Consider the following 57,023-nt stretch of genomic DNA (forward strand, 5'->3'; position numbering starts at 1 on the left):
TCAAGCCGGGCATTACTGGCTTGGCGCAGGTGCGCTACCGCTATGGCGCCTCGGTGGAAGACGCGCTGCAAAAGCTGCAGTACGATTTGTACTACGTAAAGAACAACAGCCTGTTCCTCGATCTGCTGATATTGGTCGATACCGTGCAGGTGGTGTTGTTCGGCAAAGGCGGGCGCTGATGCAATGGGATGATGCGCCAGCGGTGGCGGCGTTCAGCCATGGCACGGCGGCGCTGGCCTTTGCGGCGCTGGCAGCGTGGCTGCTGCGCCCCGGCTGGCGCGCGCGGCCGCATGCCTTGGCAATGGCGCTGGCGGCGTTGCTGACGGCGTTGTGGGCCATCTGCGCGCTGGCGGCCGTGCGGGCCGGCGTGACTGGGTCGACCTGGTCCGCGGTCGCCTTGCTGGAGCTGCCCGAGGCCCTGCGCAGCCTGGGCTGGCTGAGCGTGTTGTTGGCCCTGGCCGGCAGCCGCAGGTTTTCACCGGCGATTGCGCTGCTGGTATTTGCGCCGGCACTGCCGCTGCTGCCTGCCTTGCCGCCGCAACTGCGCGCCGCGCTGCCGATGGCGCTGTCGGTGCTGGGCATGCTGCTGGTCGAGCATCTTTATCGCAGCACGCCGCAGAATGCACGCTGGGGCGTCAAGTTCGCCTGCCTTGGCATCGGCGCCTTGTTCACCTACGACTTTTACCTGTACAGCGATGCCATGCTGTTCCGCCGGCTGTCGGCGGATATCTGGGCGGCGCGAGGCGTGGTCAACGCATTGAGTGCGCCTTTGCTGGCCTTGGCCATGGCGCGCGGTCCGTCGTGGACGGCGTCCGTGCAGTTCTCGCGCCAGATGATGTTCCATTCGGCCGCCTTGCTTGGGTCGGCGCTGTATCTGCTGACGATGGCGGCCAGCGCCTGGTATCTGCGTTCGGTCGGCGGCGCCTGGGGCGGCGTCATGCAGATGGCCTGTTTGTTCGGCGCGGTGATGATCCTCGCGGCGCTGCTGTTCTCTGGAGCGATGCGCGCGCGTCTCAAGCTTTTCATCAGCAAGCATTTCTACAAGGGGCGCTACGACTATCGCGAAGAGTGGCAGCGCTTTACGCGCGCCCTGTCGGACGATGGCGACGGCTTGTCCGAGCGCGCCATCCAGGCCGTGGCGGCACTGGTGGAAAGCCCGGCCGGCATGCTCTGGCTGCGCCGGGAGGATGTCTACCAGCCTGTCGGCCGCTGGAATATGCCGCTGCCAGCGGTGGAAGAGCGCTCGGACGGCGCCTTGTGCCAATTGCTTGCCACCCGCAGCTGGGTGATCGAGCTGCCGCACTGGCCCGAGCGGCCGGCATGGGCTTCGGACCTGTGGCTGGTGGTGCCGCTGATGCTGGAACGGAGCCTGTTCGGCTTCATCGTGCTGGCACCGCCGCGCACCGCCTTGTCAATGAACTGGGAGGTGCGCGATGTGCTGAAAATCGCCGGCAGCCAGGCAGCCAGCGTCATCGCCCATCGCGCCTCGGCCGATGGACTGGCGGTGGCGCGGCAGTTCGAGTCATTCAACCGCATGTCGACCTTTGTCGTGCATGACTTGAAAAACCTGGTCTCGCAGCTTTCGCTGCTGCTGGTGAACGCGGAAAAGCACAAGTCCAATCCGGCCTTTCAGCAGGATATGCTGGACACGCTGTCGCACTCGCTGGGCAAGATGAAGCACATGCTGCTGAAACTGGGCCGCGATCAGGCGCCCGATTCGGTCGCGCGGCTGCAATTGGATCAACTGCTGGCGCGCGCGCTGCAGGTTCACGCCGGCAGCGAACCCCGGCCAGTGCTGGAACTGGAGGCCGTTGGCGTGACCGTGCTGGCAGACGGCCAGCGCCTGGAACGGGTCATCGGCCATCTGGTGCAAAACGCAGTGGAAGCCACGCCGCGTGCAGGTCAGGTGCTGGTGCGGCTTGGCACGGACGAGGACTGCGCGGTGATCGAAATTCGCGACACTGGACATGGCATGAGCGAACAATTCATGCGTGAGCGTCTGTTCCAGCCGTTCGTGTCCACCAAGCCTGCCGGCATGGGCATAGGGGTATTCGAAAGCCGCGAGTACCTGCGCGAGATCGGCGGCCAGCTGCAGGTGAGCAGCGCGCCGTCGCAAGGTACGATTTTCCGCCTCACGCTGCCGTTGCATAAGGAGTCTGAACATGGGCAAGCATAAACTGCTGGTGGTCGAGGATGACGCCGGGTTGCAGAAACAACTGCGCTGGAGTCTCGACGCCTACGATGTCGTCGCAGCCGATGATCGTGAAAGCGCGCTGTCGCAGCTGCGGCGACACCAGCCGGCGGTGGTAACGATGGATCTGGGACTGCCGCCGGACCCGGACGGCGCCAGCGAAGGCCTCGCGCTGTTGTCGCACATCCTGGCGGCGGCGCCAGACACCAAGGTGATTATCCTGTCCGGCAATCAGGAGCGCGCGTACGCCTTGAAGGCCATCGCCATGGGCGCATACGATTTTCATCAGAAGCCGCTGGATGCCGATACGCTGGCATTGGTGATCGCGCGCGCCTTCTACCTGCACGCCATGCAGCAGGAGAACCGCCGCATGCTGCAGATTCAGTCGGATTCGCCGCTGGCCGGCATGATCAGCCGCGATCCGGTCATGCTGAAACTATGCCGCAACGTGGAGAGAGTGGCGCCATCCTCCGCCACCGTCATGTTGCTGGGCGACTCAGGCAGCGGCAAGGAATTGATCGCGCGCGGACTGCATCAGCTGAGTGGACGCAGCGGCAAGCGCTTTGTTGCCATCAATTGCGCGGCGATTCCGGAGAATCTGCTGGAAAGCGAGTTATTCGGCTATGAAAAAGGCGCATTCACCGGCGCCCAACGCCAGACGCAGGGCAAGCTGGAACTGGCGCACGGCGGCACCTTGTTTCTGGACGAGATCGGAGACATGGCGATGCCGCTGCAGGCCAAGCTGCTGCGCTTCCTGCAGGAGCGCGTGATAGAGCGCGTGGGCGGGCGTACTGAAATCTGCATCGACGTGCGGGTGGTGTGCGCAACGCACCGCAATCTGAAGGCACTGGCTGCGGAAGGCGCGTTCCGCGAAGACTTGTACTACCGGCTCAGCGAGATCGTGCTGACCATTCCGCCGCTACGCGAGCGTGCCGGCGACCGCGCTTTGCTGGCGCATCACTTCCGCAACAAGTTCTGTGCCGGCGAGTCTCGCCCGGTGCTGGCATTCAGTACCGAGGCGATGGCGGCGATAGAAGCCTACGCCTGGCCGGGCAATGTGCGCGAGATGGAAAACTGCATACGCCGCGCCGTCATCATGGCGGACGGTCCGCAGATCCTGCCCGCCGATCTGGGGCTGCCCGACGGCGCTGAAGAGAATTTGAATTTGCGCCAGGTACGTGACGCCGCCGAGTATCGCGTCATGGTACAGGCGCTGGCGCGGGCGGATGGGAATATCGTCAAGGCAGCGGAGCTGATGGGCATCAGCCGTCCGACGCTGTATGACCTGATGAGCCACCATGGCCTGAAATAGTCAGTCGCGCCATTCGCCTGCTGCACTCAGTTTGTTTTTCAGACCAGGCAACGGAAACCCCATGCTGTAGGCTTTCCGGGCACTTGCGCGGGCCTTGTCGTAATCCTTCTTTTTCACGTACAGCAGGCCCAGATTGTAGTGCGCGGTCGGATTGTCCGGCTCCAACCGGGCGGCATGCTCCAGTTGCTCCAACGCGCTGTCGGTCTGGCCCAGCGCCAGCAGATAGCTGCCGTACAGCGCATGTACGCGGGCGTCGTCCGGACGGTAGCCCAAGGCGCGGTCGAAAAAGCATTCGATGGTGTAGCGGGCGCCATGCGGCTTGCGGTTACGCTCGCGCAGGGCCAGGCGTGACATCGCCGCCAGCGCGCGGTGGTGATTGGGGAAGTGTTCCAGCGTGTAGCTGATGTCGGCACCGATGGCGCCGGTGGCACCGCGCGCCAGCCGCTCCACGTTGGGCGTGAAATGGAAGTTCTCGACCACGGCCAAGCCCTGGCGGTCATCGGCATTGGTGTAGTCGCCACCGGGATCGTGCTTGACGTAGGCCGGGCAGTCGTCAGCGGCCTGTGCGCCGACGCAGAACAGCAGCAATGTGAGTAATTTCATGGTTGTTCCTTGCGGTGGATGCGGTCCAGCAGGGCGGCCAGTTCGCGCGTGCGCGCCGCCCGCGAGCACTGGCTGATGAAGGTGGATGGGGCGAGCGGAGCGCGCCGCTCGCGGCACAGGTACAGGAAGCGCGTGAGCGCTGCCACAATGTCTTCCGCGACGTCGAGGCGGCCGATGGTATCGATGCCGGCACGGCGCAATGCGCCGGCGGTGTCGCCGTCCGGGTGCGTGAGCGCCAGCAGCGGACGGCGGGCGCGCAGGTACTCATACAGCTTGGCGGGAATCTGGTGATTGCAATTGGCCGCCTGCAGAAGCAGCAGGCCGTCCGCGTCCAGCATTTCGGCCAATCCCTCGTGGTAAGGCAGTGGCGGCGCCAATTCGACGATGTCTTCCAGGCCGCGCGTCAGGCCGCGCAAATAGTCGTCATGGCCGCTGGCGCGCAGCACCAGCCTGAAACTGGCGGCGTGAATGGCGCCGGACGCCCGCAAACGCGCCAGTGCCCCGAACAGCGCGCGCGGATCGCGCTCGGAAGGGTAAATAACGCCGCTGTGCAGCAGGCGGAAAGGCTTGGGCGGCCGCGCGGGCGACGGATAAATCTCCGCAGCGATGAAGCTGGCTTCGTCGTAACCATTCTCTATCAGCTCGATGCGCGCCGTGTGCTCGCTGCGCAAGCGTTGATTCAAGTCTCGCACCGCGCCCGGCGTGGTGCAGACTATCGCGGCGCCACGCCGCAGGGCTTGCTGCTCGATCCAGCGGTGAATGCGATAGCGGGTCGGGTCGGGTGGATAGTCCTGATCAATCATCGGGTCGCGCTGATCGACGATCCACGGCAGGCCGCTCAGGCGGTGCAGCGTTAAACCGATCAGATGGGCGGTGGCGATCGGGTAGCTGGACCAGATGGCGGTTGGGCGATACCGGCGTATCAGGCGCAGGCCGGCGGGCACGGCGCTGAACCACCAGGATATCCAGCGATCCGGCTGCGACAGCAGCCCCGGATATCGTCCGCATAACGCCAGATGGCGCGCGCTGTCGAGCGCAAAGCTGCGATGCGCCGGCGCACCCGTGGCAATGTCGTAGTCCGGATAGGCATGGGGGCTGACCGTCAGTACCAGTGGCTCCCAGCCCGATTGCGGCAGATACTGGGTAAATGACAGCGTGCGGTGTATGCCGCTGCCGCCGCGCATTGGCGGATAGTGATAAGCGATCATGAGCACGCGCCTTACCATGCCTGTATCCATTGGGTGCAAATGTCCGCCACCTCGTCGCGCCAGACCTGGCGTGCGAAGGTGTGATTGGCGTGGGGGATGATGGTCTGACGCACGCGCGTACGCGCCAGCAGCTTGCGCCAGTGGGCGTGCTGCCGGGACAGCGCCATGAACTCGCGCGCACCAAGGTCGGCGCCGCTCAGGATGATGAGCACCTGGCCTTGAAAACGTTCCAGCGCCAGATGCAGTCGCTCGGGGAGCGGTTCAACTTGCGCCGTAGGCTCTCGCGCGGCCTGTGCGATCTGCCGGAACGAATCGAGCGCACGCCGTAAGCCGAAACCGCCACGCGCCAGCTTGCGCCAGAACTCAGCATCACGCACACGCTGGAGATAGTAATGGCGCAGCGTGACGCGCGCCTGCCCCTGCGTCGTTCGCACCCAGGGATTGGCCAGCACCAGACCGGTGATGCGCGGATCGCTCCATGCGTGGAAGGCTGCAGCGGTGGCGCCGTCGCACAGGCCCCACAACACCACTTCCTTCATGGCTGGCATGGTGCAGAAAAACTCGCTGATTGCCGCTTCCAGATCATCTTGTATCGATTCGAAGTCGCGCATCTCGCCTTCGCTGTCGCCCATGCCGCGGTAATCAAACCGCATGACCGGCACGTGGTGCGCGGCCAGGTGGCGCGCCAGCAGGACGAACTGCCGATGGCTGCCGACCCGGTACTGCGGTCCGCCGGTGACGATCAGTACGCCGCGCGTCAAGGGTTCATCCGGCACGTGCAGGATGCCGATCAGCCAGCAGCCCTGGCAGAGGAAGCGCAGTACGCGTTCATGCGACATTATGCGCACTCCATGGCGCTGGAGGTGGCAGCCAGCAGCGCGGGCACGATGCCGATCTCGCTGCTGCTCCAGAAAGGTTCGCCGTGCACGGGATAGGCGCGCACGGTGGCGCCATCGTCGCGCCAGCGATCGATCAGGAGCGCCGATGCGGGCTGCAGCACCGCGCCACCGTTGCCTGCGGCGGCCGCGTAAGCGCTGGCGGCATCTTGCGCGGGCGGCGCGCTTAACTCCATCCATTGCACCGGGCAACGTGGTGTCAGCGCGGCGGCGTCCAGGCGGCTGATGGCGGCAGACAGTGCGGGAGCCATCAGGTAGCCAGCGACTTCCGACGCCTGTTCGACAGCGGGCGCACTGGAAAACAGCCTGGCTGCGCTTTGCAGCCTGCTGAACTGCGTCATGTGCGCGCGGCCGCTCATGGCCGGCTGCCATAAGATTAGCGCCTCGGGCCGCGCGCGCGATGCAAAGTCCAGCGCCAGCAAGGCGCCCAGCCGCAGTCCCCAAACGTAGCGCGCGCCCAGTTTACGGTCGGCCAGCCATTGCCATGCCCGCGCAAGATCGTTCAGCCAGATCTCCCAGCGCGCCTTGGACAAGTCGCCGCTGCTGTCGCCACAACCGTATAAATCGATCTGCAGCACGCCAAAGCCGGCTTGCGCGTAGGCGCGTGCCTGCAGCGCCACCATGCGCCGGCTCTTGTTCAGTTCTTCCGCAAACGGGTGGACGTAGAGAATGGCGCCGCGCGCGGCGACGCCTGGTTCCGGTTCGTGATACAGGCAAAAGCGCTCGCCCTCGTCAGCGCTGAGGAAGAATGGCAGGGCGCTCAACGAGACGGCATCCACGGTCATTCCAGTTTGCCGGCGACGAAGGCTGACAGCGAGCCGACGGTGGCGAAGTGGCGGGCGCTGATTTCATCGTCGCGCACTTCGAAGCCGTAGTACTGCTCCAGCGCCACAATCAGGTTGGCGACCGCCATTGAGTCCAGCTCCGGCATGGCGCCCAGCAGCGGCGTGTCTTCGGTCAGCGGCTGGTAGCCCAGGCCCAGCGTGGTTCTCAGTATCTGGCAGACTTGTTGGAATGGGGGCATGGCGGCTCCTGTGAGGGAAGGTCGAACATCAGATGAGGAAAGGATGCGGGATGGCGTGACAAGTGAACGTACGGCCGCAGGCTGGCGATCATCCATTGCCATGTGCCGCAGCGCAGGAACACCGCGTGTCCCAGCCGCACCGTGCCGATCTGAGCGTGCGCCCGCAGCGACGCGGCGTTGAAAGCGGAGATGCGGCTGCAGGTCCAGCGCACGCCACGCCGGCGCAGATGCTGGCGCGCCGCTTCCCACAGCCGCCGGAAGACCCAGCCCAGTCGTTCCTCGGGCCGCACCCAGACATCAAAATCCCAGCTGGTGCGCGCCGATGGCAGGCAGTAGCGCGCGCGCACTTCGTCTTCCTGATAAGCGCCGGCGATCAGCCACATAAAGCCGGCAAGGCGGCCATTGCGCCATGCCGCCAGCGTTTGCGCACCTTGCGCATAGCGCGCCCGCACCACACTGGCCGGACGGGGATAGTCGCGCGGCAGTGGATCGCCCGCGCTGGCGCTGCGGATTTCGATATCGGCGCCGCGCAATGGCGCCAGTGGCGTGTCGCTGACATATTGAGCGACGAACAGGTAGCGCAACAGTGTCCAGCGGCCGCCGCTGGCCCGCGCCAGCAGGCGCGCCAGCACGTACAAGGCGGTATTGAACCAACCCAGTTGTGCGAGGGTGAGACGCAGGCCGTTCGTCATGGCTTCTGTCCTTGGAGGGCGGGATTCCGATTAGACTATGGCCTCTAATCGCCTGGTTTGCGCCAGCACAAGCGCACGCGCTATTTGATCGGTATCAAGAACGGCCGCGCGGATTCTCCCGATGATGGAAGACCCGTCCACTGTGAAGGCCTACCGTCATGGCGCAGCTAATCCACGAATTGATCTTTGCTTCGGCGCGCAACGTGCCGGAACGGCAGGCGCTTTGCTACCAGGGCGTTGGCCTGAATTACGGCGCATTGGCGCAGATGGTGCAGCAGGCGGCCAATGCCTGGCTGGATCACGGCCTGGCGCGCGGCGAACGGCTGGCGGTGTTTCTGGAAAAGCGCGAGGAGGCCGTGGTGGCAATGTTTGGCGCGACTGCTGCCGGCGGCGTGTTTGTGCCGGTCAATCCGGTGTTGAAGCCGGAGCAGGTGGCGTACATCCTGGCCGACTGCAACGTGCGCATCCTGGTCACGTCGCGCGAGCGCCTGAACCAATTGACAGGCGTGCTGGCGGCCTGTCCTGACCTGCGCACGGTGATTGTCATCGGCGCGATGGAAGGTCTGGGGCCGCTGGCAGGCGTGCAGTTGCATTCATGGCGCGAGAGCATGGCGGCTGCACCGCCGCGCCTGGGGCACAGCTGTATCGACGTCGACATGGCAGCCATCCTGTACACCTCGGGCAGCACCGGCAAGCCGAAGGGTGTGATTCTGTCGCACCGCAATCTGGTGGCCGGCGCGCTCAGCGTTTCCAGTTATCTGCAGAACACGTCTGAAGACCGCATCCTGTGCGTGCTGCCGCTCAGCTTTGATTACGGCCTGAGCCAGCTGACCACGGCCTTTGCTGTCGGCGCCTGCGCGGTGCTGCTCAACCACTTGCTATTGCGCGACGTGCTGGATGCCATTGACCGCGACCGCATCACCGGGCTGGCCGGCGTGCCGCCGTTATGGATACAGCTGGCGGAACTCAGCTGGAACCACGCGCGCCGTTTGCGCTACATCACCAATTCCGGCGGCGTGATGCCGCAACACACCATCAAAGCCTTGCGCCGTGCCTTGCCGCACGTGCAGATGTACCTGATGTACGGTCTGACCGAGGCCTTCCGTTCCACCTATCTGGCGCCGGAACAGCTGGACGTGCGGCCGGATTCCATCGGCAAAGCAATACCCAATGCGGAAATTCTGGTGCTGCGCCAGGACGGTTCGCCGTGTGCGCCCAACGAGCCAGGCGAACTGGTGCACCGTGGCGCGCTGGTGTCCATGGGTTACTGGAATGACGTAGCGAGAACCGCCGAACGTTTCCGTCCTTTGCCAGCGCGTGCCAGCGGTCTGCCGCTGCCCGAACTGGCGGTCTGGTCCGGCGACACGGTGCGGGCCGATGAAGAAGGCTATCTGTATTTCATCGGCCGCCACGACGATATGATCAAGACTTCGGGTTACCGCGTCAGCCCGGCGGAGGTGGAGGAGATTGTCTACGCCACCGGGCTGGTACGTGAGGCGGCCGCCTTGGGCTACCCACACCCCACGCTGGGCCAGGCGATCGCGCTGGTCGCCGTGGGCGTGAGCGTGGATGGCGATGCGCTGCTGGTGGCCTGCAAGCATGCCTTGCCAACTTACATGGTGCCCGCCCGCATCGAACTGCGCGAGCAGCCGCTGCCGCGCAACCCCAACGGCAAGATCGATCGCAAGTTGCTGGCGCAAGCATTGGAGTCAGGCGCATGACGCCCGCGCACGCTGAGCAGCGCCAGTTCCCGGTGCTGGACGACTGCCTGCAGTTGGGCGGCATCACACTGCCGAGGCTGGCCGAGCGGGTCGGCCGCACACCGTTTTACGCCTACGAGCGCGAGCACATCCAGTCGCGCGTGGCTTTGTTGCGCGGCAGCTTGCCGCCGTCGCTGCATTTGCATTACGCCATCAAGGCCAATCCCATGCCGGCGCTGGTTCACATGATGGGTCTGCTGGTGGATGGCTTTGACGTGGCTTCCAGCGGCGAGCTCAAAATAGCGCTGGATGCCGGCATGCCACCGTCACGCATCAGCTTTGCCGGACCGGGCAAGAGCAACGCCGAGTTGCGCAGTGCGATCGCCGCAGGCGTGCTGCTGCATTTGGAGTCTGAGGATGAGATGGAGCGCGCGGCCCGTACGGGTGAGCTGCTGGGGCTGACGCCGCGCGTAGCGGTCCGTGTCAATCCTGAATTCGAGCTCAAATACGCCGGCATGAAGATGGCCGGCGGCGCGCGGCAGTTTGGGGTAGATGCCGAACGTGTCCCGGCCATGTTGCGCAAGATCGGCGCCCTGGGGCTGGATTTTCATGGTTTCCACCTGTTCTGCGGCGCGCAAAACCTGTTCGCCAAGGCGATTTGCGAGGCCCAGCGGCTGTGTGTGCAACTGGCACTGCGGCTGGCCGGCTACGCGCCGGGCCCGCTGCGCCTGCTGAATATCGGCGGCGGTTTTGGCGTGCCGTATTTCCCCGGCGAGCGGGCACTGGATCTGGCGGCGGTGGGCGATGGCTTGCAGGACGTGACGCGCGCGCTGGCCGCCGAGTCGCCGCAAACGCGGCTGGTGCTGGAGCTGGGGCGCTATCTGGTGGCCGAGGCCGGCGTCTACGTCTGCCGGGTGCTGGAGCGCAAGCTGTCGCATGGGCAGGTGTTCGTGATTACGGATGGCGGCATGCACCATCATCTTGCGGCCTCCGGCAATTTTGGCCAGGTGATCCGCAAGAATTACCCGGTGGCGATCGGCAACCGCATGCAGGCTGGCCCGCGTGAGGTGGCAACCGTGGTGGGGCCGCTGTGCACGCCGCTCGATATGCTGGCCGACAGTATGGAGCTGGCCCGCGTTGAGCCCGGCGACTTCGTGGTGGTGTTTCAGTCCGGGGCCTACGGCATGACGGCCAGCCCTACCGCCTTTCTCAGCCATCCGTTACCGCTGGAGGTGCTGGTATGAGCGGGTTGAGCGGTTACCTTGATGCAGCCGGATTTGACGTGTCTGCCCCCAGGCAGGACCCAAGGCTCAGCATGCACCGGGAAACCGGGCTGGCGGCAGCGGTGTGGGGCCGCGCCAGACTGGATGGCAGTGACCAGCAGGTGGCGGCCCGCTTTGCCGCTGCCTGGCGCGCGCGCGGCGCTCCGGCCTGTGCCGAGTTGGGCGGACATTTCGCGGCCTGTATCATCGATTACGCCGCCGGTCAGGTGTTGCTGGCGATTGATCGCAGCGGGGTGCACAGCATGCACTACCATGCCGACGCGCAGGGTTTGCGTTTCGGGACGGAAGCCTCCGCGCTGCCGGCTGGCGAGCTGGATGCGCAATCGATCTACAACTATCTGTATTTCCACGTCATCCCGGCGCCGCTCAGTGTGTACAGCAAGCACCAGCGCCTGCTGCCGGGCGAATATCTGCTGTACCAGCGCGGCCGCGTGGAGCGGGGGGCTTACTGGCGTATGCGCTTCCACGAGGAGCGCGCGCTGCCGTTTGCGGTCATGAAACGGCAGTTTCTCGGTATTGTGCACGATGCCGTCCAGCAGGCGGCAGGAGACGAGGTCGGGGCCTTTCTTAGCGGCGGCACCGACAGCTCCACCCTGGCCGGCATGCTGGGCAAGGTCACGGGGCAAGCCGCGCGCACTTACTCGATCGGGTTTGACGTCGATGGCTATGATGAAATGGCATACGCGCGCATCGCAGCACGGCATTTCAAGACTCGGCACCATGAGTATTATCTGACTGCGGGCGATGTTGCCGATGCTATTCCGCGCATCGCCGCGGCATGTGATCAGCCGTTTGGCAATTCTTCCATTGTCCCGGCGTATTTTTGTGCGCAGATGGCGCGCGCGGATGGCGTTACCCGGCTGATCGGCGGCGACGGCGGGGACGAACTGTTCGGCGGCAATGAGCGCTACGCCCGCCAGGCCGTGTTTGCCCGCTACGAGCAACTGCCATCCAGTCTGCGCCAGATGGCGCTTGAGCCGCTGCTGTTTGGTCTCGCCGGCAAGGCGGATCTGCGCCTGCTGCGCAAGGCACGCAGCTATGTCGAACAAGCGCTGGTGCCGATGCCGGCGCGGCTGGAGACCTACAATCTGCTGCAGCATTATGGCCCGGCCCAAGTCTTGCATGGCGACTTTCTCGCTACCGTCGATCAGGCTGCGCCGCTGGGACAGTTGAACGCATGCTACTGGGAATCTCACGGCCTCAGCCAGATCAACCGCATGCAGGCGCTGGATTTGCGCTACACGCTGGCCGACAACGACTTGCGCAAGGTCGCCACGGCATGCCAGCTGGCTGGCGTCGAGGCGGCGTTCCCGTTCCTGAGCGACGATATGCTGGCATTTTCAGCCCGTCTGCCGCCGGCCGACAAGCTGAACGGCACGCGTCTGCGCTATTTCTTCAAGCATGCCTTGCGCCGGCATCTGCCAGGCGCCATCCTGCGCAAGAAGAAGCACGGCTTTGGCATGCCGTTTGGCCAGTGGCTGCAGACGGATGCGCATCTGGGCGCGCTGGCCTATGACAGTCTCAGCGATCTGAAGCGGCGCCGCGTGGTACGGTCAGACTTCATTGACCAGCTCATGCACAAGCTGGTGCGCGAGCATCCTGCCTACCATGGCACCATGGTGTGGGTGCTGATGATGCTGGAACAGTGGTTGCAGCATCACCCTATACCGCAACCCGCCGCTGCGCCAGCAAGCGCAGCAGAAACCGCATGCGATCCGGCTCCCAGGGCGTGAAGCGCGGCAACTGCAGCAGGTCGCTGCCTTCGTAAGCGGCGCCGGCGACGGTGCTGAAGGCCGATGTGAAGCCCAACGCGCGCACCATGTCGACGTGGCGCTGGTGGTAGTCCGCGCCAGGCTTGCCATTTGGATAGGCAAAGGTGGTGACCGGCAACTGGATAATCTCTTCCAATACGTGCTTGCCATGACGGATGTCGGCCAGCGCTTCCGCGTCCGGCACCGCCGCCAGGATCGGGTGGCGATAGGTGTGAGCGCCGATTTCCATGCCGGCCTGCACCAGCGTTTGCACCTGGGCGCTGGTCATCATCAGGTCCCGCTGACGCGGCGGGGCGAGGGCGCGGGCGGTACGTTGGCGGTCCTCAAACGGTTGGTATTTCAGTTGCTGCAGCAGCTGATCCAACGCTTGCGGCGCCAGCCGGGCTGCCCGCGCGTGCGCGATGACGTCGTCATTCCACATCTGGCCGCCATTCAGGTAGGCGCTGGCGATGAAAAAGGTGGCGTGCAGGCCGTGGCGCTGCAGCACGGGCAGCGCGAAGTCGGCGTTGTCGGCGTAGCCATCGTCGAAGGTGATGGCCACCGCGCGTGGCGGCAGGGTTTGCTGCTGCAGGCCGCGCAAGGCGGCGCTCAGCGGCAGCACGTGGAAGCAGCGCTTCAGCAGCGATAACTGGCGGTCGAAACGGCGCACGTCGGGCAGGCTGGGCAATAGCGGGTCCGGCCGCAGCAATACGCGGTGGTAAATCAGGATCGACAGGCGGTTCATCGGCAGGCCTCGGTGGGACGGCTCGCCAGACGCTGCTCGGTCAAAGCGCGCAGCGCCACCACGGCGGCCATCAGGTAGTAGGGAACGTCGAAGTAAAGCAAACTCAGGAAGGCCCCGCCGACGGCGAAGCCGATCAGGCTGGCCTGAATCATCTTGGCCAGGTTGCTGGCCCATTGCAGGTCGGGATCATTGCGGCTGTTGCGCGCCACCCAGGCCGCGGAGCGCCAGGTCAGCGTGCCCAACAACAGGTACAGCCCCAGTCCGATGAAGCCGTGTTCGCCCAACGCCTGGAAGTAGATGCTGTGGGCGGCATGCACGTCGGCCGGGTTAGGCGCGTACAGATAAAATACCGAAGGCTCGGCGATCTCGAACCCGCCGCCGAAGAAGCGGTCCTTGGCCAGGTTGTAGGCCATGTTCCAGGCGTTGATGCGGCCCATGGCGGAATTGTCGGACTGGTAGTCGGTGATGCTGTCCATGCGCTCGGTCCAGCGGTCCGGCATGAACAAGGCGGCAAACGGTGCGAACAGCGCGATCAGCAGCGCGCCCAGCATCTTCTTGTGACTCTTCAGCCACATCAATAGCATCATGGCGGCGATCGCAAGCAGGGCGCCGCGCGAATACGAGCCCAGCGCCGCCATCGCCGACAGCAGCATGGCCGCCGTCCAGCCCCGCCGAACCCACGGCTTGTCGCTGCTGAGCTGCAGGTAGCGCATCAGCGGAATGGCGATGATGAGCGCCAGTGCGATTTCGTTGTTGCCGCCGATGAAGGTGCCGGTCGGCCCCCAGACGCGGAAGTTGCCCCCTTCGCGCACGGTGAAGATACCGCCTTTTACGCCATAAAAGCCGAGCGATATCGCCAGTACCCAGATCATGCGGTGCACATCCTGACGGCTGCGGATCACCACCATGGTGATCAGGCTCATCAGCATAATTTTCATCACCTTGCCGAGTTGTATCTGGGAGGCGGCGGGAAAGATGGCAAACAAGGTGGTGACGTTCATCCACAGCACCATGGCGAGCAGGGCGAAGGTGATGCCGCTGGGCGGCAGGCTCTTGGGGGCACGTGAGGTGGCCAGGCTAAAAATGGTCATCACCGCGATGATTTGTGCGAACGGGAAGGTGGTGGCGAAACCCCAGCCCTGGGTGTGCGGGTTCATGACGCTGATCCAGATCCACATCAGCACGCCGTTGACCGGATTTTTCACGATCAGCGGCAGGCTGGCAAAAACAATGAGGGTGATGAGTATGTCGCGCATGGCAGTCGTTGACGTGGCTCAACGAAGCGTTTGAGCCTGTTAGTACACTGGCTTTTTGCTCTTGCGATCTTAGAACAGGGGAGGGCTGGCCTTGTTGACCGTACTCATGGCGACGCGCGATGGGGCTGGCACTTTGCCGATGGTGCTGGACGCGTATTGCCGTCTCGCCGTGCCGGCGGGTGGATGGCGCTTGCTCATCATCGACAACGGCAGCACTGACGGCACGGCGCAACTGCTGGCCAGCTACAACCGCCACCTGCCGCTGCAGCGCCTGCATGAAGCACAGGCCGGCAAGAACCGCGCCTTGAATCACGCGCTGGATGCGGCGCTGGCGATGCCGGGCGCCGCGCAGGACCTCTTCATCTTTACCGACGATGACGCCTTGCCGGCGCCAGACTGGCTGCAGCAGTGGCAGGCCTGCGCCGCTGCCCATCCCGACCACGACGTATTTGGTGGCGCCATCGTCCCGGACTGGGCGGAAGCACCGCCGGCCTGGCTGCTCCCCTTGATTCCGACCGGACTGACCTACGGGCTGACCTCGCCGGTGCTGCCGGACGGTCCGGTGTTTCCAGGGCTGGTATGGGGCGCCAACATGGCGGTGCGGCGCGCGATTTTCACAGCCGGGCACCGCTTTGACACCAGCATCGGTCCCAATGGCGCGGATTATGCAATGGGCAGCGAAACGGAGTTCACCCGTCGGCTGGCGGCTGCCGGGCATCCGGCCAGGTTCTGCCGCGCACCACAGGTGGCGCACCACATTCGCCGACACCAGGTAAAGATTGATTACATCCTGCGGAAAGCGTGGCGCTTCGGGCGCGGAAAATATCGGCAGGAATGCCCGGGGCGCTTCGCAGAGCGCCTGGGCGTGCCACGCTGGATGCTGATGCGCTATCTGCTGGAGCTGGCGGCATGGGCAGGCGCGGCGCTGAGCGGCAACGCCAGCCGCAAATTTCGGCACCGCTGGGAACTTGCCTTCCTGCGCGGCTACTTCCACGAGGCATGGCACGGCGCGCCGCGCAGCCGTCCAACCATTCTGGTCACCAGCTATTCCGGCGAGCTGGGCGGCATGGAATTGCGCATGGCGCAGGAAGTGCGCTACCTGCAGTCGACCGGTTACACCGGCGTGCTGGCGCTGCGTCAGTTTGACGGGCTGGATGCCTGGTCGCAACGCCTGGCGTCCGAGCAGATCACCGTCGCGCAGTTCAGCGCGCCGCCGTTCTTTGAAGGGCCGTGGCGCTGGCGTCAGTTGCGCTATTGGCGCGCCCGCTGGCTCGCGGCCGGTCGGCTGCGCGCATTCCGGGCGCAGTTGGTGCATGTGGCGCTGTGCTGGACGCACTACGGCGCCTCCATGTTGTGGCTGGCCCGGCACTGCCGGTTGCCAGCCGTCATCAGCGTGCACAACGCCTTTCCGCCGCACGGCTTCACGCCTTGGCACGACAAGCTGCTGAAGCAGGCTTTTTGCGGCGTGCGCGGCATTTACGCGGTGTCGGAATCAGCCATGCAGCATTTCATGGCAGCGTATCGGCCGTATATATTAGCGTCCACCCGCCTGGCGGTGATACCGAATGGCGTGGATGTCGATCAGTTCAGACCCTCGCTGTCAGTGCGGATGGAGGCGCGCCGGCGATGGCATCTGCCACAGCAGGCTTTGGTAATCGGTGCGGTCGGACGTTTGTCCCAGCAAAAACGCCCGCAACTGTTGCTGCTGCTGTTCGCGCAACTGCGGCAGCGTTTCCAAGGCCTGTACCTCGTGCTGGCCGGCAGCGGGCCGCTGGAGGCCAGCTTGCGTGCGCAGGCGGAACAGTTGGGGGTGCGGCCTTGGGTGATCTTCACCGGTTTTGTAGAAGCTGTCCATGAGCTGATGCCCGCGCTCGACGTGCATGTGCTGATGAGCCGGAACGAGGGCTTTGGCATTGCCACCATCGAGGCGATGGCCTGCGGCGTGCCGGCCGTGGCAACCGATGTTCCCGGCAGCGCCGACGTCTTGCGCGGCAGCCGCGGCGGTTTGCTGGTGCCGGCGGATGATGTGTCCGCCGCTGCGGTCATGGTTGGCGAGTTGCTGGCCGATGGCGCGCGTCGCGCCGGGATGGGACGCCATGGACGGCAGGAGGCGGAGCAACGCTACAGTCATGCCGTGGTGGGCCAGCAGGTACGGGACTTCTACCGGGGACTGCTATGAAGGCGCGCCTGTCCTTTATGCTGTCGTTCTCCGAGAAGTACACGCTGCTGGTGGTGAACACAGTGTCCGCCATGGTGCTGGCACGCTGGCTGACGCCGGAGGCAGTGGGCGTGTATGCGATCGGCGCCGTACTGGTCGGATTGGTGCAGGTGCTGCGCGATTTCGGTGTCGGCGCCTATGTGATCCAGGAAAAGACGCTGGACCGCGACAAGCTGCGCGCGGCGCTGGGCGTCAACATGCTGATCGCCTGGCCGTTGGCGCTGTTGGTGTTGGCCGGCAGCTATCCGGCGGCCTGGTTCTATCACGAACCTCGCTTGCGCATGGTGTTGCAACTGCTCGCGATCAATTTCCTGCTAGTGCCCTTCAGCGCCGTGGCCTTGCCGTATTTACGCCGCCTGATGCGGTTTCGGGCGGTGTTTGCCATCAATGTCAGCCAGTGCGCTGTCCAGGCAGCTTGTTCCATGCTGCTGGCGATGCATGGCTGGGGCTACCTCAGTCTGGCGGTGGGGGCGGTGGCGGGCGCGGTGGCCACCGTGCTGACCACCCTGTGTTGCCGTCCGGGCGACCTGCCGTGGCTGCCGTCGTTACGCGGCGCACGCAAGATCCTGTCGTTTGGTGCGGTGTCCACGGCCGGCACCTTGATTGATGAAGCCGGCGTCGCGGCACCCGATCTTATCATCGGCAAGATGACCGGCGTGGCCGAGGTGGGCATTTACGGCAAGGCCATGGGCGTCATCAACGTCTTCAACCAATTGGTGACGGCCGCGATTTCACCGGTGATCTTTCCGCTGTTTTCCGCCCAGGCGCGCGCCGGAGATGACTTACGCCAGGCCTATCTCACCACGGTCAGCCACATGACGGCGCTGAGTTTGCCATTTTTTGGTTTTATCGCGCTGATGGCGCAGCCGCTGGTGCGGTTGCTGTACGGCGATCAATGGGACGCCGCGGTGCCGGTAATCCGGGTGATGTGCATCGGGTCTGCTGTGTACAGCCTGTTCAGCATGGCGCGCTACCTGTTTGTGGCCATGGGCGAGGTGAGGGCGCAAGCGCGGCTGGATACGCTGGCGGTGCCGGTCCGGGTGCTTGCCGTGCTGGCGGCGGCGCCGTTCGGCCTGCACTGGATCGCCTGGGCTGTGGTGGCAGGCGCGCTGTTCCGCAGCGGGCTGACCTACGCTTATCTGCACGAACTGACGGGTCTGCAATTGCGCGACCTCGCGGCTGCAAGCTGGCGTAGTGCGCTGGCCGCCAGTGTTGCACTGGGCGGCGCGGCGGCGATGTGGCTCGGCGATCGTGATGGGCTGTTGTTGTGGCCGGCACTGATCTGTTTCCTGTTCTGGCTGGCGACCATGCGCGCTCTGCGCCACGCGTTGGCCGATGAATGCACGATGGCAGCGCGCAAGGCCCTGGCGCTGCTGCACCGATAAGAGGCGGCTATGCGCATAGGTATTCTGTCTTATCCCATGCTGTTCCAGCGCGAAGGCGGCCTGCAGGTGCAGGTGCGGTCGACCATGCAGGCCCTGCGCCAGTTGCCATTGGAGGTGGAACTGGTCGACCCGAACCGTGATCGGCTGGATAGTTATGACGTCGTCCACGTTTTTTCCGCGATTAACGGCAATTACCGTGTGGTCGAACTCGCCAGCGAGCTGGGCGTGCCGGTGGTGCTGTCGGCCTTGCTGTCGCCGGGGTGGAACCGCCATACGGCGATGCGCGCGCGCATCGCTGACCGTCTCACGGGCCGTCTTACGCAGTGGGCCGTGCAGACCAGCTACGCTCAGACCAAACGTGCCCTGCAACTGGCGCAGCTGGTGGTCGCGCTGGGACCGGCAGAGCAGGCCGCGCTGGTAGATGGTTTCCGGGTGGCTCCGTCCCGCATCCGCCTGCTGCCAAATGGAATTGGCGAGCACTTCTTCCGTGCCGACGAATATCTGTTCCGCTCCCGTACGGGTGTGGTCGGACCGTTTGTGTTGATGGTGGGCTCGATCTCGCCGTACAAGAATCAGCTGGGACTGGTGCGGGCATTGGACAGGCTGGGCTTGCCGGTGGTGCTGATCGGCCAGGCGCAGCGCCAGCATCAGGATTATTTGCAGCAGCTGCTTCACTGGCCGAAAGTACACTGGCTGGGACAACTGGATCACCACGATCCCTTGCTGGCAAGCACGTATGCGGCGGCCTCGGTGCTGGCGTTGCCCAGCCAGGGGGAGGTGTTTCCGCTCTGCGTGCTGGAGGCGTTGGCCGGCGGCACGCCAGTGGTAATGACGGATGAAAGCGCGCTCAGCCTGCCGGACAGCGCATTTGCGCTCAAACAATTGCGTTGGAATGATGCAGACGCCTTAGGCCGGGAGATCCGGAGCTTGATCGATCATCCGCCCGGACGCCCCGAGGTGCGTGCGCTGGTCCAGGCCTTCACCTGGCAGCGCGTGGCGTTGCGTATCGCCGACTGTTACCGGGAACTGAGCGATGCTGTTTAACTCGTTCAGCTTCCTGTTTCTGTACTTGCCGGTGGTGCTGGGCGGCTATTTCACGCTGTTGCGCTGGCGGCCGGGCTGGACGGCGGGATGGCTGGCGCTAGCATCGTTGTTTTTCTACGGCCATTGGGACGCGCGCTACCTGCCTTTGCTGCTGGGATCAATCGTCTTCAATTACTGGTGCGCGCAGCATCGCCGGCTGCTGCTGTTCGGCGTTGTGGTGAATCTGGTTGTGCTGGGCTACTACAAGTACGCCAATTTCTTCATCGACAGCATGAACCAGCTTGGCGCGCAGTGGCATGGCTGGGCGATTGTGCTGCCGGTAGGCATTTCATTCTTCACGTTCACGCAGATTGCCTACCTGGTCGATTGCTACCGCGCCGGCGCCGGCGAGTACCGGCTGGTGCAGTACACCTTGTTTGTCAGCTATTTCCCGCATTTGATCGCCGGGCCGGTGCTGCACCACAAGGACATGATGCCGCAGTTTGACCGGCCCGTACGGCTGGACATGGCCGATATCGGCATCGGTTTGTCGATATTCGTATTGGGCCTGTGCAAAAAAGTCCTGCTGGCGGACCCCATTTCCGTGCTGGTAGGGCCGGTGTTTGCACCGAACGCGCAACCGCAGCTGGTGGAAGCCTGGATCGGCACGCTGGCCTATACCTTTCAGCTGTATTTCGACTTTTCCGGCTATTCCGACATGGCGATAGGCTTGTCGCGTCTGTTTGGCGTGCGTCTGCCACTGAACTTCAATTCTCCCTACAAGGCTGCAAATATCAGCGAGTTCTGGCGGCGCTGGCATATGAGCCTGTCTCGCTTTCTGCGCGACTACCTGTATGTGCCGCTGGGCGGCAACCGTCACGGCACGCTGCAGCGATATCGCAACCTGATGCTGACCATGCTGCTGGGCGGCCTGTGGCATGGCGCCGGCTGGACGTTTGTGCTGTGGGGTGCACTGCACGGCATTTATCTGGTGCTGCATCAGGTATGGCAGGCGGTGGCGGGCGCGGCTATGCCACGCTGGTGGGGGCGTTGCCTGACCATCTTGGCGGTGATGCTGGCCTGGGTAGTGTTCCGCGCACCGGATGTGGCGACGGCAGTCGAGGTCTTGCAAGGCATGGCCGGCCTGAATGGAGTTTCCCTGCCGCACGGCGCTGCGAGGTTGGCTGCACCGCTGGATGCTTTGGGCTGGCATCCGGCCTTTGACGGCATCCGCTGGATCGACTTTAGCGGTCCGGCCATTCCCGCGTTGTTGCTGGCCATGGTGCTGGCGCTGTTTGCACCGAATACGCAAGAAATCCTGGATCAGCCGCTGCGCTGGTCGCCGGCCAAATGGCGCAGCGCGGTGATGGCGCTGTTGTTTCTGGGCTGCCTGTTCAATATGAACCGGGTCAGCGAATTTCTCTATTTCCAATTCTGAACATGGATACCCAAGTGGCATGGCGCGGTTACGTGGTGCTGTTTTCGGGCATCACGCTACTGGCGAGCGGCGCGGTGGCGACGCTGAATTACCTGGTGGATCCCTACCTGATCCACCAGTGGGACTCGCCACACTTGCGGCGGCTGCTGCCAGGGCGGGAAAAACTTAGTCCCTGGGGCAAGACTTACGCGCTGGCACGCTTCCAACCCCAAGTGCTGTACGTCGGCAATTCGCGCACGGAATTGGGACTGCCGGCGCAAACGCCTGTCTTTGGGCAAAGGCGCGTGTTCAATGCGGCTTTGTCCGGTGCTTCGTTGGGCGATGCGGCAGCCATGGTACGTCACGCGACGACGGTCAGCACTTTGGAAACGGTGGTATGGGGCGTCGATGCGCCATCCTTTTCGATGGAAATCGGCAATACGGATTTTGACCGCGAACTGGTGGCGGCCGACCGCTACTATTTTCTGCGACGCTGGTTCATCAATATCAAGCGCGCGCTCAGCGTGGACATGACACTCGATTCACTGCGCGTATTGCGTGGCACGTTTGGCGGCGTGTGCCTGTCCAGCCTGGCCTTGCTGGGACAGCGCGACGGTCGTTGCGTGCAACAGCGCATCACCAGCCTGGGCGGCGCCGGCGCCGCCATGTTGCCGCGCGTACGCGACTTTGCACGCGGCAGCGGGCCAACGCCGGACGCCATGCAGGAACTGGATCGCAGCCTGACGGTTCTGTGCCAGGCAGGCACGCGCGTGCGTTTGTACGTCAATCCCACGCATGCCATGACCAGCGACGTCTTGTATTGGGCGGGAAAATGGCCCGCGCTGGAGGCGTGGCAGGCCCGGCTGGCGGCGTTGGCGGAGGAACACCGCAAATCAGGCTGCGACACGCGCGTTTTTGATTTTTCGGGATTTAACAGCGTCACCATGGAAGCGCCGCCGCAACTGAGCCGCCGCGCCGAGATGGAAAATTACTGGGAGGCGTCGCATTATCGCGTGAACGTTGGGCAGCGCATCCTGGAACGCATGTTCGGGCAGGGAGCATTGTGGGGTGAGGAGTTGATGCCTGCTACGCTGCCAGCGCATCAATCTGCGCAGCGCGCCGCGCGCGACCGGTATCACAGCGATCATGCGGCGGAAACCGCCATGGTCAGATCGGTTTTATGAGAACGGCGCAGCCTTTCTCACAGACGCGGGTGGCATGCGTCAGCATGGGAAATTCCTGCCGCCAGCGCGCGACGATGGCTTGCTCGTCGCTGCGGCCGGCATCGTCCATGAACACGTGCGCGCCCGCAGTCAGTTGCGGAAACAGCAGCGGCCCGGCGGGATAGCGGGCCAAGGCGCGGGTTGTCTGTGGCGGGCCATCGATCACCAGCAGATCGATAGCCAGGCCGGACGGCAGCGCGCCGAGCTCGTACCAAGACCAGCTTTCGCCAGCCAGCGCTTGTGACTGCAAGGGCGCGTCCAGCACTTGCGCCCAGTCCTGCAAACCATGGCGCTGCAGCTGCTGCCGGGTCTGCTCCGCATAGTAGTGATCATGTTCAAGACTGAACACCTTGCCAGCGCCATTCAATTGCATGCAGCGCGCCAACACCAGCGTCGAGGTGCCGCTGCTGCATTCCAGCACTGTTTGTGGCTTGGCCGAGCGCGCGTGACGCGCCAGTTCCAGCAGAAAATCCGGCGAGGCTGCCCAGCCACGCGTGGGAGGCAGGCTGGTTCTGAGATCGAGTTCGGTGTACAGGCCTTGCAGTGCCTCCAGCTGACGGAAAAGGGTGACGTTATCCTGGCGCGATTGGTCACGCAGGTCGAATAAGAGCAGATGTGCCTGCCGCAGCTTGTGCAAGGTAAAGGCCAGCACCAGAAAAATCAGGCTATCGATAATCAAGGGCATGACGGCGCTCCCACTTTGCTGACGACATAACGGTGTTTGCCAGACGCTTCCGCCGGTATCGCGCTGACTTCCTCGATCACGATTTCCACGGTATCGCCAAGCCGGGCGCGGAATTGGGTGATGATGCTGAGCCGGAGGGCTGGCGGAAGGCCATCCACACTTACCAGCAGCACGCGCGTGCAATCCAGGCTTTCCTGGATAATCTTAAACGCGCGTACTTGCGCCAAGTCGCGCAGGATATAGATGAGCGCCAGTCCATGCATGACCGTGCCATCGCGCGCGACGACGAAATCGGTAACGCGGCCCTCTACCCGTTTCAGCAGCGGCAGTCCGCGCCCGCAGGGGCAGGCGCGGGTGTCGAGCGCGCCGACATCGCCAGTGGCGTAGCGGATGAAGGGGAAATCCTTGCTGGCCAGGTGGGTGATGACGATGGCGCCGTTCTCGCCCGGCGCCACCGGTTGTCCTTGCGCATCTAGAATCTCGACGATGACATCTTCGGCTGTGATGTGCATGCCGCCCTCCGGGCACTCGTGGGCGATGAAGCCGGCGTCGCGGCCGCCGTAGCCATTGGCCACCGGTGCGTTGAAGGCGCCGCTCAGCAAGATCCGCTGATCCTCGTACAGCCGTTCCGCTGTGACAAAGACCACGCGCACGCCCAGTTTGTCCAGTGCCACGCCGCGCGATTGTGCATGCTGCGCCAACAGGCACATCACGGAGGGATAGCCGAACAGCATGGCGGGACGCTGTTTTTGCAGCCGTGCGAGGTAGTCGTCGAGGCGGGCTGGCGACAGGTCGAAGGCCGGCAGCAGGTCGCTGCGCATCAGGCGGTCGCGACGGGCACGCCACAGGTCCTGGGCGTGCAATTCTATCGGTGAGCCCCACATGACGGCTTCGCGGTCGCCAATGTCAACGCCCCACCAGCGCGTGGCGCGCCATTTGGCGGCCACGTCGTGGCTGATGCGTTGCTTGCCAAGATAGAAAATCAGCGGCTCGCCGCTGGAACCGCCAGTGCTGAAACGTTGCATGCGGCCGGCAGCATCGGAGAGAAAGTCGTCGCGGTGACCGTTGATGTCGGCTTTGCGCAGCAGAGGAAGGCAGCGCAGATCGCGCACGTCGTGCACGCGGGTGGCGTCGAAACCGATGCGCGCGTATTGTTGACGGTAGTGCGGCACATGCTCGGACGCGTGCAGCAGAAGTGCGCGCAGGCGCTCGACCTGCAACGCCTCGATCTGGTCGGCTGACCACCACTGACTCGCTTCCATCTTGCGCCGCAGCGGCGGCGTGTGGTGGCGCTTGAAACGTTCGTGCAGCGGGAAGACCGCGAGGGAAACCAGGGCCGTGTAACCGGAGCGGGGCGGACGGTTGAGCACCCGGCGATACTGTCCCATCAACAGTGGCGCCACGCGCTGCCAGCTGTGGCGTTGCGCGCTGGACAGGCCGGCAGTGGACAATGCATGTCCCTGGCCGGAGGAGGTCAGCACCATGTGCATTGCCGCCGCCATCGCTTGGGCATCGCCGGGCGGCACCAGCAAGCCATCCACCCCGTCGCGAATCATGTCCGGCACGCCGCCGACGTTGGTGCTGACCACCGGCACGCCGCTGGCCCATGCTTCCAGTACCGAGTTGGGCATGTTATCGGCCAGACTGGGATTGAGCGCAACATCGGACTGGCGATAAAACTGCGGCATGTCAGCGTTTCCGGTTTTGCCAGCGAAGTGCACCGCAGTTTGCAGTTGCAGGGAGGCGGCCAGCAGGCGAAGGCGCAGTAATTCGGGACCTTCACCGCAGATGGTCAGGCGTGCTTGCGGCAGATGCTGACGCAGCAGGGCAAACGCGTGCAGGGCGGTGGCGTGGTCGTACAAAAGTTCCAGATGGCGTGCAATCAATATGTGCGCGCCAGCGGGGCGAGCAGGCGCCGGCCGAAATCGCGATAGATCCACGATGTTTGGCACTATTTGCGCGATGATGCCGTAGCGCGCGAATACTCGCGCCAGGTAGGCGGAGGGCACGATGACGGCGTGCGCGCGACGCATGCTGAAACACACCAGCGTGGCGCTGCGGTCAAGAAACTGCGGGGCTTCACCGCCGCGATAATTAAGCACCACGCCTTTGCCGCGCAGCCAGCCGATCCAGATTGCCGGCGCGGTTTGCAAGTGCCATGACCAGCCTGAGTTCGCCATCACATGCAGCAGTTGCGCCCGGCCGGCGGCGCGCCATAGTTGCCAGAGGTAAGGCGGCAAGCGCAGTGCGGCGCGCATGCCGCGCATCGGAGCTGCCCAGGCAGGCCGCCATGGTGGATTGACCTGCACCAACTCCACCGAGGCGCCGGCATCGCGCAGCAGGTCCGCGAGTTGTACGGTTTGATTGGCAATGCCACCGGCCGGCGGCGGCAGCGGGCCAATCAGGGCAATACGCAGCCCGTTCATGGGTTTGGCGCCAGCAGGCGCTGGTAGATGTCGCCGTATCGGGCCACGCTGGCGCTCCAGTTGCGCTCGCGCTCGACGTAATCGCGGGCTTGCTGGCGCAAATCCGGCCACAGCTCAGGATGGCGCAGCAGGTGCAGTATCTGGGCGGCCAGCGCGTCGGCGTTGCCGGCCTTGAACAGCATGCCGGTCTTGCCATGTTCGATCATCTCGCGGTGGCCGCCGACGTCCGATGCCACCACCAGGCGGCCTTGCGCCATCGCCTCAAGCGGCTTGAGCGGCGTCACCAGCTCAGTCAGCCGCATCGGCAGGCGCGGGTAGACCAGGATGTCGATCAGGCTGTAATACTCGGTAATCTGCTCGTGTGGAATGCGGCTGGCAAAGTGGATTTGGTCCTGCAGACCGAGTTGAGCGCTCAACTTGCGCAGCCTGCTTTCCTGCGGGCCGCCGCCGACCAGCAGCAATTGCAGCGCAGGCACGGTTTTCAGCATGGGCGGCATGGCTTGCAGCAGCAGGTCCAGTCCTTCATAGGCGTAAAACGAGCCGACGAATCCCAGCAACGGTTGCCCGTGCAGGCCCAGACGTTGTGCCAGTATGGGGTTTGGCGGCGGCGCGGCGCGGAAACGCTGGCTGTCGACCGCATTCGGAATGACAGTGACGCGCGGTGCCGGTATGCCACGAGCGATGATGTCGGTACGCAGCCCCTCGCAGATGGTGGTGACGGCGTCCACGCGGCGCAAGGCGTAGGTTTCCAGCGCGCGGCTGAGACGATAGCGCAGGCCGCCGGCTGGGCTGGTGCCGTGATCAGCCGCGGCATCTTCCCAGAAAGCGCGGATTTCGTACACCACCGGGATGTTCAGTGCGCGGCCGACGCGCAGGGCGGCGATGGCGTTCAGCGCCGGCGAGTGCGCATGCAGCACGTGCGGGCGCGCGGCCTTGGCAATGTGCCGCATGCGGCGCGTCAGCCCCGAGATGATGGCAAGTTGCCGCAGCACCGGCAGGCGCGTCCACCAATGCCCGGCCGGCGGCGTGCGGAAGAAATGCCAGCCATCGATCTCCTGCTCGCCGCAGATGTCTCCTTGCTTGGCACTCGTCAGGTGGATGGTATGCCAGCCCATCTTGCGCTGCTGGCTGAGGATGGCCAGCGTGCGGAAGGTATAGCCGCTGTGCAGCGGCGCGGAATGGTCGAGGATGTGCAGGATGCGCATCATGCCGCCTGCCGTTCTGCGTATTGTTCCGGCGATTCTTGCCACTGGCGCAGGAAGGCTTCAAACATCAAGAGCGACCACAACGGCGCGCTGTGATCGCGCCGTCCGGTTTGATGCTGCTGGAACAGCTGCTGCACATAATCCATGTTGAACATTGCGCTGTCCGCAAGGATCTGGCTGCTTAGGCTGCGTTGCAGGCGGCTCGCGAGGGGGCTGCGGAACCAGTCGGCCAGCGGCACGGAAAAGCCCATCTTCTGCCGGTGCAGCAGGTTGTCCGGCAGGTAGGGCGCCAGCGCCCGCTTGAACAGGTATTTGCCGACGCCGCCGTGCAGCTTCAGCGCGGGCGGCAGGCCGGAAATCCACTCCACCAGCGTGTGATCGAGCAGCGGCACCCGCACTTCCAGGCCGTGCGCCATGCTGGCGCGATCGACTTTGGTGAGAATGTCGCCCGGCAGGTAGGTCTTAAGGTCCAGGTACTGAATGGTCGACAGCGGATCGCGCGCCGGGCAGGCGGCCGCGTGCCGCCGCAGTGCTTCGACGGCATGATACTGGCCGAGGTCACGCTTGAGCGCCGGGCTGAACAACTGCGTGCGCATCTCGTCTTTCATGATGCTGATGCCGTGGAAGTAGGCCGCCACCGATTCGCGCGCCAAAGCTTGCAGTGTGCTTTTGGCGCGCAACGGGCGCGGCGCCCAGTCGGCTTTGGGATACAACGCGCCGAGCGCGCCGAACAGCGGCTTGCGCAGTCCCAGCGGCAGCAGCGAGCGCAAGCGCTCTTCGTGCAGATGCCAGCGGTAGCGGCGGTAGCCGGCCAGGTTCTCGTCGCCACCATCGCCGGACAGCGCCACCGTGACGCGCTGGCGCGCCAGCTGGCAGACGCGGTAAGTGGGCAGCGCCGAGCTGTCGGCAAATGGTTCGTCATATAAGCCGGCCAGGCGGTCGATCAACGCGGCGTCGTGCTGCTGCACGCGCTGGATGTGATGACGGGTCGCGTAGCGTTCGGCCACCAGATGAGCGTATGACGACTCGTCGAACTGGGCGTCATCAAAGGCGATGGAGCAGGTGTTGACCGGCGCGGCCGATTCCTGCGCCATCATGGCCACCACCGCGCTGGAATCGACACCGCCAGACAAGAATGCGCCCAGCGGCACCTCGGCCACCAGCCGGATGCGCACTGCCTCACGCAGACGTTCGATCAGCTCGTCCGCCGCCTGTGCCGGGCTGATGACGTGGTGCGGGGTGAAGGACACGTCCCAGTATGGCCTTGGCTGCGCCGGAGCGCTGCCGTGGCGAAGCAGCAAGCTGTGGCCGGGTTCCAGTTTGCGGATCTGCTTGAATACGGTGCGCGGTTCGGGAATGTAGCCGTAGGCGAAATAGTCTTCAATGGCAAGCGGATCAAGGTCGCGGCGCAGCTGGTCGTGGGCCAGCAAGGCCTTGATTTCGGAGGCGAAGAGCAGGTGGCCGTTGTCCAGCATGGCGTAGTGCAAGGGCTTGACGCCAAGCCGGTCGCGCGCCAGGAACAGGCTGCGCTGCTTGCGGTCCCACAGGGCAAAGGCAAACATGCCGCGAAAGCGCTCGACGCAGCGCGTGCCCCATTGTTCCCAGGCGTGGACGATCACTTCGGTGTCGCAGTGGGTGCGGAAGATGTGGCCAAACTGCTGCAATTCGCGCATCAGCGCCTGAAAATTGTAGATTTCGCCGTTGTAGACCACGGCCACCGTGTAATCTTCATTGAACAGCGGCTGCTGGCCACCCGCCAGGTCGATGATAGACAGGCGCCGGTGCCCCAGTCCCACGCCGGCCTCGCGGTGCATGCCGCTCTGGTCCGGGCCGCGGTGGCGCTGGATGTCGGTCATGCGCTGCAACAAGACCGGATCGATATCGGCCTGGTGATAAAGATCGAAGACTCCTGCAATGGCACACATGGCTATCCTTTCGTCGATGGCTGCTGGGTCAGACGGTCATACACGGCCAGGTAGGCGTCGGCCATGGCGCTCATGCTGAATTCGTTGAGCACGCGGCGACGGGCGCGGATGCCATGCTGACCAGCCATGCCGGTAAAGCGGTAGTAATCGCCGATGGCGGCGGCCAGTTCGGCCGGGTCGCGGGGCGGCACCAGCGTGCCGGTCCAGCCGCTTTGCACCAGCTCGGGATTGCCGCCGACCGAGGTGGCCACCACCGGCAGGCCGCTGGCCATGGCTTCCAGCACGGTGTTGGAGGCGCCTTCCGCCAGCGAAGGTTGCACAAACACACTCATGGCGCGCATCAGTTGGGGGATGTCCTGGCGCGTACCGGGCAGCCAGGCCAGGCCGGCCGTGCCGGAAGCGCGCAACACGTCCAGACAGGGCTGGCGGCAGGGGCCATCGCCGATGACGACCAGGCGCAGGCGTTCCGCCGCGATGTCGCCTTGCGCCAGCAGGCTGATGAAGGCGTGCACCAGGGTGATGTGATCTTTCACTTCGGCCATGCGCCCGACGCTGCCGATGACGAAGGCGTGCTCTGGCATGAAGCCTTGCGGGCCGATGGCCGCAGGCGGGCCCAGCCGGGGATGGAATTGCAGGCTGTCGACCCCGTTGCAGATATGGGTCACGCGCTGCGGCCGCGCACCGATGCTGCTGACCAGCCAGTGTTCCAGCTCCTTGCTGACGGCGATGAAGTGCCCGATCAGCGGCCGCAGCAGTTTGCGCAACAGCCGGTAGCGGCGCTTGCTGCCGTCCAGGTCGTGGATGTCGCGGCCATGCTCGCCGTGGATGCGCACCCGCACGCCAGCCGCCGCGGCCAACAGTTGCGCCTCGATGCCAGCCAGGTTGCGGGTGTGGATCAGTTGCGGCTGCAGCCGCTTGAGGGTGTGAAACAGGCGCAGGTAGTGGGACCAGTCCTTGCCCTGACGCTTGTTGAGGTTGACGATCTCCACGTCCGGACGCTGGATGCGCAAACGGAAGTCGCTGGCGTCTTCCAGGCAGACGATGGCATGGCGGTAGCGTTCCGGCGGCAGATGGTTGATCAGGTTGACCAGGCCATTTTCCAGCCCGCCCACATCGAGACGGTGGATCAGGTGGACGATCAGCGGCACGGTGTCAGCGTTCGACATGGCGCAGGCTCCGGTCGATGGCGGGCAGCATCGCGGTCAGCAGATCCTGCATGGCGGCCTCGGCATGATCAGCTTGCTCGTCGTAGCCGGCGGCAAGCACGACTTCCGCGCCGGCGTCAGCGCCGCCGAACAGGCGTGCCTTGGCCAGCAGCAGCTTGACGTATTGCGGGCTGCTGGTGTCGACGCCATCCTGCCGATACCAGCGCCACACCAGCAGCTTGTAACTGGCCGCCTGCTGCACCGACTGGCGCACGGTCAGGCGGCGGCCGGCGATCGTCAGCGTACGTCGCTCGCTGCGCACTTCTTCCCACTGCGGCGTGCCGGATACCACGGTACGGCGCACCGGCGCCAGCAACTCCGCACCATCGGTCTGGTGGCGATACCAGGTCATTTGCAGCGACACGGTACGGCGGCCGTCGCGGTAATTGTTGGCAATGCGTTGCGGCTGGCCATGGTGCAGCACGCGCCAGTCAGTTGGGCGCATGGGGCTGGCTTGCCATGGCTCGGGCGGCGCGGCCAGCGCCAGAACCGGCTCTGGCGTCAAGTCCGGTGGCGCAGTGCGCAATAGCCAGGCTGCCAGCAAAGGCCATGTCACGCAGATGGCGATGGCCAGGATTGTTGCGCGCACGTATTGCGCTGGGCTGGACGTGCTGGCGGATGGCATCAGTTGGCGTTGCTCTGGGTGTCGCGGTGGCGCCGCGTCACGCCAGCGGGCGCCGCACCAGAACAGCAGCGCCATCACCACGCCAAAAAACAGCCAGCCATAGATCAGGTGATCGACGCCGGCGGCCAGCTGCATGTCGCTCCAGTGGCCGATCAACACCACCATGCAGGCACGCAAGCCATTGGCCAGTATGGGCAGCAGCAGGGCGACGGCCATGAACACCAGGCGCTTGGCCGGGCGCTGATAGTTGACGCCGGCATACAACATGCCCAGTGCCAGTGACGCAATCAGGTAGCGCAGGCCACTGCAGGCATCCGCCACCGACCAGTTGCCGCTGGGCAGAGCAATAAAGTTGTTTTCGTGGAAGACCGGTATGCCGCCGATTTGCAGCAGGGCCACGGTAAAGCGGGCGGTGAAATCCACCAGTGGCGGGATGAAGATTTCGCCGAATGGCACGGCGAGCAGGAGGTAGGCCAAGGGGAAGGCAATGGCTCGGGCCAGGTATGGTCCGAGAATGGCAGTGAGGGAGGCTATTCCCATCAGCACCAGGCAATATTGCTGCAAAACTTGCACGTGGGCGACGGCGGACAACATCCAGATCAGGCCCAAGCCGGCCAGCATCAGCAATCCGGGCCACCAAGGCTGACGCGCAGTGGCGGCCAGTGCGCCGCGCCGCTGCCAGATCAGCCAGGCTGACACGGGCAGGATCAGGAGACCGTGATTGAAAGTCGGCGAACGCAGCCAGATGCTGACAATGCTGCTGGCGGTCGGCAGATAGATCAGCAGCAGCGCCGCCAGCGCGCCCCCGAGGCAGGTCTGCGGCCAGTACGGCCACGGTGCCGCCGGCCCGGCCCCAGGCAAACGGCGCGGCGACAGCAGGGCGGCGCGCGCGGCGTTCATCGCGTCGCCTCCGCAGTTGGCAGGCTGTCTGGCAGGTGCGTTTCCACGCCCAGCACCCGCCCCAGGCGTTGCAGATTTTCGCTCCAGCGATAGTCGCGAAGAATGCGCTGGCGCGCAGCCATACCGAGGCCGCTTTCGGGCGCATGCAACTGGCGGCAAATCGCACTGATAAATTCGGCGCCGCCGTTGGCGCGTATGATTTCAGTGCCATGCACAGCCTGGATTCCTTCCAGCGCCTGCGGCGAGGCGATCACGATCTTTTGCATTGCCATCGCCTCCAGTACTTTGTTCTGGATGCCGCGTGCAATGCGCAACGGCGCCACCACCAGCGCGGCATGTTGCAGATAGGGCCGCACGTCCGGCACAGTACCGCTGACGCGCACGCCTGGAAAGCGCTGCAATTCGCGCACTTGCGATACGGGCCGGGAGCCGACGATGTGAAATTCCAGCGTCGGATGCTGGGTGTGCAACGCAGGCATCACGCGCTCGGCAAACCAGCTGACAGCGTCAATGTTCGGCTCGTAATCCATGGCGCCGGTGAACACCAGTGCGCGTGCGTCGCCGTACGGCGACGGAAACGCGGGCTGCTGCGCGAAGTAGTCGCTGTCGACGCCGTTGCTGTAATAGTCGACCTTGCCGGCCGATTCCGGTGCCCGCTGCCGGAACAAATCGGCCTCGGCCGGCGACACCAGCAGCACCCGATCGAATTCCGCCGCCGCCTTGCGCTCATAGTCCAGCAGCAAGCGGCCTTCGCGCCGGTACAGGCCGGACAGCGGCCAGGCCTTGCTATCCGCATAGCTGTGCCATTTTTCCGAGTCCACATCGACCAGGTCCAGCACCCGCCACAGGGGGCCGCGCTGTGTACTGAACGGAACGTACTGCGCCATCGGTCCGGAATACGCGAGACAGACGTTGATGTCATGCTGCTCCAGCGTCCTGCCGACCCAGCGCTGCAGGCTGGCGTGGCGGAAGTAGGGCAGGCTGAGCGCTTCGTCGCGCAACAGTGCCGATAACGCGGACAGCCGCGCCCAGTGCGGCGGCATGCGCACGAAGCAGGTGCTGGCGCAATCGGCCGCCAGCTTGGCCGCATGGGCGGCGTCATCCTCGTGATCGATAAACGTGCCAAGGTGCACGCGAAAGTGCCGCCGCAGATACTGCAAGGCATGGTAAGCGCGGATTTTTTCGCCTTTGTTGGGCGGAAATGGCAGGCGATGGCAGAGGAAAAGCAGGTCGCGCATGATGGCTACCCCAGCTGGCGCACGATATGCGGGCCGATCAGATTGGCCAGCGGCAGCGGCAGCCGGCGCCAGGCCTTGATGAAGGGCTGAAATTTCGGATTGAGCGGCTGCACGTCGCGCAGGATCGAACTTTTATACAGTTGATAGTCGTAATTCAGCGGTTGCGGCTCGAACCCCCAGTTTTTTTTGAACGCGAACGCGCCGCTGCCGTATTTACTGCGGCCGAAATCGAACAAGCTGCAGCCGCTGACGCACGCGCGACGCATCACTTCCCAGTACATGAAGTCGTTGCCGGCCAGCGTGCGTGCGAGCTCGCCGCCTCCGCCGTAGTAGGGCAGGATTTCATCACGGAAGCGGAAGCTCAGCACCGCGCATACCGCCTGTCTCGCCTGCTGGATGCACAAGACTTCGCAATCTTCCGCAAAGACCTGCTGAAGCAAGCTGAAGTAACGGCGGCTGAACACAGGCGTGCCCAGACGATGCACGCTGCGCGCGTAGCAGTCGAAGAAGCGGCGGGTGTCGGTCTCCACTGTGCTGGACAGGTTGGCCGCAATGCCTTTACGCACCATGGCGCGCTGCTTGCGTGGGATGGTCAGCATATTGGCGTCCGGATCGGTGAGCAGGGATTTGCGGAACGTGGCGTAGGTGGCGCGGTGCTGCCAGTCGGCGTGGCGGCTGCGGATGTGGCGGTATTCCAGATGGTCGACCTGCAGGCGGGCGGCCAGTTGCTGCGCCGCCTGGTCGACAGCTTGCGCCGCTTGCTCGTCGTTGGCGGCAATGCCGCCGTACACGCAGAACGGCAGGGAAATCAGGGTATTGCCAAACCAGCGGCTCTTGATTTGCGCCAGCGGCAGCACTGCCTGAATCTGCTCACCGTCGGCGGCGTACATGAACCAGGTCGGATGATGGAAGCCTTCTTCGATGACCTGCTGCCAGCCGGCCCGGTGGAAAAAGGTTGCGCTCGGGCAGCGCTGGACGAAATCATCCCAGCGCGCGCGATCTTGTGTGTCCATCAGCCCGACGGTGTAGTGCGGCATCATGCGCGTCCCAAAAAGATGTGGTCGATGCGCCCCCAACGGAAATCGCCCAGCAGCCGGTGGATGCGCGCCTCGGTGCGGTGCAGGTTGAGGTAATGGCGCAAGCGGGTTTTCAGGCCGATGCCTGGCGGCACGGGTTGATCCGGATCGAGTTCCCAAGGGTGAAAGTAAAATATGCCAGCTTGGCCGTCGCGCGAATTGATGCGCCGCAAAGCCCAGCGTGAGACCGCATACGGCAGCAGGCGGAAGTAGCCGCCGCCGCCAGCAGGCAGGTTGTGCCCCAGCAGCCTGACGGTGCTGACTGGCAGTTCCAGCAATCCGTTCTGACCGGTCGGCCGCCAGGCAAAGCGCGGCGCCTGCGGCATGCCGTAATGGTCATGGCGGATCGGGTAGATACTGGAACTGTAGCGATAGCCGGCTTGCTGCAGGCTGTCCAGCGCCCACAGGTTGGCCGGGCCGATCGAGAAGCTGGGCGCCCGGTAGCCGAGCACGGCCTGGCCCCCCAGGTGTTCCAGCAGGTTCTTGCTGAGGGTGATGTCCCGCTCAAACTCGGCCTGTGTCTGCTCGCTGGCGCGCTGGTGCAGGTAGCCGTGGCTGGCCAGCTCATGGCCTGCGGCGACAATATGACGCACCAGTGCCGGATAACGTTCGGCGATCCAGCCCAGCGTGAAGAAGGTGGCGTGGGCGTGATGCTCGGCCAGCATCTGCAATATCAGATCGACATTGCGCTCCACCCGGCAAGGCAGGCGCGGCCAGTCGTCGCGATGGATGTATGAGGCAAATGCGGAGACCTGAAAGTAGTCCTCGACGTCGATGCTGAGCGCGTTCATGAGCGGCGCTCCCGGCGGTTTTGCAGCCAGTGGGTGGTAATCGACGCTACCCGCCCGGCGGCGTGGCCGTCCCAGTATTGCGGAATCCGGCCGACCTTGCCGCCATAACGCAGGATGTCGCGGCACAAGGCCAGGATCACGGCGGGATCGCGGCCGGCAATGGCGTTGCTGCCTTCGCTGACGGTCACCGGACGCTCGGTGTTGTCGCGCAGCGTGAGGCAGGGGACGCGCAGGGCAGTTGTCTCCTCTTGCACGCCGCCGGAGTCGGTCAGCACCACGCAGGCGCTTTTCATCAGGCCCAGCATGTTCTGGTAGGACTGCGGCGGCAGACAGGCCAGCCGTGGCGCATCCATCAGTTCGGCCAGGCCGTAATGCTTGAGCATGTTGCGGGTGCGCGGATGCAGTGGGAACAGTACCGGCATCTCCTCGCTGAGCTTGACCATGGCGGTCATCAGCGCGCGCAGGCGTTGCGGATCATCGACGTTGGCCGGACGATGCAGCGTGAGCAGGGCGTAGGGGGCGCCGTCGGCCACGAAGCCGGCAAGATGGGCCTGCAGCAGCACTTGTTCCGCCGACGGCGCGCCGGGCAGCTGGCGCAGCAGGGTGTCAATCATCACGTTGCCGACAAAATGCACGCGATGTGCGGCCACGCCCTCGCGCAGGAGATTGCTGGTGCCGCTGGCCTCGCTGGTGAACAGCAACTCGGACAGCTGGTCGGTCAGCACGCGGTTGATTTCTTCCGGCATGCTGCGGTCAAAGCTGCGCAGGCCGGCTTCCACGTGCAGCACCGGGATCTCGCGCTTGGCGGCGGTCAGGGCGCAGGCGAGGGTGGAATTGACATCGCCCACCACCAGCACCGCGCTCGGCACGGTCTGTTCCAGCACCGGCTCGAAACGGCGCATGACCTCGGCGGTCTGCACCGCGTGGCTGGCCGATCCGACCTCCAGCCGGTAAGCCGGCTGCGCCAGTTCCAGCGCGCTGAAAAACTGGGCGTCCATGTCGCTGTCATAGTGCTGACCGGTGTGGACCAGGATGGTTTCCACCTGCGTTTCGGGCGGCGCAAAGGCGCGCAGCAGCGGCGCCATCTTCATCAGGTTGGGACGGGCTGCGATCACGCAAACAATGCGGTAGGGCCGTAACATGGCGGACTCCGGTTAAAAGCTGAGGTTGAGCGCAATGCCGGCGCCGTTCTCGCGGTAATTGCCGCCGGCGCTGCTTTGATGGCGGACATGGCGCAGGTCGGCGCTGGCACTGATGCGGCTGGACAGCTGCCGGCTCATGGTCAGCGTCAGCGCACTGTTACGGTCTTCACGGCCCGTGGTCAGCGACTTCGCACGGCTGTGGCTGCCCCCCACAGTCAGGTTGCCGCGTGCGGACAGGCGCCAGTTCCAGCCCAGCTGGACGCTGGTTTGGCGCGTGCGGTCGGTCAGCGTCAGTTGATCCGGTCCCAGCAGGACGCTGTCGATGGCGTTGCTGGTCTGCGCGGTGCGTCCGGTGCTGGCCAGGTGCAGGGACAGCGCGCTGCGCGGTGTGCTGTACACACCCGACAGCCGTGCCTGCTTTTGCAGATAGTAACGGTGGCTGAAGAAATTGACGTTGCCATCCTTGCCCATCATTTGCGAGATGGCCAGGAAGATCTGGATGGTTTTCAGACGCAGTTGCGGGTCCGGAATGCGCGTGGCCCAGAGTTCATACAAAAAGTCGCTCAGGCCGGTGGGCGGAATGCTGAGAAACTCGGCGTGGGTGGTGGTAATGTCCTCGTTGTAATCCAGCGTCCACAGCATATTGCGCAGGCGATAGCTGGCGTCCAGGCTGTAGGTCTTGCCGAAGTAGCGGCGGCCGATGCTGGCCGACAGCCGGGTCCGCGGCGAAGGCGTCCAGATGCCGCCCAGCGTGCCGAACTGGCCCTGCGGCTGGGCGCTGACGGAATGGTAGTCCTGCTTTTCGTAGCCGCCGGTGACAAAAGCCGACAAGCTGCTGTTAAACGGATAACCGAGGGTGAGCGTGGCATTGCTCATGGTGACGGGTGCCAGTGCGGCATCATCCATCTCGGTACGCTGCAGGCTCAAGTCCCAGTTCCAGCCCTTGCCGCCATTGTCGCCGGTCAGTAGCAGACTGGCGGCATCGGTGCGCACGTCCAGCAGGCGGCCGCTGCCAACGCGCTGATGATCGTAGCGCAGGGTGGCGGTGGCCAGACCGCGGAAATAGTGGCGCAGGTAGGGGCTGACGGCCGTGCTGTGGACGGTGCTGCTGTTGCCGGTCACCTGGACCGGATCAAGCAGCTGTGGTCCGAAAGCGGACACATTGTGCTGGCTGATGCTGCTGCGGGCATCGAGGAACAGCCAGTCCGGCAGGATTTCGGCATGGCCGCTGGCATCCAGCTGCTGGGCGCTGCGTTCGGGCTGGCGGGTATAGACCACTTTCTGCAGCGTATAGGACAACGCCAGTTGCAGCCGCGGCCCATCGGTGCTGACCTGGAGGCCGGGCGACAACTCGCTGGTAAACTGGCTGCGTGCCTGCGCTGCCGGCGCCAGGTTCATATTGTCGCTGTAGCTGCTGCGCACGCGCACGGTGGGCGTGACGCTCCAGTCGGCCGGAACTGCAACGGCCGGGATCGTCAGCAGCACCAGCAGGGGCAAGCGGCGGGAGGCGCCGCACGGCCTCAGGCTAATCATAATAACCATAGTATTCGGTGCCCGGAAAAGCGGTGCTCTTGTTGTAGATCAGATTGATGTGCGGGCAGCGCTCGATGTGGCGCAACGCTTCCTTGACGGCGTGCTGGCTGGTGCGCTCGGACTCCACCACCATCAGCACCTGGCCCATCTGGGCCGCCAGCACGCTGGCTTCGGTGGTCATCAGCAGCGGCGGTGAATCAAAGATGACGATGCGGTCGGCGTAGCGCTCGGCAATCTCGGTCAGGAGCAGGCTCATGTTGCGGCTGGCCAGCAGTTCGGTGGCGTGCTTGTTGGCGCGACCGGCCGGCAAAATGCTCAGGGTCGGCACGTTGGTGCGCAGGATGACGTCGGCCAGGCTGGTTTTGTCGCGCAGCAGGATGTCCATCAGGCCCGGCTCGGGCGGCAGGCCCAGCACCTTGAGCACGGACGGGCGCGCCACGTCGGCGTCGACCAGCAGCACGGTAATGTCCATCTCCATGGCAATGCTCATGGCCAGGTTGACGGCGCAGTAAGTCTTGCCTTCGCCCGGCATGGCGCTGGTGACCACGATCAGGTTGCCGTGGCGGACAGGTTGCACATCATGGTCGCCGCGCGCATTGCGCAGCAGGGGACGCTTGATGATGCGAAAATCCTCGGCCACGGCAGTGCGGCCGCCATCCTGCGTCACCATGCCCAGTTGATGCAGACGGGCCAGATTGATGTCGACTTGGCGCATGCCGTTCCTCCTAGTAACGCAAGAAATTGGCCGCCAGCACGGCGCCGTAGGCCAGGAACAGGCTGGACAGGGCGGCACCAAACAAGTACTTGCCGCGACGGCGCTTGCTTTGCTCGCTGCCGGTCCAGTTCATGGACACCGTGCCTAATACATTGAAGCCGGTGCGGTCGCGCAACTCTGCCGGGCTGAGGAAGGTCGGGCGCACCTGGCTGATCAGCAAGGCTGCCGCCACCCCCATCAGCAGTGCCGCGCCAAGTGTGATGGTGTACAGCAGGACGCGGTTGGGGCCGATTGGCAGGTAGGGGACGGTGGGCGGATCGATAATCTTGAAGGTCATCATGTCGGTGGTGGAGCTGAGGTCGCCGGACAGCTTGGCGGCCTCGCGCCGGCCGATCAGTTTTTCGTAGTTATCCTTGTTGATCTGGTAGTCGCGGTTGAGCTGGGCCAGTTCGGTTTCCACCTCCGGCACGGCGTTGGCCTGTGCCAGCAGGCGCTGATGGCGCAAGGTGAATTCCTGCACCCGTGCCTGGATGGCGGCCACGCGCGCCTCGGCCTCGGTCTGCGCCACCTTCAGCTGCTGCAGCATGGGGCTGTAGTTCTTGCCGGGATCGCTGCTCTGCTTGAGCTTGCTTTCCTCGATTTTGCGCGCCTCCAGCTGGCCCACCAGACGCTTGGCGGCAATGATGTCCGGATGCAGCTCGGTGTATTGCATGCGCAACGCGTCCAGGCTCTTGTTCAGCGCGGAAATCCGGCCATCCAGCTCGGGGTTGTCGATGCTGGCCGGGTTCAGATCGGCGCCAAGGATGGGCTCGTCTCCTGTAATCTGATTGCTGATGGCCTTGCGCGCCTGTTCGGCCTCGGCCAGTTCCAGCCGGGCGGCATTCAGCGCATCCGACGATTGCATCAGCTGGCTGCTGTAATCGATGCCCTGGCGCGGCAGCAGGCCATTGTTTTTCAGGCGGAATTCCTTGACGCTGTTTTCGGCGGCGGTGAGCTTGTCTTCGTAAGCCTTGATCTGGTCATCGATGAATTGCACCGCCTTGCGGGTCTCGCCGCTTTTGCCTTTGAAGCTGCTTTCGACGAAGATCGTCAGCAGCGATTGCACCACTTCGCGCACCATGCGCGGGTTGCGGTTGTTGTAGGTGATGGTGTAGATATCGTTGCCGGCGCTGTTGATGCGGATCTTGCTCATCAATTCCTCCAGCTGCTGCTGTTGCTCGCGTGCGGTGCGGGCATTGATGTCCATGTCCACCATACGCAGCACGCGCTCGACATTCGGACGGCTCAGCAAGGTGCGGCTCATGATGGCCACCTGCTGCTCGATGTTTGGCACACTGGTCATGCCGGCCAGCAGGGGCTTCAGAATGCTTTGGGTGTCGACAAACACGCGGGCGCTGGTCTGGTAGTCGTCCGGCAGCAGGGTCACCTTGGCCCAGCCGGCAATCGCCACCAGCCAGGCAACGGAAATGGCGTACCAACGGTATTTCCAGATGCCCTTGAGACTGGATATCAGCTGGCTAATTAACTCCTCCATGTTCCAGTTCTCCTAGACGCGGGCCGCAGGGAATTCCGATTATATTTTTCTCAACTGGGCAGTCGTTGAGGCATATCAAGCAGAGGCTGGCGCGATTTCTGAATCATGGCAGCAAGGAGGATTCATCATGCGTGCTTTGCTTTGCTTATCTCTGGCGCTGCTGGCCGGCTGCGCCCACCAGGTTTCCCTGGAAGCGCCCGACGCCATGCCGTTGCAGGGCGATTACCAGATCGGCGCTGGCGACACGGTCAACATCAATGTCTGGCGCAATCCCGAGGTATCGCTCAGCGTGCCGGTGCGGCCGGACGGCAAGATCACCACCCCGCTGGTCGAGGATTTGCAGGCGGCCGGCAAAACGTCCACCGAGCTGGCGCGCGATATCGAAAAGGCACTCAGCAAATACATCCAGCAGCCGATGGTGACCGTGATCGTCACCAGCTTTGTTGGCCCGTACAACCAGCAAATCCGTGTGATCGGCCAGGCCGCGCGGCCGCAGGCGCTGCCATACCGGCAAGGCATGTCGCTAATGGATGTCCTGATCGCGGTGGGCGGCATTACCGATTTTGCCGCTGGCAACAAGGCAAACATCATCCGCATGGTGGACGGCAAGCGGCAACAGGTACCGGTGCGGTTGCAGGACTTGCTGCGCGACGGCGATATTTCCGCCAATGTTGCTATACTTCCGGGCGATATCCTGGTGATACCGGAAGGCTGGTTCTAGCCGCAACGAAAATTTTTCAATTTCGCGGGAACTTTCTATCTGAGCGGCAGGTCTGAAGGCTATGAACCACGACACAGGAAGCCTACCGTGCACCATGACGACGCTATTGTTTCTTTTGAGGTCAGCAACGATTTCCGCGACCTCGTGGTCGGCGAGGGCAAAGCCGAAGCCGCATTGGATCATCCCTTGGATCAGCAAATCTTCCACATACGCATGGCCAATTCGCAAGGCCGCCGCGAAGCAGCCAGCCTGCTGCTGAAAAAAATGTATGGCTGGCGGGGCTATGCGGTGGAGCCCAGCGTGGTTCACTCGCCCAATAAAATCACGCTGTTCGCTGAAACCGGCGGGGAAACCGTCGGCACCATGTCGCTGTGCCTGGATAACGATGAAATAGGCCTGCCGGCCGATGAAAATTTCCGCGACAAGCTCGATGAACTACGCGCCCAGCAGCGCCGGCTGTGCGAACCTTCGCGGCTGGCCATCGACAAGGGCGTTTCCAAGCGCGTGTTTGCAGCGCTGATCCACATTTCCTACATCTACGCGCGGAATATCCACGGCTACACCGATTACGTGATCGAGGTTAATCCGCGCCATGTCATGTTTTACAAGCGCATGCTGGGCTTTCGCGACTTTGGCGGCGAACGCGAATGTTCGCGCGTGGGCGCGCCGGCGGTGCTGCTGCGGCTGGAACTGGATTACATGGGCGAACAGATACGCAAGTTTGGCGGCCTGATGGAACAGCATGGCAGCGAACGATCGTTTTATCCCTATTTTTTCCCCACCTGGGATGAGCCGGGTATCACCGGCCGCCTGGTCACGGGGAAGACTTGAGATAATTGGCCGGGATGGCGTAGGTGATGCCGCTGGGCGCGCTGATGGCGGATTCTTTCACGCCCTTGACGAACACCATGTTGACCACGCCGACCACTTCGCCGTTGTCCGGATCAAAAAGTGGACTGCCGCTGCTGCCCGGATAGGCTGTGCCATCCAGCTGGAACACGGCGTAGCCTGGCTTTTGCAGCTGGCGTGCGGTTTTGGCGTCCAGCTGGCGTGCGGTGATGGCCGGCGTTGCCAGCGGCGTGATGGCGGATACGATGCAGCGATGTGTGACATGCTGCAATCCCAGCACCATGCCCAACGGGAAGCCGGTGAATGCCAGCGCCTTGCCTTCGCGCACTTTGCTGGAGTCGCCCAGTTTCAAGGCGGGCAGGGCGGTTCCCTTGATGCGCAAGCGCGCCAGGTCATGCGTCTTGTCGAGCAAGGTCAGGGTGGCAGGACGAAATTGTGCATTGTCAGCGCCGCGCACCAGGATGCCCAGCGTCGCGCCTTGGCCGTTATTGACGAGGTCGTTCACCACGTGGGCGGCCGTCACCACGGTCAGGCCGTCATCGATGACAAAACCCGTGCCGATAAAGCTGACCGCCGGTCCGCGCGTCTGCTGGAGGCTGCCGATGCCGACCACAGACGGTTTGATATCGTCTATCACTTGCGACAGCTCCCCGGCGTGAGCGCCGCCCAACAGGATAAACAGGCTGAACAGGAGTTTCATGGAGGGTTTTCCTTCACTGGCAATGCCGCTGCGCACAGCAACAGCATGGATAACAGGGTAATGCGCGGCACATCGAGCAGGCTGTCGAACAAACCAACCATCTGGAAGGCTGCCAGCGCCGCCAGGCTAGTGGCGTCGCGGCGACGCAGTAGTACACCGGTAGTGCTGAACAGCAGCAATCCATACGCGCTCAACCCCAGCCAGCCCATCTCAAAGTAAACGTTCAGGAGCAGATTTTTGATATGCCACGGCAGGTGATTGCGGTCGCTGCTGAAAAACCAGTAATCATTGGCGGCGGAAAAGCTGCCGTTGCGCAGCAATTCATGATCGCCGGGTACGGTACGCAAGCTGATGTTGTCGATGTCCAGCACGGCCTGCTTGCCCTCGACCGCCATTTCCAGCTTGAGCGGCAGGCCGTCGCTGCCCAGCGGTCCGGAGCTGATAGGGTAAAAATAGCGTTGCCACGTGGTATAGGTGGGTATCTGCCTGAGTGGCGTGACGACGCAGTTTTGCGGGTAAAGCAATTGCCGCTGGCACAGGTTGAGATGCAGGAAGGCTGGCGGACCGTTGTTCCAGACGTCCAGCGCCAGCAAGTATTGTTGTCGCGGCTGCAGAGAAACGCTTTGCAGTATGCGCAGCAGTTCGCCGTAGCCAGCGCCATAGTGGCCTGCCACCAGTCGCAGATGCCGGTTGCCATCCTGGTCGATGAACTGATAGCGTGGCGGCTGGTCGCGTTGCGGATTGTGCCAGTAATACACTGCAGGGAAGCTGCCCAGCCCCATGCCGAATAGTCCGGCTCCAGGCGGCATCATGCTCATCGTGTTTTGCCAATGCCGCATGCGCGTTACCCAGTCGTTCTGGACGCTGGAAAAGCGTACGTTCAGGTAGTAACCGTGGTAAATCGGCACGGTTGCGCCGAGCAGGACCAGTCCCGCCAGTATCAGCGCGAGCTTGCGCCGGATCACCAACGCTGCCGCCATGAGCAGGCACAGCAAAAGGATGTAGACCCGATAGCCGCCAGCGCGAAAAGCGGAGTCCAGCAGCCAGATCAGCAACGCCAGCGGGACAACGCCCGTCAGCGCGGAGACCACGGCGCGCCGTAGTCTCCCCGTGGCGGCATGTCGTTGCACAGCGAACGCGATCATGATTGCCAGGGCGGCCGCCAAGGCAAGGTAAAGGCCGCGTGAGAAGGTGGCCAGGGCGGTGTACCACGCCAACGGCAACAAGGTCACCGCCGCAGCCTGGCGCAGCGGCGCGTGGCGCGCCAGCAGCCACGCCGCCAGCAGGGGCAGACTGAGGGCGAGATAACCATCGAGTGCGGCACCGCCGGTATGCATGCCGGAGAAGGGCGCGCTGATGCGGTAATCACTGGAGAAATTCGCCAGCCCGGTGAATTGCCAGCGCTCCCCGATCGCCGCAATGCTCACCAGCAGCAATCCCGTCATCATGCCGGGCAGAAGGGCAGCGCGGACACCGCCGACAGCGTGACGCAATGGCGGCAGCAGCAACAAGCCCCAGATCCAGCCCTTGCCAACACGGAGTGCGTTAGCCGGACTCAGATAGTTGTTAAAGGTGTTGGCATCAATAGCGGGAAACGGTTGCAAACCACGCCACAAGCCGACAACCAACGCAGCGCCGAGCAGCAGCAGGCCGAGTTGGAACAGCCAGGGCCAGCGCGGCAAGGCCTCGGACGCAGCCGACATATGCCAGTAAGCAAAGCCGGCGGCCAACAGTAGCAGCACATCGATCTCTTCCAGGAAGAACCAGCCGGTGTGCGGCGCCAAATCCAGCACCGGCAGCAGTGCCAACAGCAGCGGCAGCCACAACCTTGGTCGCCACCACAGCAATCCGGCGCACGCCATCAGGATCAGCGGCAGGCAGGTGCCGGCCATCGGATACGCCCCCGCGGCCAGACCGAACAAGCCCCAGAAACCCAGCGCGAGAAGGCGTGTGCCGGTACGCCGCATCGCTACAGGCCCAGCAGACGCTTGACCGCATCGTGGCGCTCGAAGTGCTTCAAGGCCAGCAACGGTTCGAGCTGCTCGCGGGCGGCGCGCTGGTCACCGGACCGGACCAGGGCGACGCCATAGTGATAGCGGATTTCCGTGCTGGCCGGCGCCAGCGTCAGCGCCTGCTTCAGTAGCGGCAGGGCACGGTCGAGCTTGCCTTGTTCCAGCAGCAGCCAACCCAGCGTATCACCCACGGCCGCATTATCCGGCGCCTGCTTGTAAGCCTGTTCGGCGTAGGACAAGGCGCGCGGATCGTGCTGTTGCTGATACAGCCAGGCCAGATTGTTGAGGGCGATAAACTGGCCCGGTACCTGCCGCAGCACCTCCTCAAACTGGGCGATGCTGGCCGCGTACTCCTTCAAGGTCAGCAGGCTGCTGGCGTAAAACAGGCGCGAGGCATGGTCGTTGATATGTTCACCCAACCATTTCTGCATGCGCGATCGGGCGTCAGCGGTCTTGCCGGCCTGAATCAGCGCGCTGTACAGCGCTTGCACGGTTTGCGGTGCCGGCCGCGCTTCGAATGCCTTCTGATACAGGCCAACGGCTTTGTTGAGTGCTTGCGCGGCGCCATCACTGTCGTTGACGGCGGCCCGCGCTGCGGCCAGGCGCAACTGCACGTCTGGCGACTCTGGCTGCAAGGTCGCCAGCTTGTTCCAGCTGTCCAGCGCGGTGTCGGTCTGCCCGCTGCGGGCCTGCAGCGACGCCACCAGCGCCACCAGCTGGCTGTTGGATGAATTGGACGCCAGCAGTTTCTGGCCCAGGGTCAGGGCTTTCTGGGTTTCGTTGTAGCGGGCGTAGAAATGAGCCAGCCGCAACGACGGCTCCAGCAGGTCCGGTTTGGCCAGCGCAGCCCGTTCGAACCAGCCGCGCGCGACCGCAAGCTGCCCCTGCGCCAGCGTCAGGTTGGCAAGTGCGGTCATGATATCGATATTGTTTTTATCCTTGGCGAGGGCGGCTTCGAGACGTTTGCGCGCCTGCTCGGGTTTCTTGTCTTTGGTATCCATGATGGTCAGGTTGTCGAGTGCGGGAAGGAAAAGGGGATCGAGCTGGAGTGCGCGTTCAAAACTCGCGCGCGCGCCCGCCAGGTTGTGTTGCACCATCTGCACGCCGCCCTTGAGGTTGTGCACCATGGGGTTGTCCGGATACTGCGCTTCCATGCGTTGTGCGGCTGCCAGTGCCTTGTCGTATTGCCTGTTGCGCAGATGGCTCAACACCAGCAAGGTAGCGACGCGTGACGACTTGGCATCCAGACTGGCCGCCTGTTCAAGTTCAGATACCGCACGGTCGTTGTCGCCCATGCCGAGATGGCTCATGGCCAGTGCGGCGCGCAGCATCGGCGCCTGCGGCGAAAGCTTGCTGGCACGCTCGAAATAGTCGCTGGACTTGGCATACTGGCGCAGCCGCAGGTAAAGCTCGCCCGCCAGCGACATCATTTCCACGTCCTGCTGCTGGCTGGCCAGCAGTGGTTCGATGATGTCCAGCGCCTGTTCCGGCGCTCCCGTGTTCAGCAAGGTGGACGCCAGCAGTTTGCTGGCATACGGATGACCGGGATTCGCTTCCAGAAACTTGCGCAGGTGCTGCTCAGCCTGCGTATAAGTGCCCTTGCTGCGCAGTACCGCGCCCATCAGCAGATTGCTGGGTAGATGCTCCGGCGCCACGCGCAACACCATGGCCAGATGGTCTTGCGCCGCAGTCATCTTGTTTTCCTTGAATTCCAGCAGCGCTTGCGTGTAAATCAGCAGCAGGCTGTTGGGCGCGGCCTGGCGCGCGAGGCTGAGTTCCTTGCGCGCTTCCGCCAGCTTGCCGGACTGGATATGCAGATTGGCCAGATCGACATGGGCCTGGACTTGCGCCGGCCGCAACTGCAGGATTTTCTCGTATGCGGCCTGCGCCTCGGCATTCTGACCCAGCAGTCGCAGCACGTCCCCCAGTGAGCGCAGAGCATCGACGTCGTCTGCCTGCTGCGCCAGCGCCTGTCGCACCAGTGCCAGCGCTTCGTCCTGCCGCTGTTCCAGCAGGGCCAGCCGGGCCTGCCCGAGCAGCGCCGGCGGATTGCCTGGATGGCGCAGCGTGATCGCGGCGAATGTCGCGCGGCCCTCGGCCAGTCGATTCAGCCCCAGCAGGGCGTGGCCGCGCAAGGCCAGCAGCGCCGGTTGCTGCTGGTCCGCCGGCACCTCGTCCAGCAAGCGCTGATACTGACCTTGCAACAACAGCGCCTTGCCCAGCAGCGGCAGCACATCGCCGGGATTGATCTTCAACTCCAGCGCGCGGCGAAACTCCTTTTCGGCCGATTGCACATCGCCGGTATCAAGATAGAGCTGCCCAAGCATCAGCCGTGCCTGGCCATGCGACGGCGATTGCTGCAAGACGTTTTTTAACTGGATGATGGCCGACTTGGACTCGCCGCGCGCCGCGTATTTGCGGGCCTCGACCATCAAATCAGCCTCGCTGTGAAGGCGGCCGCAGCCGGCCAACAGCAGCAGCAACAACAGGCGCAGCAATGCCATGGCGATCTCCTCAAAAGCCCTAGAGTAGGAACGATCGGCGCGGCACTCGTTGATCGACCGCAAACGGCAGAGTAAAAGCCGCTCGTAGAATCGGCTGACGCGGGTATTCAACACTCTCTCAAAAGGTGCTCATATGGAAGTTGTCGCCGTGGTTGGACTTGGGTACGTGGGTTTGTCGCTGGCGGTGGCGTTTGGCGCGCAGCGGCGGACCATTGGTGTCGACCTGTCGGCGCGCAAGGTGGCCAGTTACCGCCTCGGCATCGATCCCAGCGGTGAGGTCAGCGCGGCGCAATTTGCCGCAGCGCGCTGGCTGGAGATGGGCTGCGATCCGGCCGCGCTGGCAGAAGCCGACTACATCGTGGTGGCGGTGCCGACGCCGGTGGACGAGGCGCACAATCCGGACTTTGCGGCGCTGGTTGGCGCCAGCCAGTCGGTTGGACGGCACATGAAGGCGGGCGTGGTGGTGATTTACGAGTCCACCGTCTATCCCGGCGCCACCGAGGAAATTTGCATCCCGATCCTGGAACAATGCTCGGGATTGCAATGGCAGCGTGACTTCCACATCGGCTTTTCGCCAGAGCGCATCAATCCCGGCGACACCGAGCACCGGCTGGCAACCATCCGCAAAGTGGTTTCGGGCGACGACGCCGTGACGCTGGAACGGGTGGCCACGCTGTACGAGGGCGTGGTGGAGGCCGGCGTGCACCGCGCCTCCAGCATCAAGGTGGCGGAGGCCGCCAAGGTGATCGAAAACACCCAGCGTGACCTGAACATCGCCCTGATGAACGAACTGGCCATCATTTTCGACCGCATGGACATCGACACGCTGGAAGTGCTGCAAGCGGCCGGCACCAAGTGGAACTTCCTGCCGTTCCGGCCGGGCCTAGTGGGTGGGCATTGCATTGGTGTCGATCCCTACTATCTGACGCACAAGGCGGTGATGCTGGGCTACCACCCGGACGTGATCCTGGCCGGGCGCCGCATCAACGACAGCATGGCCAAGTTCGTGGCGGAAAAAACCGTCAAGGAGATGGTGCGCGCCGGCTTCAAGCTCAAGGGCTGCCGCGTCAACGTCCTTGGCCTGACTTTCAAGGAAAACTGTCCGGACCTGCGCAATTCCAAGGTGGCTGACCTGATCCGCGAGCTGGAATCGTATGGCCTGCAAGTCCACGTCCACGATCCGGTGGCCGATGCTGCCGAAGCACTGCACGAATACGGCGTGCGGCTGCAGTCCTGGGAAGACTTACCCTGTGCCGAAGCCCTGATCAGCGCCGTGGCGCATCGCGAGCTGGCAGCTCGCCCGCTGCGGCAAATGCTGGACAAGATCGCACCCAGCGGCTGCTTTATCGATCTGAAATCCCAATTCGATCCCGGTGCGCTGCGCGGTAGCGGCCTCAGCGTGTGGAGGCTGTGATGAGCGATTACGAAAACGGCACCCCGGCCACCAGCGCCTATCAGCTGGTGCGCGAGCAGCTGGAATATGAGCAATACCGGTGGGTGATCACCGGCGTGGCCGGCTTCATCGGCTCCAACTTGTTGCAGGCGCTGCTGGAACTGGGACAGCGCGTGGTCGGCGTCGACAACTTCCTCACCGGTTACCGGCGCAATCTCGATCAGGTACGCGAACTGGTGGGCGCCGATGCCTGGCGCAGCTTCGAGCTGATCGAGGGCGACATCCGTGACCTGTCGGTATGCCGTGCAGCCTGCGACCGGGCCGACTATGTGCTGCACCAGGCAGCGCTCGGTTCGGTCAGCCGGTCGATGGCCGAGCCCCTGCTGTGCAACGACATCAATGTCGGCGGCCAGCTCAACCTGCTGGACGCGGCACGGCTGGCCGGCGCGCGGCGCGTGGTGTACGCGGCGTCCAGCGCCAGTTACGGTGACCATCCGGGCTTGCCCAAGCAGGAACAACACATCGGCCAGGCGTTGTCGCCATACGCGCTGACCAAGCATGTGAACGAGCTGTACGCCGGCGTCTACGCGCGCTGCTACGGTCTGGAAACCATCGGACTGCGTTATTTCAACGTCTTTGGCCCGCGCCAGGACCCGGCGGGCGCGTATGCGGCGGTCATCCCGCTGTGGATCGCCGCCATGATCGGCCAGCGCCAACTGGTGATCAACGGCGACGGCGAAAGCAGCCGCGATTTCTGCTACGTGGCCAACGTGGTGCAGGCCAACTTGCTGGCCGCCCTGACCGACAAGCGTGCGGCCGTCAATCAAGTCTACAACGTGGCGCTGAGCGCCCGCACCAGCCTCAATGAACTGTACCTGCTGCTGCACGAATTGCTGGTCGAACAGCATCCGCACCTGCACGACTTCCAGCCAACCTACGGGCCGTTCCGCGCCGGCGACGTGCGCCACTCGCAGGCCGATATTTCCAAGGCCGTCAAACTGCTGGGTTACGCGCCCACCCACGATCTGCGGCGCGGCCTCAGGCAGGCCTTACGCTGGTATGAACAACATCTTGCTGCGTGACGTGCATGGTGCGTGCCACGCCGCGAAAGTCGGCCGTGTGCAGCGTCACCGGCCGCCGCCAGACGCGTGCCACGTACTGCATCACTTGTTCCGCCTGCGCCAGATCGAGGCCGCGGCCGTCGCGGCTGTGATCGTGGCGTAACACCAGGCTGAAATCGTCATTCATGCGCTCCACCGCGATGCAAGGCGCGCCGTAGTTGTACCTGGGGCCGAGAATCGCTTCGCGCACATGGTGCAGGTCGCGGCTGACCACACGGGTATCGCCGTCGGCGCGGGCCTGGTAGCTGAACAGATCCAGTTTTTCCGCCAGTCCGGCGCTCAGATAGTTGCGGATGAAGCCGAAATCGTCTTCCTCGGCGCAGATGCGGCGCGCGCTGTCGAGTCCTTCGCGTTCAATGATGTCCTCCCAGATGGCAAAACCGAGGTGGTAAGGGTTGATGTTGAGCACCACTTGCTGCTCGTTGCCGTAGGGACGCACCACGTCGGAGTGGGCACGCAGCGCTTGCAGGTACAGCTCCTGGGGCAGGAAATCCGCCTCGCGCAGCAAACGGGCGTGCCAGTAAGAGGCCCAGCCTTCGTTCATGATCTGGCAGGCGTGCACCGGATAGAAATAAAACGCTTCTTCGCGCACGGCCAGAAAGATGTCGCGTTCCCAGTCCTTCAAATCCGGCGCATAGCGCGCGATAAACCACAGCAAGTCCGGCTCAGGGCGCGGCGGCAGCTGCCGCCTGGGCGGCGCAAGGGGCTGCGGCGAGGTTTCTCCTGGCAACTGCTGATAGCGCTTGCGGAACGGGCGCGGTTCGGGCGGTTCGGACGCAGCGCCGGATTCGGGATAAGCCTGGCGGTACAGCGGCTGGTGGATATCGATATGCGGTTCCAGCGCCAGCGCCGCGTCCAGCACGCTTTCAACGGCGCGCTGACCATGACGCAGCACGGCATCTTCCAGCGCGTGGGCGCGGGCGGCGCTCTGTTCCAGGATGCGGCCGCCGGCCATGCGCATGAAGCGCGCAAACAGGGCGTTGCGCTTGACGAAGTCGGCGTGGCCGATCACGTGCGCCGTCACCAGCGTGTTTTCGGCCAGCGAATTGCTGTCCATCATATACGCCCGGCATGGATCGCCGGGAAACATCACCTCGAAGATGCGCGAGTGCCCCATGTGCTGATGCAGCAGCTGGTGGATGTAACGCAAACCGAACGACCAGTGGTTCATGCGCACCGGCACCCCGTAGACGGCGATCTCCAGCATGAAATTCTGTGGCACCAGTTCAAAATCGACCGGGTAGTAGTCCAAACCCAGTCCGTGGGCCAGCTGTTGCAGTCGGGCGCTGTAGTCATCCGGGCTCATGGCGGGACCTGACGGATGAGAAATTGCCGCAGCGCCGTGAACACGTCGTCGCCGTCGGACAGCACGGCGCTGGACATGGGCAAACCTTGCCGCTCGCGCTCGGTCCACAGCTGGTGCATTTCGCTGTCCTGCATGCGCGGCATACCGGGCAGGGTTTCCACGTAGGCGAGGTAGTTCATCTGTTTGCCCAACCCACCCAGCGCCAGGCTGGCAGCCGCACGGTCCTCCGAAAAATTGTCGCCGTCCGATGCGTAGAACAGATAGCTGTTCCACAAGGCCGGATCGTAGCGTTGCTGCACTAGCTCCTGCACCAGCCGGAACCCGGTCGACGCCATGGTGCCGCCCAGTCCGCTGGCTTCAAAAAAGTCGCTTTCGTTGAACTCCCAGGCGCGCGCCGCATGCGCCAGGAAGCGGGTTTCGATGTGGTGGTATTTGCGCCGCAAGCCTTGCAAGGCAAGAAAAAAGAAGGTCTTGGCAAGGCGCCGCTCAGCCAGCGTCATGCTGCTGGACACGTCCAGCATGAAAAACAACACGGCGCTGCTGCTGGGCCTCGGCTGCGCCACCAACTGGCGGAAACGCAAGTCGTCGTTGGTGAAGGGCGCAGGTTCAGCTTGCACGGCGCGACGCTTGACCGCTTCCTTCACCGTACGCCGGCGGTCCAGCCGGGAGCGCACGCCACGTTTGTCCCAGCCGGCGCGCGCCAGCGCTTGTTCATCGAGCGCGGCGTTGCCGCGCGGCGCCAATTGCGGCAACTGGAATTCTTCCCACAGCCAGTCGATGATTTCGTTGATGGAAAACTCCATCAGCAGGGTGACCGCGCCACCTTCGCTGCCGGCGCCGTTATCGTCATCGTCGAAGTAGGGCGAGCGCAGGATGTCGCCCGGCTGCCCCGGCCCCTGGCCCGCGCCTGTCGTGCTGTGCTCGCCGGAGAGGCGGAAGCGCGCGTGTTCCAGCAGCCTGAGCGGGACCTGCACGCCACGCTGCCCCGGCCCTGTTATCAGGTCGGGCGCCGACAGGGCCTCGGGCAAGTGCTGGCGCACCGCCTCGCGTACCTTGTCGTTGTGGCGCAGCCAGTCGCGGGCGCCGCGGGAGAACAGGTCGTACCAATCGTTGCGCATATCATTCCTGTGCCAGCAAGGTGGTGACGTAATTCAGCGCCTCTCGCGCACAGTGGCTGTCGTAGCCGTATTCGTCCACCAGGCGCTGCTCAACCGCCGATATCTTGGCGCGCACCTCGTCGTCCGGCCGCTTGGAGGAACTGACCAGCCGCAGCACATCGCGCCGCTGTTCAAACAGATACTGCTGCAGGGCGTCGCGCAGCTGGGCGTGGCTGCCCAGTCCGAAGCGCTCGCCGCGCTTGTAGGCGCTCATGGCCTTGCGTACCACCTCCTGCCGGAACGACTGCTTGCCAGAGTCGGAAATATGGATTTTCTCTTCCACCGCGCGCAGGAAGCGTTCGTCCGGGCGGCGCTGCTCGTTGGTGATGGGGTCTTTTACCTGCCGGTTGTCCAGCATGGCTTCCACCTCGTCCAGGTATTTCTCCAGCAGATCCGACACTTCCTGCTCGAACGACACAAACAAGGCCTTGTGCACATCTTCCTTCACCCAGCGGTTGTAAAACTCCTTACGCGTCAGCACCAGATAATCGACCCAGCGCCGCTTGCGCGAGGAATCGAGGCGGGCGTCGCTTTCAATCGCATCTTTCAGCGCCAGCAACAAGTCCATGGTGCTGATGCTGTTGCATGAGGATTGAATGATGGCATGCGACAGTCCATTGATCACGAACCGCGGCGACACGCCGGACAAGCCCTCATCCGGCGCCTTTTCCTTGTTACGCACGCGCAGCGCCTCGCTGTGGTGTACACCATCCACGTCCTCGCCGCCGTGGATGCGCACCCGTTTGGCAAGGTCGCCGTCGCGCTCCTCGCCCTCGTGCAGGCGGCTCAGCACGGCAAACACCGCCGCCGCATGCAGCACATGCGGATCGAGATGCACATTGCGAAACGCCGGCGCCGACAGGATCAGCTTGCGATAAATCCGTGCTTCCTCGCGGTAGTTGAGGGTGTAAGGGACTTGCACGATGACCATGCGGTCCAGCAGGCCTTCGTTTTCGCTCTCCTGCAGAAACTTGCGGAACTCGGCCAGATTGGTATGCGCCAGGATGGTTTCGTCGAGATAAATCAGCGGAAAGCGCGCCACCTTGACGTTTTTCTCCTGCGTCAGCGTCAGCAGCAGGTAGAGGAATTCGCGCTTGACTTTGAGGATTTCGATCATCTCCAGCACGCCGCGGCTGGCCGCATACACCGTGCCGGACCATGACCAGGCGCGCGGGTCGCCCTCATCGCCGAACTCCGCCACGCGCGACAGATCCACCGAACCCACCAGATCGGCAATATCGGCGGTATTCGGATCGTGCGGCGCGTAGGTGCCGATGGCGCTGCGCCCGGCCTCGGAGATAAAGATGCGCTCGACCGGCATGCGCAGAAAATCGCCGCCCAGCTCGTGCTCAAGGCGCGTGCGGCAATACGGGCACAGTTCCCCGGACGCATCCACACCATAGCTTTCGCGGAAACTGGCACGCAGCGTGTGCGGCACCAGATGCAGCGGCGACTCGCGCACCGGGCAGCCGGCAATGCCGTACAGGGCGCCGGCCTCGGTGTGGCTGTATTCCTCCAGCCCGCGCTTCAGGCGTATCACCAGCGTCGACTTGCCGCCCGATGGCGGCCCCAGCAGCAACAGCAGGCGCCGTCCGACTTCGGAACCGGCGGCGGCCGCCTTGAAATAGTCGGCCACACGGGCGAGGGCGTCGTCGATGCCGAACAGCTCGTCGGCGAACAGGCTGCAGCGCAGCTTGCCATCGCCGCCGTCCTTGCCGCTCCAGCGCAGCATATCCCAGATGTATTGATGCGAGCTGCGCGCCAACTGCGCCGGCGCGGCCGGCAACACCTGGTCCATGAACTGGGCAAAGCTGCCGCTCCAGTGGCCAGCGCGATGCTGCTGCGTGTAGGCCACCAACTGGTCACGGAACTGGTCCTGCGATACTGCCTGCTGCACGCTTTCGATCATGACCTGTCCTCCGAAAGATAGGAGTATCTGCGCTGGCGCAGCCGGTTCGGATGATCTGCCTCAATCGAAAAAGGGGAACTTTTACTCCTGCCGGTCCCACGGCGTGCCGGCCAGCTCCTGCACCAGGAAATCGATCATCACCCGCACCTTGGCGCTGAGATGGCGCCGGCTTGGATAGACCGCCAGCACGTCCATATCCGGCATGTGGTATTCGGGCATCACGCGCTGCAGCCGGCCGGCGCGCAAATCGCCGCCCACCAGGAAGGTCGGCTGCCAGATGATGCCGAGACCGCCCAGTGCGGCGGCGCGGGCGGTATCGCCGTTATTGGTATGCATCACACAGCGCACCTTGACGGCGTGCGGCTGTCCGCTGCCGTCCAGCATATGCCATTCGTCGGCGGTGGCGGCGTAGCTGTAGCCGATGCAGGCGTGCCGCAGCAGATCGGCCGGCGAGAGCGGCATGCCGTGCTGCTGGATATAATCCGGCGCGGCGCACAGCACATTGCGCGATGTGGCCAGCTTGCGCGCCACGTTGGAGGCCGAACCGGCGCGCGAAATGCGCACCGCCATATCGTAGCCTTCCTCGACGATATCGACTACGCGGTCGATCAGCGCCACATCCAGTTGCACTTCCGGATACAAGCGCATGAACTTGGCCCATAGCGGCGCCAGGTGCAGCACCCCGAAGCTGAGCGGCGCATTGATGCGGAGCACGCCATGCGGCTGCAAGGCGGCCGAGGAAACGATGGCCTCGGCTTCGGCCACATCGTCCAGGATCGATTTGGCGCGCTCAAACAGCGCCTCGCCGCTGGAAGTGAGCGACATCTTGCGCGAGCTGCGGTTCAGCAAGCGCGTTTGCAGATGCGCCTCCAGGTCGCTGATGTAACGCGTTACATTGGCCGGCGAAGTGTCGAGCGCCTCGGCGGCGCGGGCGAAACCGTCGCGCTTGACGACTTCGACAAACACTTCCAGCGCTCGCAGTCGATCCATGCCTCACTCCACAAGAAAAAAGCCGCGGCACCGGAGGGTGGGGGCGGCTTCGTTGCTTAACGCAGTCTCAACTCAATGCGCGATATAGTTGGCGGTCGCGGCTTCCTTGATCACGCGGCCGGCGCTGCGCGCCGCGCCGCCGCTGCCGGTGGCCGTGCTGACCTGGCTGTCGTGGGCCATGCCGACCAGGCCGACGGCAGCCTGGACATCGCCGGCGCTGGCGGCACGTTCGAACAATTCCATGGCTTCGCGGCGTTTGGCCGGATTGGACAGGTAACGCAGGGCTAATTCACGTTGCGCTACCGGGGAACCTTGCTCGGCCCACTCTTGCAGGCGGCGTTCGGCGGCAGGTTGGCCGCTCGGGCCGATTTGCATGGCTGCTGCTTCAATCACAGTCGGGGAGGGAATGGCATCTTCCTGGGCCTGGCACGCTATCAGGGCGCCCACCAGCACCAGCACCGAAGATATCAATACGCCAGACTTGTTGAATAATTCCATAAATTAAGTACCCTTGATTAAAGCAAAGTGCTTAGCTCGATGCGTTGCACCATTATACTTGCACTGGGGCAAATTGTCGAATACGCAATGGGGATTGAAGCAAATTCTTGTTTTTTGATTCAATTTCCAAGTGCTGGCGATATTAACATGAAGAATTTGTGCCGCCCGTTCAGGAAGCGCTCATGGGGGTAACAATTGTAACCATTCGTTAATGGCAACAAAGTCACAGACAGGCGCAGGCCTGCTGTGCAATGCAGCAAAAACGCGGCTTCATAAATCGTGAATGATGGCAGGCGGCTCAAACGCCTTGGGGAGCGTTGCGCCGCAGCCAGGCATCGGCTTCGCGCAAGACCAGTTGATATTCGGATTCCAGCGCGGCAAATAAGGCCGGAATAGTCTCCAGGCTTTGCGCGGCAATGGCTTTTTCCAGCTGGAGAGAGGAGCTCACCAGGCGTTTGGCGCCCAACGTGCCGATCGAACCGCGCAGGCTGTGAAAAATCTTGCCGGCGTCATGCAGACGATGTTCGCGCAGCGCTGCGCCGGCCTGTTCAAGCGGCGCCATACCCGGGGCGCAGGCATCGCGCACGATTTTGCCGACGACAGCCAGCGCCTGGTCATCGTTGCCCATGTACTTCAACAAAGTATCGACCGAAAAAATACTCTCTTCGGCTTGTGGCGGGCTCGCTTCAGTCATTCGGGGCTCCAGGACAGGTTGCTTTTATCCTATCATACGCTGGCACCGCGTCCGGCTTATTACTGTTGTCCATCGTGAAATTGTTGCGACAGGGTTTGCAACGGCGAGCGCGACACCGCAGGAACTGCAACGCCGGACGGCGGCGCCACCCGCACTGGCATGTTGCCGGTGTTGGTGGAATGCAACACATTACCGGTTGTTTCAGGCGCTGCGTTCCAGGCCGGCGCGTCCAGCCCTTCAAATACGCGCTTAAGTTGCTGCCCCCAGGTGTTGCGTATCATCTGGAAGTACTCGTTGCGCTCATCAATTGTTACAAAATGGGTGACGGCCAGCTGGTCCGTTTCGTACACCAGCAGATCCAGCGGCAGGCCGACCGAAACGTTGGAGCGCAGGGTGGAATCCATGGAAATCAGCGCGCACTTGGCCGCATCATCCAGCGAGGTGGCCGGAGTGACCACGCGGTCGATGATGGGCTTGCCATACTTGGCCTCGCCGATCTGGAAATAGGTGTTCTCGTCGTGCGCTTCAATAAAGTTGCCGGCCGAATAGATCTGGAACAGGCGGCAGCGCTCGCCCTTGATCTGGCCGCCGAAAATAATGCTGACGTTGAATTCGATGCCAAACGAGGCCAGCGATTGCGCATCGCGCGCATGCACCTGCCGCACGGCCTCGCCGAGGATGCGTGCCGCCTCGTACATATTGGGCGCGGTCCAGATGCTGTGGCCATCCTCAGTCTTGAGTTCGGACACCAGCTGACGGATCGACTGCGAAATTGACAGGTTGCCGGCGGTCATCATCACCATCATGCGGTCGCCGGGAATGTCAAATACGCTCAGCTTGCGGAACGTACCGACCTGATCCACGCCGGCATTGGTACGCGAATCAGATAAAAACACCAGCCCGGCATTCAGGCGCATGCCCACACAATAAGTCATCGTTGCCTAAAATAAATTTGAAGTAGCCCATTTTACTGCGGCATGATCTGCACGTCGACGCTCAGCGACTCCGTGCCGCCGCCGCGCCGCACGCCGCGCACCGGCGCCGCGCCGTCGTAGTCGCGGCCGATGGCCAGACGGCAATAGGCATCCGTCATCAGGCGCGCATGGGTCACGTCGATGCTGACCCAGCCGCTGTAATCCTTGTCGTCCGCCCAGGCGTCCACCCAGGCGTGGCTGGCGGCATGGTCGCTGTTTTCCGGGTCGATATAGCCGGAGACATAGCGCGCCGGGATGCCATGCGCATGGCAGCAGGCCAGGAACAGATGCGCGTGGTCCTGGCAAACGCCTTGGCCCAGCGCCAGCGCGTCGCTGGCGGTGGTGTCGACGGCGGTCGCACCGCTTTGATACCGGACCGCACCAAAGATGTGCTCGGCCAGGCACATCAGGTCACGCGTGGCGGCCTTGCCGTCCGGCAGGCAGGAGGCGGCCAGCTCAAGGATGCCGGGCGTGGCGGCGGTCAGGCGGGTCGGCACGGTAAAGATCAGCGGCGACAGCGTGTCGCCATTCGGCACGCGTCCGCGCTCCGGCGCCGTGGTCTCGATCACGCCGCTGGCGACGATGGACAGGGCCTGATGCGGCACATCCATGGTCATCATGTGCGACCGGTTGCCGTAGGCGTCGGTGTAAGCGTGCACGTGGCCGGGCGTGGACAACTGCCAGGACAGCACGTGCTGCTGCGGCTCCACGCGCGGCGTCAGATGCAGCTGCTGGATGGTGTACGCCAGCGGCAGGCTGTAGGTGTAGCGTGTTTCGTGCCGGATGTTCAATTGCATGGGATAACCTTTCGCTCAAGCCGCCAGCGGCACCAGGAAATCGCGGCTGACGCGGTTGCCCAGTTCATAGATATCGGCCAGGAAGCGGGTCAGCGTATCGTGCAGGCCGTCCGCCAGGATGTCTTCAATCTTGCCGAACTGCAGCTCGGCGCGCAGGCGGCCGGCAAAGCGCTCGGTATCGGCCGACACGTCATTGCGCACCTCGTGCAGGTTGGACACCACCTCGTCCATACACGCCAGCAGCGAGCGCGGCATGTCGGCACGCAGCATCAGCAGCTCGGCGATGCGCGCCGGGGTGATGACATCGCGATAGACCTTGCGGTAAATCTCAAAGCCCGACACCGAACGCAGCATCGCGCCCCAGTAGTAAAAGTCGCGCTGGCTCATGCTTTCGCCGCTTTCCGGGGCGCCGCTGTGGTATTTCACGTCCAAAATCCGGGCCGTGTTGTCGGCCCGCTCCAGGAAGGTGCC

General features: G+C 63.7%; 48 protein-coding genes (2 of these 48 only partly in view). 15 read left to right on the top strand and 33 right to left on the bottom strand.

The window, feature by feature from the left end; all coding sequences use genetic code 11:
* The 3 genes in view from ABDW57_RS18375 to prsR are tightly spaced (each overlapping or abutting the next) and all read left to right on the top strand, a layout consistent with a single transcriptional unit that may run on beyond the window.
* Positions 1-179: the end of a TIGR03013 family XrtA/PEP-CTERM system glycosyltransferase gene (locus ABDW57_RS18375; protein WP_343731619.1), read on the top strand. It extends 1,195 nt beyond the left edge of the window; the window shows 179 of its 1,374 coding nt (coding positions 1,196-1,374); its start codon lies off the left edge, out of view; its stop codon occupies positions 177-179.
* A complete protein-coding gene (gene prsK, locus ABDW57_RS18380; RefSeq protein WP_343731620.1) occupies positions 179-2,176 on the top strand; it encodes an XrtA/PEP-CTERM system histidine kinase PrsK in 1,998 nt (665 codons plus the stop codon). Before ABDW57_RS18375 ends, prsK begins: the two co-directional genes overlap by 1 nt.
* Entirely contained in the window at positions 2,163-3,503 is a 1,341-nt protein-coding gene (gene prsR, locus ABDW57_RS18385) for a PEP-CTERM-box response regulator transcription factor (protein ID WP_343731621.1), read from the top strand. The genes prsK and prsR overlap by 14 nt, the downstream gene beginning before the upstream one ends.
* On the opposite strand, the gene ABDW57_RS18390 is transcribed toward prsR, so the two are convergent.
* Genes ABDW57_RS18390 through ABDW57_RS18415 form a run of 6 tightly spaced genes read right to left on the bottom strand, consistent with a single transcriptional unit; the run spans position 3,504 to position 7,926 of the window.
* Positions 3,504-4,106 (bottom strand): tetratricopeptide repeat protein, encoded by a 603-nt coding sequence (locus tag ABDW57_RS18390; RefSeq protein ID WP_343731622.1) that lies wholly within the window; start codon positions 4,104-4,106, stop codon positions 3,504-3,506.
* Positions 4,103-5,314: a glycosyltransferase gene (locus ABDW57_RS18395; protein WP_343731623.1), complete on the bottom strand. Its 1,212-nt coding sequence runs from the start codon at positions 5,312-5,314 to the stop codon at positions 4,103-4,105. Before ABDW57_RS18395 ends, ABDW57_RS18390 begins: the two co-directional genes overlap by 4 nt.
* 11 nt (positions 5,315-5,325) lie before the next feature.
* Complete coding sequence (locus ABDW57_RS18400) at positions 5,326-6,153, bottom strand: hydrolase 1, exosortase A system-associated (RefSeq protein WP_343731624.1); 828 nt, start codon at positions 6,151-6,153, stop codon at positions 5,326-5,328.
* Entirely contained in the window at positions 6,153-6,995 is an 843-nt protein-coding gene (locus ABDW57_RS18405) for a hydrolase 2, exosortase A system-associated (protein WP_343731625.1), read from the bottom strand. The genes ABDW57_RS18400 and ABDW57_RS18405 overlap by 1 nt, the downstream gene beginning before the upstream one ends.
* Positions 6,992-7,234 (bottom strand): acyl carrier protein, encoded by a 243-nt coding sequence (locus ABDW57_RS18410; RefSeq protein ID WP_343731626.1) that lies wholly within the window; start codon positions 7,232-7,234, stop codon positions 6,992-6,994. Before ABDW57_RS18410 ends, ABDW57_RS18405 begins: the two co-directional genes overlap by 4 nt.
* Positions 7,201-7,926 (bottom strand): hypothetical protein, encoded by a 726-nt coding sequence (locus ABDW57_RS18415; protein ID WP_343731627.1) that lies wholly within the window; start codon positions 7,924-7,926, stop codon positions 7,201-7,203. The genes ABDW57_RS18410 and ABDW57_RS18415 overlap by 34 nt, the downstream gene beginning before the upstream one ends.
* Before the next feature lie 158 nt (positions 7,927-8,084).
* Between ABDW57_RS18415 and ABDW57_RS18420 the strand changes: the two genes are divergently transcribed.
* The 3 genes from ABDW57_RS18420 (at position 8,085) to ABDW57_RS18430 (ending at position 12,642) form a co-directional block, all read left to right on the top strand.
* Entirely contained in the window at positions 8,085-9,647 is a 1,563-nt protein-coding gene (locus ABDW57_RS18420) for an acyl-CoA ligase (AMP-forming), exosortase A system-associated (RefSeq protein ID WP_343731628.1), read from the top strand.
* Positions 9,644-10,870, top strand: a complete 1,227-nt coding sequence (locus tag ABDW57_RS18425; protein WP_343731629.1) for a pyridoxal-dependent decarboxylase, exosortase A system-associated — start codon at positions 9,644-9,646, stop codon at positions 10,868-10,870. The genes ABDW57_RS18420 and ABDW57_RS18425 overlap by 4 nt, the downstream gene beginning before the upstream one ends.
* Positions 10,871-10,941: 71 nt before the next feature.
* Positions 10,942-12,642: an asparagine synthase C-terminal domain-containing protein gene (locus ABDW57_RS18430; RefSeq protein ID WP_343731630.1), complete on the top strand. Its 1,701-nt coding sequence runs from the start codon at positions 10,942-10,944 to the stop codon at positions 12,640-12,642.
* On the opposite strand, the gene ABDW57_RS18435 is transcribed toward ABDW57_RS18430, so the two are convergent.
* Both ABDW57_RS18435 and ABDW57_RS18440 read right to left on the bottom strand, forming a co-directional pair.
* Positions 12,572-13,405 carry a polysaccharide deacetylase family protein gene (locus tag ABDW57_RS18435; RefSeq protein ID WP_343731631.1) on the bottom strand — a complete coding sequence of 278 codons (834 nt, stop codon included), beginning with the start codon at positions 13,403-13,405 and terminating at the stop codon, positions 12,572-12,574. The genes ABDW57_RS18430 and ABDW57_RS18435 overlap by 71 nt on opposite strands.
* The gene (locus ABDW57_RS18440; protein WP_343731632.1) at positions 13,402-14,661 is read right to left on the bottom strand and encodes a putative O-glycosylation ligase, exosortase A system-associated; all 1,260 of its coding nucleotides are present in this window, start codon (positions 14,659-14,661) and stop codon (positions 13,402-13,404) included. Before ABDW57_RS18440 ends, ABDW57_RS18435 begins: the two co-directional genes overlap by 4 nt.
* Before the next feature lie 91 nt (positions 14,662-14,752).
* On the opposite strand from ABDW57_RS18440, the gene ABDW57_RS18445 reads away from it, so the two are divergent.
* Genes ABDW57_RS18445 through ABDW57_RS18465 form a run of 5 tightly spaced genes read left to right on the top strand, consistent with a single transcriptional unit; the run spans position 14,753 to position 21,888 of the window.
* A complete protein-coding gene (locus ABDW57_RS18445; protein WP_343731633.1) occupies positions 14,753-16,840 on the top strand; it encodes a glycosyltransferase in 2,088 nt (695 codons plus the stop codon).
* Positions 16,837-18,264 (top strand): lipopolysaccharide biosynthesis protein, encoded by a 1,428-nt coding sequence (locus tag ABDW57_RS18450; protein WP_343731634.1) that lies wholly within the window; start codon positions 16,837-16,839, stop codon positions 18,262-18,264. The genes ABDW57_RS18445 and ABDW57_RS18450 overlap by 4 nt, the downstream gene beginning before the upstream one ends.
* A 9-nt stretch (positions 18,265-18,273) precedes the next feature.
* Positions 18,274-19,308, top strand: a complete 1,035-nt coding sequence (locus ABDW57_RS18455; RefSeq protein ID WP_343731635.1) for a glycosyltransferase family 4 protein — start codon at positions 18,274-18,276, stop codon at positions 19,306-19,308.
* The gene (locus tag ABDW57_RS18460; protein ID WP_343731636.1) at positions 19,298-20,725 is read left to right on the top strand and encodes an MBOAT family protein; all 1,428 of its coding nucleotides are present in this window, start codon (positions 19,298-19,300) and stop codon (positions 20,723-20,725) included. The genes ABDW57_RS18455 and ABDW57_RS18460 overlap by 11 nt, the downstream gene beginning before the upstream one ends.
* Positions 20,638-21,888 carry a hypothetical protein gene (locus tag ABDW57_RS18465; RefSeq protein ID WP_343731637.1) on the top strand — a complete coding sequence of 417 codons (1,251 nt, stop codon included), beginning with the start codon at positions 20,638-20,640 and terminating at the stop codon, positions 21,886-21,888. The genes ABDW57_RS18460 and ABDW57_RS18465 overlap by 88 nt, the downstream gene beginning before the upstream one ends.
* On the opposite strand, the gene ABDW57_RS18470 is transcribed toward ABDW57_RS18465, so the two are convergent.
* The 13 genes from ABDW57_RS18470 to ABDW57_RS18530 are packed head-to-tail and all read right to left on the bottom strand — an operon-like array spanning position 21,872 to position 38,927.
* Positions 21,872-22,612, bottom strand: coding sequence for a class I SAM-dependent methyltransferase (locus ABDW57_RS18470; RefSeq protein WP_343731638.1), 741 nt, complete (start codon positions 22,610-22,612; stop codon positions 21,872-21,874). The two genes, ABDW57_RS18465 and ABDW57_RS18470, sit on opposite strands and share 17 nt — an antisense overlap.
* Positions 22,603-25,038: a glycosyltransferase gene (locus ABDW57_RS18475; protein WP_343731639.1), complete on the bottom strand. Its 2,436-nt coding sequence runs from the start codon at positions 25,036-25,038 to the stop codon at positions 22,603-22,605. The genes ABDW57_RS18470 and ABDW57_RS18475 overlap by 10 nt, the downstream gene beginning before the upstream one ends.
* Entirely contained in the window at positions 25,035-26,243 is a 1,209-nt protein-coding gene (locus ABDW57_RS18480; RefSeq protein WP_343731713.1) for a TIGR04063 family PEP-CTERM/XrtA system glycosyltransferase, read from the bottom strand. Before ABDW57_RS18480 ends, ABDW57_RS18475 begins: the two co-directional genes overlap by 4 nt.
* Complete coding sequence (locus ABDW57_RS18485) at positions 26,243-28,168, bottom strand: XrtA/PEP-CTERM system amidotransferase (protein WP_343731640.1); 1,926 nt, start codon at positions 28,166-28,168, stop codon at positions 26,243-26,245. Before ABDW57_RS18485 ends, ABDW57_RS18480 begins: the two co-directional genes overlap by 1 nt.
* Positions 28,169-28,170: 2 nt before the next feature.
* Entirely contained in the window at positions 28,171-29,334 is a 1,164-nt protein-coding gene (locus tag ABDW57_RS18490; RefSeq protein WP_343731641.1) for a TIGR03088 family PEP-CTERM/XrtA system glycosyltransferase, read from the bottom strand.
* Positions 29,321-30,898 (bottom strand): exosortase A, encoded by a 1,578-nt coding sequence (gene xrtA, locus ABDW57_RS18495; RefSeq protein ID WP_343731642.1) that lies wholly within the window; start codon positions 30,896-30,898, stop codon positions 29,321-29,323. Before xrtA ends, ABDW57_RS18490 begins: the two co-directional genes overlap by 14 nt.
* Positions 30,895-32,136, bottom strand: a complete 1,242-nt coding sequence (locus tag ABDW57_RS18500) for a TIGR03087 family PEP-CTERM/XrtA system glycosyltransferase (protein WP_343731643.1) — start codon at positions 32,134-32,136, stop codon at positions 30,895-30,897. Before ABDW57_RS18500 ends, xrtA begins: the two co-directional genes overlap by 4 nt.
* Positions 32,137-32,141: 5 nt before the next feature.
* Positions 32,142-33,176 (bottom strand): FemAB family XrtA/PEP-CTERM system-associated protein, encoded by a 1,035-nt coding sequence (locus tag ABDW57_RS18505; protein WP_343731644.1) that lies wholly within the window; start codon positions 33,174-33,176, stop codon positions 32,142-32,144.
* Entirely contained in the window at positions 33,173-34,003 is an 831-nt protein-coding gene (locus ABDW57_RS18510; protein WP_343731645.1) for an XrtA system polysaccharide deacetylase, read from the bottom strand. Before ABDW57_RS18510 ends, ABDW57_RS18505 begins: the two co-directional genes overlap by 4 nt.
* A complete protein-coding gene (gene wecB / locus ABDW57_RS18515) occupies positions 34,000-35,145 on the bottom strand; it encodes a UDP-N-acetylglucosamine 2-epimerase (non-hydrolyzing) (protein ID WP_343731646.1) in 1,146 nt (381 codons plus the stop codon). The genes ABDW57_RS18510 and wecB overlap by 4 nt, the downstream gene beginning before the upstream one ends.
* Before the next feature lie 12 nt (positions 35,146-35,157).
* Entirely contained in the window at positions 35,158-36,678 is a 1,521-nt protein-coding gene (locus ABDW57_RS18520) for a TIGR03016 family PEP-CTERM system-associated outer membrane protein (RefSeq protein ID WP_343731647.1), read from the bottom strand.
* Positions 36,671-37,393, bottom strand: a complete 723-nt coding sequence (locus ABDW57_RS18525; protein WP_343731648.1) for an XrtA-associated tyrosine autokinase — start codon at positions 37,391-37,393, stop codon at positions 36,671-36,673. The genes ABDW57_RS18520 and ABDW57_RS18525 overlap by 8 nt, the downstream gene beginning before the upstream one ends.
* 10 nt (positions 37,394-37,403) lie before the next feature.
* The gene (locus tag ABDW57_RS18530) at positions 37,404-38,927 is read right to left on the bottom strand and encodes an XrtA system polysaccharide chain length determinant (protein ID WP_343731649.1); all 1,524 of its coding nucleotides are present in this window, start codon (positions 38,925-38,927) and stop codon (positions 37,404-37,406) included.
* A gap of 127 nt (positions 38,928-39,054) precedes the next feature.
* Between ABDW57_RS18530 and ABDW57_RS18535 the strand changes: the two genes are divergently transcribed.
* Both ABDW57_RS18535 and ABDW57_RS18540 read left to right on the top strand, forming a co-directional pair.
* On the top strand, positions 39,055-39,648 hold the full coding sequence (locus tag ABDW57_RS18535; protein WP_343731650.1) for an XrtA/PEP-CTERM system exopolysaccharide export protein: 594 nt from the start codon (positions 39,055-39,057) through the stop codon (positions 39,646-39,648).
* A gap of 87 nt (positions 39,649-39,735) precedes the next feature.
* On the top strand, positions 39,736-40,479 hold the full coding sequence (locus tag ABDW57_RS18540) for a long-chain N-acyl amino acid synthase (protein ID WP_343731651.1): 744 nt from the start codon (positions 39,736-39,738) through the stop codon (positions 40,477-40,479).
* On the opposite strand, the gene ABDW57_RS18545 is transcribed toward ABDW57_RS18540, so the two are convergent.
* The 3 genes from ABDW57_RS18545 to prsT are packed head-to-tail and all read right to left on the bottom strand — an operon-like array spanning position 40,463 to position 45,713.
* A complete protein-coding gene (locus ABDW57_RS18545) occupies positions 40,463-41,197 on the bottom strand; it encodes a serine protease (protein WP_343731652.1) in 735 nt (244 codons plus the stop codon). The genes ABDW57_RS18540 and ABDW57_RS18545 overlap by 17 nt on opposite strands.
* Complete coding sequence (locus ABDW57_RS18550) at positions 41,194-43,164, bottom strand: hypothetical protein (protein WP_343731653.1); 1,971 nt, start codon at positions 43,162-43,164, stop codon at positions 41,194-41,196. Before ABDW57_RS18550 ends, ABDW57_RS18545 begins: the two co-directional genes overlap by 4 nt.
* 2 nt (positions 43,165-43,166) lie before the next feature.
* Positions 43,167-45,713, bottom strand: coding sequence for an XrtA/PEP-CTERM system TPR-repeat protein PrsT (gene prsT, locus ABDW57_RS18555; protein WP_343731654.1), 2,547 nt, complete (start codon positions 45,711-45,713; stop codon positions 43,167-43,169).
* A gap of 133 nt (positions 45,714-45,846) precedes the next feature.
* Here prsT and ABDW57_RS18560 point away from each other — a divergent pair, with 133 nt between their 5' ends.
* Both ABDW57_RS18560 and ABDW57_RS18565 read left to right on the top strand, forming a co-directional pair.
* A complete protein-coding gene (locus tag ABDW57_RS18560) occupies positions 45,847-47,127 on the top strand; it encodes a nucleotide sugar dehydrogenase (RefSeq protein ID WP_343731655.1) in 1,281 nt (426 codons plus the stop codon).
* The gene (locus tag ABDW57_RS18565) at positions 47,127-48,188 is read left to right on the top strand and encodes an SDR family oxidoreductase (RefSeq protein ID WP_343731656.1); all 1,062 of its coding nucleotides are present in this window, start codon (positions 47,127-47,129) and stop codon (positions 48,186-48,188) included. Before ABDW57_RS18560 ends, ABDW57_RS18565 begins: the two co-directional genes overlap by 1 nt.
* On the opposite strand, the gene ABDW57_RS18570 is transcribed toward ABDW57_RS18565, so the two are convergent.
* The 9 genes from ABDW57_RS18570 to ABDW57_RS18610 all read right to left on the bottom strand — a co-directional run.
* Complete coding sequence (locus ABDW57_RS18570) at positions 48,145-49,533, bottom strand: SpoVR family protein (RefSeq protein ID WP_343731657.1); 1,389 nt, start codon at positions 49,531-49,533, stop codon at positions 48,145-48,147. The two genes, ABDW57_RS18565 and ABDW57_RS18570, sit on opposite strands and share 44 nt — an antisense overlap.
* Positions 49,530-50,651 (bottom strand): DUF444 family protein, encoded by a 1,122-nt coding sequence (locus tag ABDW57_RS18575; protein ID WP_343731658.1) that lies wholly within the window; start codon positions 50,649-50,651, stop codon positions 49,530-49,532. The genes ABDW57_RS18570 and ABDW57_RS18575 overlap by 4 nt, the downstream gene beginning before the upstream one ends.
* 1 nt (position 50,652) lies before the next feature.
* On the bottom strand, positions 50,653-52,599 hold the full coding sequence (locus ABDW57_RS18580) for a serine protein kinase (protein ID WP_343731659.1): 1,947 nt from the start codon (positions 52,597-52,599) through the stop codon (positions 50,653-50,655).
* Positions 52,600-52,680: 81 nt separating this feature from the next.
* Positions 52,681-53,589, bottom strand: a complete 909-nt coding sequence (locus ABDW57_RS18585; RefSeq protein ID WP_343731660.1) for a LysR family transcriptional regulator — start codon at positions 53,587-53,589, stop codon at positions 52,681-52,683.
* Between the two features lie 72 nt (positions 53,590-53,661).
* Complete coding sequence (locus tag ABDW57_RS18590) at positions 53,662-54,087, bottom strand: hypothetical protein (protein WP_343731661.1); 426 nt, start codon at positions 54,085-54,087, stop codon at positions 53,662-53,664.
* A gap of 298 nt (positions 54,088-54,385) precedes the next feature.
* Positions 54,386-54,781 carry an Hpt domain-containing protein gene (locus ABDW57_RS18595; protein WP_343731662.1) on the bottom strand — a complete coding sequence of 132 codons (396 nt, stop codon included), beginning with the start codon at positions 54,779-54,781 and terminating at the stop codon, positions 54,386-54,388.
* A 59-nt stretch (positions 54,782-54,840) separates the two neighbouring features.
* A complete protein-coding gene (locus ABDW57_RS18600) occupies positions 54,841-55,716 on the bottom strand; it encodes a proteasome-type protease (protein ID WP_343731663.1) in 876 nt (291 codons plus the stop codon).
* Between the two features lie 32 nt (positions 55,717-55,748).
* The gene (locus ABDW57_RS18605; protein ID WP_343731664.1) at positions 55,749-56,552 is read right to left on the bottom strand and encodes a transglutaminase family protein; all 804 of its coding nucleotides are present in this window, start codon (positions 56,550-56,552) and stop codon (positions 55,749-55,751) included.
* Positions 56,553-56,567: 15 nt separating this feature from the next.
* Positions 56,568-57,023, bottom strand: partial view of an alpha-E domain-containing protein gene (locus ABDW57_RS18610; protein WP_343731665.1) — the end only. It continues 492 nt past the right edge of the window; 456 of the gene's 948 nt are visible here — the last part of the coding sequence; its start codon lies beyond the right edge, outside the window — the gene reads right to left on this strand; its stop codon occupies positions 56,568-56,570.

The organism is Duganella sp., from assembly GCF_039595735.1.
In the GTDB taxonomy this organism is placed as follows: Bacteria; Pseudomonadota; Gammaproteobacteria; order Burkholderiales; family Burkholderiaceae_D; genus Rugamonas.

Bases quoted from the DNA above. Each gene is read 5' to 3' on its own strand.
- ABDW57_RS18580 (WP_343731659.1), bottom strand. From the start codon at position 52,599: ATGATCGAAAGCGTGCAGCAGGCAGTATCGCAGGACCAGTTCCGTGAC.
- ABDW57_RS18415 (WP_343731627.1), bottom strand. From the start codon at position 7,926: ATGACGAACGGCCTGCGTCTCACCCTCGCACAACTGGGTTGGTTCAAT.
- ABDW57_RS18420 (WP_343731628.1), top strand. From the start codon at position 8,085: ATGGCGCAGCTAATCCACGAATTGATCTTTGCTTCGGCGCGCAACGTG.
- ABDW57_RS18605 (WP_343731664.1), bottom strand. From the start codon at position 56,552: ATGCAATTGAACATCCGGCACGAAACACGCTACACCTACAGCCTGCCG.
- ABDW57_RS18510 (WP_343731645.1), bottom strand. From the start codon at position 34,003: ATGAACGCGCTCAGCATCGACGTCGAGGACTACTTTCAGGTCTCCGCA.
- ABDW57_RS18395 (WP_343731623.1), bottom strand. From the start codon at position 5,314: ATGATCGCTTATCACTATCCGCCAATGCGCGGCGGCAGCGGCATACAC.
- ABDW57_RS18405 (WP_343731625.1), bottom strand. From the start codon at position 6,995: ATGACCGTGGATGCCGTCTCGTTGAGCGCCCTGCCATTCTTCCTCAGC.
- wecB (WP_343731646.1), bottom strand. From the start codon at position 35,145: ATGTTACGGCCCTACCGCATTGTTTGCGTGATCGCAGCCCGTCCCAAC.
- ABDW57_RS18600 (WP_343731663.1), bottom strand. From the start codon at position 55,716: ATGACTTATTGTGTGGGCATGCGCCTGAATGCCGGGCTGGTGTTTTTA.
- ABDW57_RS18430 (WP_343731630.1), top strand. From the start codon at position 10,942: ATGCACCGGGAAACCGGGCTGGCGGCAGCGGTGTGGGGCCGCGCCAGA.
- ABDW57_RS18535 (WP_343731650.1), top strand. From the start codon at position 39,055: ATGCGTGCTTTGCTTTGCTTATCTCTGGCGCTGCTGGCCGGCTGCGCC.
- ABDW57_RS18470 (WP_343731638.1), bottom strand. From the start codon at position 22,612: ATGCCCTTGATTATCGATAGCCTGATTTTTCTGGTGCTGGCCTTTACC.
- ABDW57_RS18575 (WP_343731658.1), bottom strand. From the start codon at position 50,651: ATGCGCAACGATTGGTACGACCTGTTCTCCCGCGGCGCCCGCGACTGG.
- ABDW57_RS18390 (WP_343731622.1), bottom strand. From the start codon at position 4,106: ATGAAATTACTCACATTGCTGCTGTTCTGCGTCGGCGCACAGGCCGCT.
- ABDW57_RS18595 (WP_343731662.1), bottom strand. From the start codon at position 54,781: ATGACTGAAGCGAGCCCGCCACAAGCCGAAGAGAGTATTTTTTCGGTC.
- ABDW57_RS18480 (WP_343731713.1), bottom strand. From the start codon at position 26,243: ATGCGCATCCTGCACATCCTCGACCATTCCGCGCCGCTGCACAGCGGC.
- ABDW57_RS18435 (WP_343731631.1), bottom strand. From the start codon at position 13,405: ATGAACCGCCTGTCGATCCTGATTTACCACCGCGTATTGCTGCGGCCG.
- ABDW57_RS18455 (WP_343731635.1), top strand. From the start codon at position 18,274: ATGCGCATAGGTATTCTGTCTTATCCCATGCTGTTCCAGCGCGAAGGC.
- ABDW57_RS18520 (WP_343731647.1), bottom strand. From the start codon at position 36,678: ATGATTAGCCTGAGGCCGTGCGGCGCCTCCCGCCGCTTGCCCCTGCTG.
- ABDW57_RS18425 (WP_343731629.1), top strand. From the start codon at position 9,644: ATGACGCCCGCGCACGCTGAGCAGCGCCAGTTCCCGGTGCTGGACGAC.
- prsT (WP_343731654.1), bottom strand. From the start codon at position 45,713: ATGGCATTGCTGCGCCTGTTGTTGCTGCTGCTGTTGGCCGGCTGCGGC.
- prsK (WP_343731620.1), top strand. From the start codon at position 179: ATGCAATGGGATGATGCGCCAGCGGTGGCGGCGTTCAGCCATGGCACG.
- ABDW57_RS18525 (WP_343731648.1), bottom strand. From the start codon at position 37,393: ATGCGCCAAGTCGACATCAATCTGGCCCGTCTGCATCAACTGGGCATG.
- ABDW57_RS18530 (WP_343731649.1), bottom strand. From the start codon at position 38,927: ATGGAGGAGTTAATTAGCCAGCTGATATCCAGTCTCAAGGGCATCTGG.
- xrtA (WP_343731642.1), bottom strand. From the start codon at position 30,898: ATGAACGCCGCGCGCGCCGCCCTGCTGTCGCCGCGCCGTTTGCCTGGG.
- ABDW57_RS18505 (WP_343731644.1), bottom strand. From the start codon at position 33,176: ATGATGCCGCACTACACCGTCGGGCTGATGGACACACAAGATCGCGCG.
- ABDW57_RS18450 (WP_343731634.1), top strand. From the start codon at position 16,837: ATGAAGGCGCGCCTGTCCTTTATGCTGTCGTTCTCCGAGAAGTACACG.
- ABDW57_RS18475 (WP_343731639.1), bottom strand. From the start codon at position 25,038: ATGAACGGGCTGCGTATTGCCCTGATTGGCCCGCTGCCGCCGCCGGCC.
- ABDW57_RS18560 (WP_343731655.1), top strand. From the start codon at position 45,847: ATGGAAGTTGTCGCCGTGGTTGGACTTGGGTACGTGGGTTTGTCGCTG.
- ABDW57_RS18565 (WP_343731656.1), top strand. From the start codon at position 47,127: ATGAGCGATTACGAAAACGGCACCCCGGCCACCAGCGCCTATCAGCTG.
- ABDW57_RS18545 (WP_343731652.1), bottom strand. From the start codon at position 41,197: ATGAAACTCCTGTTCAGCCTGTTTATCCTGTTGGGCGGCGCTCACGCC.
- ABDW57_RS18490 (WP_343731641.1), bottom strand. From the start codon at position 29,334: ATGTCGAACGCTGACACCGTGCCGCTGATCGTCCACCTGATCCACCGT.
- ABDW57_RS18460 (WP_343731636.1), top strand. From the start codon at position 19,298: ATGCTGTTTAACTCGTTCAGCTTCCTGTTTCTGTACTTGCCGGTGGTG.
- ABDW57_RS18500 (WP_343731643.1), bottom strand. From the start codon at position 32,136: ATGCGCGACCTGCTTTTCCTCTGCCATCGCCTGCCATTTCCGCCCAAC.
- ABDW57_RS18590 (WP_343731661.1), bottom strand. From the start codon at position 54,087: ATGGAATTATTCAACAAGTCTGGCGTATTGATATCTTCGGTGCTGGTG.
- ABDW57_RS18485 (WP_343731640.1), bottom strand. From the start codon at position 28,168: ATGTGTGCCATTGCAGGAGTCTTCGATCTTTATCACCAGGCCGATATC.
- ABDW57_RS18550 (WP_343731653.1), bottom strand. From the start codon at position 43,164: ATGCGGCGTACCGGCACACGCCTTCTCGCGCTGGGTTTCTGGGGCTTG.
- prsR (WP_343731621.1), top strand. From the start codon at position 2,163: ATGGGCAAGCATAAACTGCTGGTGGTCGAGGATGACGCCGGGTTGCAG.
- ABDW57_RS18585 (WP_343731660.1), bottom strand. From the start codon at position 53,589: ATGGATCGACTGCGAGCGCTGGAAGTGTTTGTCGAAGTCGTCAAGCGC.
- ABDW57_RS18410 (WP_343731626.1), bottom strand. From the start codon at position 7,234: ATGCCCCCATTCCAACAAGTCTGCCAGATACTGAGAACCACGCTGGGC.
- ABDW57_RS18570 (WP_343731657.1), bottom strand. From the start codon at position 49,533: ATGAGCCCGGATGACTACAGCGCCCGACTGCAACAGCTGGCCCACGGA.
- ABDW57_RS18465 (WP_343731637.1), top strand. From the start codon at position 20,638: ATGGCGCAGCGCGGTGATGGCGCTGTTGTTTCTGGGCTGCCTGTTCAA.
- ABDW57_RS18440 (WP_343731632.1), bottom strand. From the start codon at position 14,661: ATGCGCGACATACTCATCACCCTCATTGTTTTTGCCAGCCTGCCGCTG.
- ABDW57_RS18400 (WP_343731624.1), bottom strand. From the start codon at position 6,153: ATGTCGCATGAACGCGTACTGCGCTTCCTCTGCCAGGGCTGCTGGCTG.